Annotated in this window: 53 protein-coding genes (2 of these 53 only partly in view); 18 read left to right on the forward strand and 35 right to left on the reverse strand. The window is 64.0% G+C overall.

The annotated features are described in order from the left end of the window. Positions 1-146, forward strand: the end of a protein-coding gene (locus DOD19_RS25150) for a site-specific integrase (RefSeq protein WP_112188850.1). Its footprint begins 1528 nt before the window's first position; 146 of the gene's 1674 nt are visible here — the last part of the coding sequence; its start codon lies beyond the left edge, outside the window; its stop codon occupies positions 144-146. Positions 147-156: 10 nt separating this feature from the next. Here the strand turns inward: DOD19_RS25150 and DOD19_RS25155 are convergent, their stop codons facing one another. The 8 genes from DOD19_RS25155 to DOD19_RS25190 all read right to left on the reverse strand — a co-directional run bounded on the left by DOD19_RS25155 (position 157) and on the right by DOD19_RS25190 (position 8082). Next, the gene (locus tag DOD19_RS25155; RefSeq protein ID WP_204360102.1) at positions 157-807 is read right to left on the reverse strand and encodes a hypothetical protein; all 651 of its coding nucleotides are present in this window, start codon (positions 805-807) and stop codon (positions 157-159) included. Continuing rightward, a complete protein-coding gene (locus tag DOD19_RS25160; protein ID WP_112188852.1) occupies positions 776-1753 on the reverse strand; it encodes an ATP-binding protein in 978 nt (325 codons plus the stop codon). Before DOD19_RS25160 ends, DOD19_RS25155 begins: the two co-directional genes overlap by 32 nt. Before the next feature lie 28 nt (positions 1754-1781). Then, positions 1782-3779: a DDE-type integrase/transposase/recombinase gene (locus tag DOD19_RS25165; RefSeq protein ID WP_112188854.1), complete on the reverse strand. Its 1998-nt coding sequence runs from the start codon at positions 3777-3779 to the stop codon at positions 1782-1784. Then, positions 3776-4411: a hypothetical protein gene (locus DOD19_RS25170; RefSeq protein ID WP_112188856.1), complete on the reverse strand. Its 636-nt coding sequence runs from the start codon at positions 4409-4411 to the stop codon at positions 3776-3778. Before DOD19_RS25170 ends, DOD19_RS25165 begins: the two co-directional genes overlap by 4 nt. 135 nt (positions 4412-4546) lie before the next feature. Next, a complete protein-coding gene (locus DOD19_RS25175) occupies positions 4547-4900 on the reverse strand; it encodes a TonB-dependent receptor plug domain-containing protein (protein WP_239498102.1) in 354 nt (117 codons plus the stop codon). A 282-nt stretch (positions 4901-5182) separates the two neighbouring features. Next, positions 5183-6586, reverse strand: coding sequence for a ClcB-like voltage-gated chloride channel protein (locus DOD19_RS25180; protein WP_112188858.1), 1404 nt, complete (start codon positions 6584-6586; stop codon positions 5183-5185). Between the two features lie 52 nt (positions 6587-6638). Beyond that, positions 6639-6956: a YciI family protein gene (locus tag DOD19_RS25185; protein WP_112188860.1), complete on the reverse strand. Its 318-nt coding sequence runs from the start codon at positions 6954-6956 to the stop codon at positions 6639-6641. A gap of 127 nt (positions 6957-7083) precedes the next feature. Next, on the reverse strand, positions 7084-8082 hold the full coding sequence (locus DOD19_RS25190; RefSeq protein ID WP_112188862.1) for a quinone oxidoreductase: 999 nt from the start codon (positions 8080-8082) through the stop codon (positions 7084-7086). 205 nt (positions 8083-8287) lie between these two features. Here DOD19_RS25190 and DOD19_RS25195 point away from each other — a divergent pair, with 205 nt between their 5' ends. Then, complete coding sequence (locus DOD19_RS25195) at positions 8288-9160, forward strand: LysR family transcriptional regulator (RefSeq protein WP_024978077.1); 873 nt, start codon at positions 8288-8290, stop codon at positions 9158-9160. A 108-nt stretch (positions 9161-9268) separates the two neighbouring features. Here the strand turns inward: DOD19_RS25195 and DOD19_RS25200 are convergent, their stop codons facing one another. The 7 genes from DOD19_RS25200 to DOD19_RS25230 all read right to left on the reverse strand — a co-directional run bounded on the left by DOD19_RS25200 (position 9269) and on the right by DOD19_RS25230 (position 17537). Continuing rightward, entirely contained in the window at positions 9269-9994 is a 726-nt protein-coding gene (locus DOD19_RS25200; RefSeq protein WP_024978076.1) for an ABC transporter ATP-binding protein, read from the reverse strand. Further along, positions 9991-10788: an ABC transporter ATP-binding protein gene (locus DOD19_RS25205; protein ID WP_024978075.1), complete on the reverse strand. Its 798-nt coding sequence runs from the start codon at positions 10786-10788 to the stop codon at positions 9991-9993. Before DOD19_RS25205 ends, DOD19_RS25200 begins: the two co-directional genes overlap by 4 nt. A 7-nt stretch (positions 10789-10795) precedes the next feature. Beyond that, on the reverse strand, positions 10796-11695 hold the full coding sequence (locus DOD19_RS25210; RefSeq protein ID WP_024978074.1) for a branched-chain amino acid ABC transporter permease: 900 nt from the start codon (positions 11693-11695) through the stop codon (positions 10796-10798). A 10-nt stretch (positions 11696-11705) separates the two neighbouring features. Beyond that, entirely contained in the window at positions 11706-12587 is an 882-nt protein-coding gene (locus DOD19_RS25215; protein ID WP_024978073.1) for a branched-chain amino acid ABC transporter permease, read from the reverse strand. A 109-nt stretch (positions 12588-12696) separates the two neighbouring features. After that, on the reverse strand, positions 12697-13857 hold the full coding sequence (locus DOD19_RS25220; RefSeq protein ID WP_112188864.1) for an ABC transporter substrate-binding protein: 1161 nt from the start codon (positions 13855-13857) through the stop codon (positions 12697-12699). 449 nt (positions 13858-14306) lie between these two features. Beyond that, positions 14307-16988, reverse strand: a complete 2682-nt coding sequence (locus DOD19_RS25225; RefSeq protein WP_024978070.1) for a diguanylate cyclase — start codon at positions 16986-16988, stop codon at positions 14307-14309. Between the two features lie 108 nt (positions 16989-17096). After that, positions 17097-17537 (reverse strand): surface-adhesin E family protein, encoded by a 441-nt coding sequence (locus DOD19_RS25230; RefSeq protein ID WP_024978069.1) that lies wholly within the window; start codon positions 17535-17537, stop codon positions 17097-17099. 125 nt (positions 17538-17662) lie between these two features. On the opposite strand from DOD19_RS25230, the gene DOD19_RS25235 reads away from it, so the two are divergent. Further along, entirely contained in the window at positions 17663-18463 is an 801-nt protein-coding gene (locus DOD19_RS25235) for a YhfC family glutamic-type intramembrane protease (protein ID WP_112188866.1), read from the forward strand. Here the strand turns inward: DOD19_RS25235 and DOD19_RS25240 are convergent. The 7 genes from DOD19_RS25240 to DOD19_RS25270 all read right to left on the reverse strand — a co-directional run bounded on the left by DOD19_RS25240 (position 18460) and on the right by DOD19_RS25270 (position 27389). Next, positions 18460-19818: a sigma-54 dependent transcriptional regulator gene (locus tag DOD19_RS25240; protein WP_112188868.1), complete on the reverse strand. Its 1359-nt coding sequence runs from the start codon at positions 19816-19818 to the stop codon at positions 18460-18462. The genes DOD19_RS25235 and DOD19_RS25240 overlap by 4 nt on opposite strands. Continuing rightward, positions 19815-21731 (reverse strand): sensor histidine kinase, encoded by a 1917-nt coding sequence (locus DOD19_RS25245; protein ID WP_112188870.1) that lies wholly within the window; start codon positions 21729-21731, stop codon positions 19815-19817. Before DOD19_RS25245 ends, DOD19_RS25240 begins: the two co-directional genes overlap by 4 nt. A 3-nt stretch (positions 21732-21734) precedes the next feature. Next, entirely contained in the window at positions 21735-23075 is a 1341-nt protein-coding gene (locus DOD19_RS25250) for an MFS transporter (protein ID WP_024978065.1), read from the reverse strand. Between the two features lie 283 nt (positions 23076-23358). Then, on the reverse strand, positions 23359-24309 hold the full coding sequence (galU, locus tag DOD19_RS25255) for a UTP--glucose-1-phosphate uridylyltransferase GalU (RefSeq protein ID WP_112188872.1): 951 nt from the start codon (positions 24307-24309) through the stop codon (positions 23359-23361). Between the two features lie 266 nt (positions 24310-24575). Next, positions 24576-25394, reverse strand: coding sequence for a DNA-binding protein (locus DOD19_RS25260; RefSeq protein ID WP_112188874.1), 819 nt, complete (start codon positions 25392-25394; stop codon positions 24576-24578). A gap of 319 nt (positions 25395-25713) precedes the next feature. Then, the gene (locus tag DOD19_RS25265; RefSeq protein WP_112188876.1) at positions 25714-26724 is read right to left on the reverse strand and encodes a ParB/RepB/Spo0J family partition protein; all 1011 of its coding nucleotides are present in this window, start codon (positions 26722-26724) and stop codon (positions 25714-25716) included. Next, positions 26721-27389: a ParA family protein gene (locus DOD19_RS25270; RefSeq protein WP_024978061.1), complete on the reverse strand. Its 669-nt coding sequence runs from the start codon at positions 27387-27389 to the stop codon at positions 26721-26723. Before DOD19_RS25270 ends, DOD19_RS25265 begins: the two co-directional genes overlap by 4 nt. Before the next feature lie 413 nt (positions 27390-27802). On the opposite strand from DOD19_RS25270, the gene DOD19_RS25275 reads away from it, so the two are divergent. Next, complete coding sequence (locus DOD19_RS25275) at positions 27803-28006, forward strand: cold-shock protein (RefSeq protein WP_004632415.1); 204 nt, start codon at positions 27803-27805, stop codon at positions 28004-28006. A gap of 79 nt (positions 28007-28085) precedes the next feature. On the opposite strand, the gene DOD19_RS25280 is transcribed toward DOD19_RS25275, so the two are convergent. Then, positions 28086-29162 (reverse strand): replication protein RepA, encoded by a 1077-nt coding sequence (locus DOD19_RS25280; protein WP_004632417.1) that lies wholly within the window; start codon positions 29160-29162, stop codon positions 28086-28088. Between the two features lie 1435 nt (positions 29163-30597). On the opposite strand from DOD19_RS25280, the gene DOD19_RS25285 reads away from it, so the two are divergent. Then, positions 30598-31902, forward strand: coding sequence for an NCS2 family permease (locus DOD19_RS25285; RefSeq protein ID WP_112188878.1), 1305 nt, complete (start codon positions 30598-30600; stop codon positions 31900-31902). 291 nt (positions 31903-32193) lie between these two features. Here the strand turns inward: DOD19_RS25285 and DOD19_RS25290 are convergent, their stop codons facing one another. Continuing rightward, positions 32194-33456 carry an integrase gene (locus DOD19_RS25290; RefSeq protein WP_112188880.1) on the reverse strand — a complete coding sequence of 421 codons (1263 nt, stop codon included), beginning with the start codon at positions 33454-33456 and terminating at the stop codon, positions 32194-32196. Positions 33457-33758: 302 nt separating this feature from the next. Here DOD19_RS25290 and DOD19_RS25295 point away from each other — a divergent pair, with 302 nt between their 5' ends. The 6 genes from DOD19_RS25295 to DOD19_RS25320 all read left to right on the forward strand — a co-directional run bounded on the left by DOD19_RS25295 (position 33759) and on the right by DOD19_RS25320 (position 40707). Next, on the forward strand, positions 33759-34541 hold the full coding sequence (locus DOD19_RS25295) for a DUF4397 domain-containing protein (RefSeq protein WP_024978058.1): 783 nt from the start codon (positions 33759-33761) through the stop codon (positions 34539-34541). Positions 34542-34629: 88 nt separating this feature from the next. After that, positions 34630-37047 carry a PAS domain-containing protein gene (locus tag DOD19_RS25300; RefSeq protein ID WP_112188883.1) on the forward strand — a complete coding sequence of 806 codons (2418 nt, stop codon included), beginning with the start codon at positions 34630-34632 and terminating at the stop codon, positions 37045-37047. A 52-nt stretch (positions 37048-37099) separates the two neighbouring features. Next, on the forward strand, positions 37100-38356 hold the full coding sequence (locus DOD19_RS25305; RefSeq protein ID WP_024978056.1) for an AI-2E family transporter: 1257 nt from the start codon (positions 37100-37102) through the stop codon (positions 38354-38356). Between the two features lie 225 nt (positions 38357-38581). Next, positions 38582-39013 (forward strand): hypothetical protein, encoded by a 432-nt coding sequence (locus DOD19_RS25310; RefSeq protein WP_112188885.1) that lies wholly within the window; start codon positions 38582-38584, stop codon positions 39011-39013. Between the two features lie 7 nt (positions 39014-39020). Then, positions 39021-40193 carry a glycosyltransferase family 1 protein gene (locus tag DOD19_RS25315; RefSeq protein WP_112188887.1) on the forward strand — a complete coding sequence of 391 codons (1173 nt, stop codon included), beginning with the start codon at positions 39021-39023 and terminating at the stop codon, positions 40191-40193. Further along, positions 40171-40707: a phosphatase PAP2 family protein gene (locus DOD19_RS25320; RefSeq protein WP_024978053.1), complete on the forward strand. Its 537-nt coding sequence runs from the start codon at positions 40171-40173 to the stop codon at positions 40705-40707. Before DOD19_RS25315 ends, DOD19_RS25320 begins: the two co-directional genes overlap by 23 nt. 9 nt (positions 40708-40716) lie before the next feature. On the opposite strand, the gene DOD19_RS25325 is transcribed toward DOD19_RS25320, so the two are convergent. From DOD19_RS25325 to DOD19_RS25335, 3 genes are read right to left on the reverse strand one after another with little or no spacing between them, the layout of a single operon-like run. Beyond that, positions 40717-41511 carry a DUF2334 domain-containing protein gene (locus DOD19_RS25325; protein ID WP_024978052.1) on the reverse strand — a complete coding sequence of 265 codons (795 nt, stop codon included), beginning with the start codon at positions 41509-41511 and terminating at the stop codon, positions 40717-40719. A 21-nt stretch (positions 41512-41532) separates the two neighbouring features. Further along, positions 41533-42747, reverse strand: coding sequence for a glycosyltransferase (locus DOD19_RS25330; RefSeq protein ID WP_112188889.1), 1215 nt, complete (start codon positions 42745-42747; stop codon positions 41533-41535). Positions 42748-42772: 25 nt separating this feature from the next. Beyond that, the gene (locus tag DOD19_RS25335; protein WP_112188891.1) at positions 42773-44275 is read right to left on the reverse strand and encodes an RNA polymerase factor sigma-54; all 1503 of its coding nucleotides are present in this window, start codon (positions 44273-44275) and stop codon (positions 42773-42775) included. A 323-nt stretch (positions 44276-44598) separates the two neighbouring features. Here DOD19_RS25335 and DOD19_RS25340 point away from each other — a divergent pair, with 323 nt between their 5' ends. After that, a complete protein-coding gene (locus DOD19_RS25340; protein ID WP_024978049.1) occupies positions 44599-45006 on the forward strand; it encodes a hypothetical protein in 408 nt (135 codons plus the stop codon). A gap of 22 nt (positions 45007-45028) precedes the next feature. Beyond that, positions 45029-45175, forward strand: a complete 147-nt coding sequence (locus DOD19_RS27785; protein WP_200869055.1) for a hypothetical protein — start codon at positions 45029-45031, stop codon at positions 45173-45175. A gap of 66 nt (positions 45176-45241) precedes the next feature. On the opposite strand, the gene DOD19_RS25345 is transcribed toward DOD19_RS27785, so the two are convergent. Next, on the reverse strand, positions 45242-46345 hold the full coding sequence (locus DOD19_RS25345) for a sigma-54 dependent transcriptional regulator (protein ID WP_024978048.1): 1104 nt from the start codon (positions 46343-46345) through the stop codon (positions 45242-45244). A 541-nt stretch (positions 46346-46886) separates the two neighbouring features. On the opposite strand from DOD19_RS25345, the gene DOD19_RS25350 reads away from it, so the two are divergent. The 4 genes from DOD19_RS25350 to DOD19_RS25365 all read left to right on the forward strand — a co-directional run bounded on the left by DOD19_RS25350 (position 46887) and on the right by DOD19_RS25365 (position 50061). Further along, positions 46887-48293 (forward strand): sigma-54 dependent transcriptional regulator, encoded by a 1407-nt coding sequence (locus DOD19_RS25350; RefSeq protein ID WP_024978047.1) that lies wholly within the window; start codon positions 46887-46889, stop codon positions 48291-48293. Positions 48294-48383: 90 nt separating this feature from the next. Continuing rightward, positions 48384-48551, forward strand: coding sequence for a DUF1328 domain-containing protein (locus DOD19_RS25355; RefSeq protein ID WP_009240192.1), 168 nt, complete (start codon positions 48384-48386; stop codon positions 48549-48551). Between the two features lie 69 nt (positions 48552-48620). Then, positions 48621-48926: a hypothetical protein gene (locus tag DOD19_RS25360; protein ID WP_045205628.1), complete on the forward strand. Its 306-nt coding sequence runs from the start codon at positions 48621-48623 to the stop codon at positions 48924-48926. A 121-nt stretch (positions 48927-49047) separates the two neighbouring features. Continuing rightward, positions 49048-50061: a YihY/virulence factor BrkB family protein gene (locus tag DOD19_RS25365; protein ID WP_024978045.1), complete on the forward strand. Its 1014-nt coding sequence runs from the start codon at positions 49048-49050 to the stop codon at positions 50059-50061. Positions 50062-50071: 10 nt separating this feature from the next. Here the strand turns inward: DOD19_RS25365 and DOD19_RS25370 are convergent, their stop codons facing one another. Next, positions 50072-50398, reverse strand: a complete 327-nt coding sequence (locus DOD19_RS25370) for a hypothetical protein (RefSeq protein ID WP_024978044.1) — start codon at positions 50396-50398, stop codon at positions 50072-50074. A gap of 133 nt (positions 50399-50531) precedes the next feature. Then, positions 50532-50759: a hypothetical protein gene (locus DOD19_RS25375; protein ID WP_004632457.1), complete on the reverse strand. Its 228-nt coding sequence runs from the start codon at positions 50757-50759 to the stop codon at positions 50532-50534. A gap of 360 nt (positions 50760-51119) precedes the next feature. Here DOD19_RS25375 and DOD19_RS25380 point away from each other — a divergent pair, with 360 nt between their 5' ends. After that, positions 51120-52715: a peptide chain release factor 3 gene (locus DOD19_RS25380; protein ID WP_112188984.1), complete on the forward strand. Its 1596-nt coding sequence runs from the start codon at positions 51120-51122 to the stop codon at positions 52713-52715. A 356-nt stretch (positions 52716-53071) separates the two neighbouring features. Here the strand turns inward: DOD19_RS25380 and DOD19_RS25390 are convergent, their stop codons facing one another. The 5 genes from DOD19_RS25390 to madL all read right to left on the reverse strand — a co-directional run. Next, positions 53072-53695, reverse strand: coding sequence for a L,D-transpeptidase (locus DOD19_RS25390; protein WP_112188895.1), 624 nt, complete (start codon positions 53693-53695; stop codon positions 53072-53074). 85 nt (positions 53696-53780) lie between these two features. Then, positions 53781-54713 (reverse strand): malonate decarboxylase subunit epsilon, encoded by a 933-nt coding sequence (gene mdcH, locus DOD19_RS25395; protein WP_112188897.1) that lies wholly within the window; start codon positions 54711-54713, stop codon positions 53781-53783. Then, a complete protein-coding gene (locus tag DOD19_RS25400) occupies positions 54710-55345 on the reverse strand; it encodes a malonate decarboxylase holo-ACP synthase (protein WP_112188899.1) in 636 nt (211 codons plus the stop codon). Before DOD19_RS25400 ends, mdcH begins: the two co-directional genes overlap by 4 nt. After that, complete coding sequence (madM, locus tag DOD19_RS25405; RefSeq protein ID WP_024978039.1) at positions 55342-56106, reverse strand: malonate transporter subunit MadM; 765 nt, start codon at positions 56104-56106, stop codon at positions 55342-55344. Before madM ends, DOD19_RS25400 begins: the two co-directional genes overlap by 4 nt. 11 nt (positions 56107-56117) lie before the next feature. After that, on the reverse strand, positions 56118-56373 hold the 3' portion of the coding sequence (gene madL / locus DOD19_RS25410; RefSeq protein ID WP_112188901.1) for a malonate transporter subunit MadL. 152 nt of this gene lie beyond the right edge of the window; the window shows 256 of its 408 coding nt (coding positions 153-408); its start codon lies beyond the right edge, outside the window; it ends in the stop codon at positions 56118-56120.

The following is a 56373-nucleotide window of genomic DNA, read 5'->3' on the forward strand; positions in this document are numbered from 1 at the left end:
ACGCGACGCACGCCCTCGCGCGAGGCGTGGAACTGAGCGCCGTGCGCGACAACCTGCGTCATGCATCCATTTCGACCACATCCATCTACCTGCACACCGATGATGTCAAACGGGCACGGCAGTTCGGTCAGGCATTCCCCCCTTGATACTGCATCGCTATCCGAAATGTAGCGCAAAGTATCGTCGCGTGATCGACTTGCGGGCCTCAGCTTTCATCGGTCGAGTATCTTCAGGGGACCATCGTTCACCGCCATAGCTTGCATGGCAATGGGCGCAGCGATAGGGGGATTCCAGAAGCCGGATGTTGACCAGAAGCGGTGCCTCATAGCCGCAGCGCCGGCAAGCGGTCTCCAGCGGCCGGCGATGCGCGGGACAGGTGTTGACGTTCTCAATTTGATGGAGGACGCTGTGATAGCCGTCCAGCATGCACTGATGACAGTGTCGGAAGACACTGCTGTAGCGCCGTCGCTGGGTGGGCTGTATGAGCGCAATACGCAGTGTCCTGATCGGTACGGCAAGGGTATGGTGCAGTCGGCGCAGGTCAATCATTCCGAGCTGCGGCACGACACCCTCGTACGGGTCGATATCGGCGCCCAACAGCCGCGCCACGACATGCCCGGGCAAAGCGTTTGCCTTTTCGAACTTCCACAGGATGGAGACGAGCGACTCGTAGGGCTCAATCCACCTCCTGTTAAAGAGGTATCCCAGCGAGGGCGTCAACCGGCCCTCGTCAAGCGTGAGGATCGGAAAGCTCGGCCGCGCGAGGCGCAGGTCCCTAGGCGGCGACGAGCACATGGCCGGTAGCATGACGGGACTGCACGTAACCGCAGTGCTGCACAGCGTAGCCCCACAGGGACGACTCGGGGCAGTATCCGGGCGCATCCCGGATCTCGCTCTCCTTCAGCAGGATCTCGACGGCACGCGCAAACGATTCCATCGGGATAGCCAACCGCCCCGGCAGGCTCGCCTTGTTATGCGCCGCTTCAAAGGCCTGCCACAAGGTGTCCGCATCGCTCACCAATCGATACCCACTATCGAAGGCCTGCGGGACATAGAAGCGCGTGAAGCTCCAGGCGCTACCCTCCGGGTACGCGGTCTGGTCGTAACCGTTCAGGCACGTCGCCACATCCTCGGCATTTCGGATGCCATAGAACGACAGCTCATCGACCATGAGCCGGGCCACAATCTGCGTCTTCCCCGCGATCTGCAGGGCAGTCTTCTGTGCGAGGAGTTCCTGCTGGCCCACCAGAAAGGTGAAAAGCTTGATTTGCTGCCGATCGAGCGCATCATGCACGTCACGCAGCCATTCATACTCGTTCTCGTTGTAACGCTGCGCCTCGTCACAGAATAGCAGGACGGTACCGCTGCCGGCGCGTGCGGCCGCCTCCCGGATTCTCAGGGACAGGCGCATCCGCTTGGACGGATTACCACCCGCGTTCGGCTCCGGATCCCCCACAGCGGCCAGCAGGTTCGCAAAGAACGGTCCCTCGGCATGGCGCGGCTTGTGCTCGCACTGCGCGTGGTAGGTGGTCATCTTCGGGTGGTTGCGTGCCAGCAACAGCCGTACATACTCGATCGCCCGGGTCTTGCCGATGCGCGATGGCCCATAGATCAGCGCCCCCATGATCCGGTAGCGGAGGCACCGCTCGACGAGTTCATAGAAGGTCTCGATCGCCGGCGTGGCGATCCTATAGTTCCCGGTGGCGAGCGGGTGCAGCGATGGACCAATCGGACGCGGAACCTGAAGCGACATGATGCACCTCCTGACAAGGACGACGGGATTAGAAAACCTGGCCGGTGCCGATGGAAAGCTTTCGCGCCCGTGCCGTCGGGCGGGGCGTAGACTCGTCTGCTGACGTGACGTCCACCGAGGGAGGGGCAGATTGCGCCGCCGTTGGTGGCTTCTCGGTCGGCCGAGGTGGGCCAGGGGGCGTGCGTGTGGTCGGCGCCGCCGCGAGCAGGCGCATCACATGGGCCAACTCGGTGGCAGCCTTGCGGGTCTTCTTCGCCTGCGCGACCTTTTCCTTCACGTAGGTCTCAATCGGATTGACAGCGACGGCGGAGTGGCGGCGCCGCTTGCCCGCTTGCCGGCGAATTTCCTGACGCAACTTGAGGTTGTGCGGTACCACCCGCCACGCCCCTTGCGCATCAAGTATGCCCAGCTCGGTCCCGTCGGCAAGGAACGCCCGCACGCTGCGCAGATCATCCGCGTTCATGTAGATCAGCAGTTGATGTCCAATCAGATGCGTGCTGGTCGCGAGCACACCATTGGTATAGCGCACGCCGTGCAGGTTGATATGCGGGCGCACACCCTGGTCGAGATAGGCCCGCACCCGGCACCGCCGAGCCGACTGCATCAGGCAGAGCGTGCGGCGGTGCTGCTCGGCCAGCCATGTCACCAGCGTTCCCCTGCCGCGCACGAAATGCTCGATCGCTTCGAGCGGCGTCGCGTTGTTCAGGCCGCTGTGCGGCGTGCCGTTGTATCCGGCGATGGCGTACTCGACCAGCTCCTCCAGCTCGCTGATCGACACGTACAGGCGCAGGTCACCCTTTGGGTCGGAAAGTGCCCGACGCACATCGCGCGGGTGGGCGCCCGTGTAACCTGGCAGGCGCGAGGACAGACGGCTGGCGATCGTGCCGAAAAACCGCTCGATGTACGGACGCTCGTCGGGACTGTATTTCGGCCCGGCGTCGGCGATGCAGCCAATGAACTCGCACAACGCCGTCAACGTCTCATTGGCGAGGTTCGCCTTAGCGTTATCGAGCTTCATCGTCTCCCAGGTCGCATACGCCAATTCCGGCAGTCGTTGCGACGGAAAGCTATCCTGGAGACCGTACGCAAGGCCAGGGATCGTGAAACTTCGCGGACGATGCGGCTCGAGTGCGTTCTCGATGGTCTTAACGACATCGTAACGGCTGTATTCCCTGGCCAACGCAATGTGATAGCCGAGGACCGCGCGCGTACACACATCGATGATCACGAGCAGCCAGACCCGCTCCATCTCGAATTCGTGTTCAAAACCGAGCGGATCGCGGACGACCACTTTGAGCCGGATGTCGAGCCGGTGACCGTCGAACTCGACAACCTGGTATGGGCGAGTTGCGGCAGGGGACGTCCCTTCTCGTGGGTGTGGCAAGCCCTTGAGGTGCGATGCCCCGGCTGCACGGGCCGCGGTACCGAAGCTGCGCAGCAATTCCGCCTTCAAACGCCGCGACAGCGAGCGGATCGCGTGCCCCGCCGTGTTGAAGGGGTAGTCGGCTGCCGTCAGCCCCACGGATCGACACTGCCGCAGGAACTCGTCATGCAGCGTCTGCAGGCCGCGCAGTCGGGTTCGCAAGCCCCCATCCGTGTGGATCTGCTCGAGCAAAACCTTGCGTTGCCTCACTTGGAGCAGCAACCAGCCCGACAAGGCGGGATAACGCTCGAGAAGCTGTGTCAGGGCCCCCGCCGTCCCACAACTCCCACGCTCGCAGCGCACCTGCACGTCGCGTATCCGCACGTATTCCGCGATGCGCAGGTAGCGGACCAGCGCACGAAAACCGACCGGTCTGCCATCCGGATGCTGCAGCATGGCCCGCGCGAGCCAGCGGTACAATTGCCTGCGGTTCACGCCTGTCGACTGCTCGATTGCTTTGATCGGCTCCCCGGCCGCATAGCGCTCCAGGGCCTGGCGGTGTCTTTCGAACGCACGTCGCGCCACCTCGTCGAATTCCGTGTAGGCCACCGTCGGCCAGGCGCTCATGTCGATGGACTGGAACTCCGGCTTGCGACGGTTCATGTCGCTGCTCCCGTCGTCTCGAACGACGTGAGCAGCGACAACGGCTGGACGTGAAGCTCCGGCGCATGGGCCCGACCACTGTGCAGCAGGCCGAACAGAGCCGCGCGAACCAGCACCGGGTCGCCCGTCGAGAACTCGCGCTCGATAGCAAGCAGTCGTTGAGGCTGGACCAGAAAACGCTCAATTGCCTCCGGCAACGTTGGCGCGACCAGGCCACGGTTGGCAACCAGGTATGGCAGCATGCGTTGCCAGTTGTCGATCCACATGCGCGCCGCCGCTAGTTCTGATGAGGCCACCCACCGGACTGGAAAGGCCTGGCCATCGAGATCGTGACGGGCGGCCTGAGTGTCATCCGCGGATGCTGAATCGTCGAGAAGAATCAGTTCCTCGCGCTCTACATAGCGCACCCAGAACTCGGCGAGACGGCGGCGGCCATCGATCAGCACATAACCCGGCCGCTCGCAGAATGAAATCACTGCCGAATCCGCCTCGAGCAGCAGCCACAGTTCCACCGACGGGCGCCAGTAGAACATGACGCGGCGCGCGAGCTTCGGGCTGAAGGCTTCGAAGCGATGCGCGCCACGCGGCCGGGCAAGTGCCATCGGCCCTGCAATACGCACGGAATCTTCCATAAGATCAATGGCTTACGGATGGGATTCGAAGTGTAGGAGGCGAAGTAGCAGATTTAATACGGACTTATGCGAATTGACACTCTCATTACGTTGCGAGTGGACGCAAATGTGTCAATCCAATGGCGCCATCCCGTGTCACCACGCGGCTAAGGCGGTGACACTTTCATTACGCTCTACGTCGGCCGCGCCGATGGTGATGCCGGGCACGTTGCGCAGTGCGTCGGCCAGCGAGCTGCCGCCTTGCGCGTCGGTCAGCGCCTTGGGCACGACCGTCACCGATTGCGGCACATCGCGCAGGTTCTCGGGCAGCTTGGAGATGGAGCTTTTGGCGGCGTTGTAGTCGTCGCGCGGGGCGGAGCCCTTCACAACAGCTTCCGGCAACGTGGCGGTGGCGGGTGCCTGGGCAAGCGTGGCCTGCTGGGCGAGTGCGACGGTGGGGGTGGCAAACAGGGCCAACAGGGCGCTGGCGACGGGCGTGCGGCAGTTCATTGCGTGGTTTCTCCGGCGGCACTCTTCTAGTGGTGCCAGCCGCTACGGAACGCCCTCCTGCGCCCGCGCCGCCGTGCACGAGAGCGCACTACGAATTGCGGACGCAAATATAAATGATAACTATTCTCAACAGCAATAAATTGTCGCAATAACTCCCGAAAGTTCCCGGAAACGCACAATTGAAGAGGCTTATAGAGCGCTTTTCCTTGGATTTAGCTGACTTGGCAAGCTTGTCCTCCAGGAATATCTGTGGTCAGGCGCCTCCCAACCAGCAAAGCGTACCTATTTCTGCGTGCTGTCTGATGGCGATGGAAGGTGCTGCGCATCGTCTCCGGCATCTGCACGATTGCGCGCCAGCGCACGTGCATACACCGACGGCGCGCCCGCCGCATGTGCCGTCACATAGCCGGTAATGCACGCCAACATGAGCGGCAGCACCACCTGATACGACAGCGTCATCTCGAAGATCATCAGGATCGACATGAGCGGCGCATGCGTGGTGGCCGCCAGCAACGCGCCCATGCCGACCACCGCGTAGCTGACTGGCACGGGCGCCGCATCCGGCAGCAGCGCGTGCATGCCCGTGCCGTACAGCAAACCCAGCGCCGCGCCACAGAACAGCGTGGGTGTGAACACACCACCCACCGCGCCCGAGCCCGCGCTCGACGCCGTCGCCACCACCTTGCAGATCAGCACCAGCGCCACCGTCTGCCACAGCCATGGGTCATGCAGGAAGCCATTCACCACGCTGTAGCCGTTACCCCAGACCTCGGGCACGCCCGTGGAGAGCGCACCGACAATCAACCCGCCAGCGGCCAATCGCAGCGTGAGCGGCAGCTTGGTCTGTGCAAACGCATCACGCGCGCGGTCAATCAGACCCAGCAGCAGCGGCCCCACCATCCCCGCCGCCAAACCAAGGCCCAGATACGTCAGCACTTCCCAGCCGGAAACAAAATCGAAGTGCGGCATCTCGTAGACCGCCCCGTAGCCGAAGAACTGGCGCACCACGATGTCTGCGGTGACAGCCGCCACCAGCAGCGGCCCGAGTGTCGCCGTGGTGATGACACCGAACACGATTTCACAGACGAACACGGCGCCCGAGATAGGCGCGTTATAAGCAGAGGTGATGCCAGCGGCCGCACCGCACGCGACCAGCAGACGCAATTGCTCGACCGGCACGGGCGTCCAGCGCCGCAGCACGCGGCCGACCAGCGAGCCGCACATGGCCGACAATTGCACCATCGGCCCTTCGCGCCCGATCGACGCGCCACTGGCCACCGAGCACAACGACGACACACTGCGTACCAAGCTCTGCCGCGCGCTGAGCACGCCATCGCCCACGGCAATGGCTTCCATATAGTCTTCCGAGCCCTTTCGGGGGATCCACTTCAGGCCCACTTGCAAGGTAATGCCCGCCAGCAGTCCGCCCACGGTCGGCACCAGCAGGCGCGCCCACCACGGCAACGCGCGCGCCGTGGCCACCAAGCCCTGGTCCGTACCCGAGAGCCACCATTGCAGATGACGCAGGGACTCGCGAAACAGGATCGTCGACAGAGCGCCCGCGCAGCCGATCACCCCGGCAATCACGAACACAAGATGCTCGCGACCGAACGGCAGCCGGGCAGTCGCGCGCCGCCACCATGGCTGGCGCGGCACATCAGGTTGAGGCGGCGGCGTGTCGGTCATGTCGATTCGCGCAAGAACAGATCGACATGATAGCGGCGGCGCCGCGCCAGTTTTAAGTCGATGCCGCGACCAGAGCGTCTGGCAACCACGCCTGCGGTGTATCAGCGCTGCGACGATTCGGGCCCCAGGCAATGACGCGCGCCTGTACGAGGTTTTCGATCACGAATGGGTCGCGCGCAACAATGGCGTCGATTTCTTCACGGGATTCGGCACGCGCCAGGATGCCACCGCCCTCACGTGGGAAGAACGGCCCCGACATCAGGAAGTGGCCGCTCGCATAGTGGGCGTCCAGATGCGCGCGGTGTGCAGGCAGCACGCGATCGAGTGCTTCCAGCGGTGCGGTGTAGTTGAAAAGAATCAGGTACAGCATGCGGTGGCTCCTTGTGAGGTGAGGTAAAACCTTCGAAACGCGAGACCCGGCAGCGTGAAGAAACGACGCCGAGTGTCCCGCAGAAATGGGTACGCTTTGCACGGAAACCCTTCGGCGCGCAGGGTTCTCAAGGGCGCAAGAGCAGTGCGCCCGAGGTTTGTCCGGCTTCGAGCGCGGTGTGGGCGGCAGCCGCATCTTCCAGCGCATAGGTACCGCCCACCGGCACGCGCACGCCATCGAGCATGCGCTGCAATGCCGCCTGCGCTCCCATCCGGTAGTTCGACAGATCGGCCATGTAGCGGAATACGCCTGGCCGCGCCAGCGCAATCGAGCGCGACGGTCCAAGCGCCGCAAGATCGACGACATCCGTTTGGGCGTTGCCGACATCGCCCGCCTGACCGATGCTGGCCACCATGCCGAATGGCCGCGTCACTGCCAACGACGTCTGCAGCATGGCGCCGCCGATGCCGTCGATCACGTAGTCGACGCCTTCTCCGCCGGTGAGCTGCAGCACGGCTTCGCGCACGTCCTGCTGGCGATGCAACACGACGTGGTCTGCACCATGGCCCAGCGCGACGGCGGCTTTGGCTTCGCTGCCTACCGTGCCGATCACACGCGCACCCTGGCGCTTGGCCCACTGCACCAGCAACACGCCCAGGCCGCCGGCTGCAGCGTGCACGAGCAACGTATCGCCGGCGCGCATCTGCCGTACCCGCGTCAGCAGCATGTGCGCAGTGATGCCGCGGACCAATGTGGCCGCGACGGTTTGGTCATCAAGGGCATCCGGCAAGGCAATCGCCCGTTCGGCCGGAATGTTGCGATGGCTGGCGTAGCCCCCGGGCGCGCCATCCATCAGGCCGGCCCAGGCCACGCGCTGGCCAACCACAAAGCCGCGCACATCCGTACCCACGGCTTCCACCACGCCGACACCCTCCACCCCGAGCACCGCCGGGAATGCCGGCACCGGATACAACCCGGCACGGTGATACACGTCGACAAAGTTCACGCCGACGGCGGTATGCCGCACCGTCATCGCATTCGGCGCGGGCGGCGGCAACATCAGGCTGGCGGGCCGCAAACCCAATGCTGGTCCGGGTTCGCGCAGTTGGATCACCTTGGCGTGCATGGCAAAAGTCCTCGCAGAAATGGGTGCGCTTTTCGGTTTGGTCGATGACGGGTACTGCGTTCATCACGTTGTGAAACAAGCGTAATCCGTTCAGAATCACCCGGGAATTCACAAAAACCGATCAGCTTCTGTGCAAAAAAGCCCAGGTTGGCCAAAAAATGCACGTGCCCTGGCGCGTGCGGCGGCGGCCGAACCTTCCTCTTCCTTGCAGTGGGATGACGTGCGCTACTTTCTCGTGCTGGCGCGCGAGGGCAGCTTGTCGGCCGCTGCGCGGCGGCTGGCGGTGGAACACACCACGGTAGCGCGGCGTGCCGATGCGTTGGAGCAATCGTTGGGCGTGCGCTTGTTCGACCGCCTGCCGCGCGGCTGGCGCCTGACCGCTGAAGGCAACGCCCTGGCCGAGCGTGCAGAACGCATGGAGCAGGAGGCCGCCGGCTTTGCACGTGCCGCAGCGGGGGCGGGCAGCTTGCGCGGGACGGTGCGTATCTCCGCGCCGCCCACGGTGGCCAGCCACATCATCGCGCCAAACCTGGCGGCACTGCGCCGGCAATGGCCCGGCATCGACCTCGTGCTGCTGGGCGAAAAGCGCAACGCCAACCTGATGGCGCACGAGGCCGACTTGGCGGTGCGCTTGTCGCGCCCTACGTCATCTACCTTGGCGACACGGCCGCTGGGCGACCTCGGCTACGGCCTGTACGCCACCGCAGAGGTGCTCGCACGCCCCGAATCAGAGTGGGAATTCATCGGCTACGACGAAAACCTGCGCCACGTCCCGCAACAGCGCTGGCTGGACAACTACGCAGGCGAACGTCGCGTGGTCTTACGCTGCAGCGATCTGGCGGCGATGCATCAGGCGACACTGGCCGGACTGGGTGTTGCAGCGCTGCCTCACCTGCTTGGCGCGCCCGCAGAAACGGGTACGCTTTTGCGCCGATTGCCTGTCGACGATCCTGCGTTGCACCGAGAAATCTGGTTGGTGATCCACCCCGACGTTCGACGATCACCGCGCGTGCGGGCCGTGGCCGATGCATTGATCGCGCTGTTCGACGCACAGCGACACGTGTTGGCAGGGTTTTGAACGTACGCAGAAACGGGTACGCTTTTGGGTGAAAATGAACCGCAAACCCAATGGATATGCGGTTCTTACGCCTCGACAATATTGCATGCCGAGGCGCGTTCTGAACGCTCAGCCGCCCAGGTAGGCTTCGAGCACGCGCGGATTGCCCAGCAGGTTTTTACCGCTGTCAGCGAGCACGATCTGGCCGGTCTCCAGCACGTAGCCGTGTTGCGCGATCTTCAATGCTTGGCGCACGTTCTGCTCGACCAGGAAGATCGTCAGACCTTCGGCATTGATGGTGCGCAGGATGCGGAAGATCTCCTGCACGATGATCGGCGCGAGGCCCATCGAGGGTTCATCCAGCAGCAGCACGCGCGGGCGAGCCATCAATGCGCGGCCGATGGCAAGCATCTGCTGCTCGCCGCCCGAGAGGTTGCCCGCCAGACCCTCGATACGCTCCTTCAGGCGCGGGAACAGGTGGAACACGCGCTCCAGGTCGGAGGCGATCTGACCTTTGTCCTTGCGCGTGTAGGCGCCCAGCTCCAGGTTCTCGCGCACCGTCATCGTGGTGAGCGTGGCGCGCCCTTCGGCCACCTGCACGATGCCGCGCTCCACACGCTTGTGGGCAGACCACTGCGTGACGTCTTCGCCCTCGAACAGGATCTGGCCGCGCACATCACCCTGCGACTTCGGGATCAGGCCCGAGAGCGCAAGCAGCGTGGTCGATTTGCCCGCACCGTTTGCGCCCACCAGCGAGGTGATCTCGCCGGCCTTGAGCGCAAAGTCGATGCCCTTGACGGCTGCGATGTGCCCGTACGACACGTCCAGCCCTTTGACTTCCAGCAACGTGGTCATGCCGTCTCCTTCTGCGCAGCATCGCCGTTCGCTTCATCGTCGTCATCGCGGCCCAGGTACGCCTCGATGACTTGCGGATCGTTGCGGATTGCTTCGGGCGGCCCTTCGGCGATGATGCGGCCGAAGTTGAGCACCGCAATGCGCTCGCACAGGCCCATCACGAAACGCATGTCGTGCTCGATCATGAAGATCGTGTAGCCGCGCGCCTTGATGTTTTCGATCTCGGCCATCAGGTCGACCTTCTCGCCCGTGTTCATGCCGGCGACGGGCTCGTCGAGCAGCAGCAGTTTGGGTTCGGTGGCCAGCGCCCGCGCGAGTTCGAGCTTGCGCTGGTCGCCGTACGAGAGGTTGTCGGCAATGTCGTGCGCCTTGTGGTCGAGCTTGACCCAGGAGAGCAGCTCCAGCGCACGATCGCGCGCGCGGCGCTCAGCAGCACGGTACTTGGGCAGCGACAGCAGCAGGCCCGGCGCGCCGTAGTCCAGATGCCGGTGCATGCCCACCACAACGTTCTCCAGCAGCGTCATCTCCTTGAAGATGCGGATGTTCTGGAACGTGCGCGCAATGCCCATCTGCGTGATCTGGTGCGGCTTCTTGCCGACGAGATTTTCGCCGTTGAACGTGAGCGAGCCGCCCGTGGGTGCCAGCAGGCCGGTGATCAGGTTAAAGACGGTCGTCTTGCCGGCGCCGTTCGGGCCGATCAAGCCGAAGATGGTGCCTTGCGGCACCTCAATGTTGACGTCCTGCAGCACCGACAGGCCGCCAAAGCGTTTGGAAATGGAGGTGAGCTTCAGCATGGCGGCCTCAGTGCGATTCATTGGAGGCGGCCGACGCACCCGGCATGGTGCCGCCGCGCTTCATGCCGAACCAGCGGGCGAAACGCGCCGGATCCCAGATGCCCTTGGGCAGGAACAGGACGATCACCATCAGGATCACGCCATTGACGACCAAGCGGAAATCCTTGAACGCACGCAGCAGCTCGGGTAGCAGCGACAGGATCAGGCTGCCGAGCACCGGGCCCGTCAGGCCGTTGGTGCCGCCCAGAATCGTCATCGTGAGAATTTCCACGCCGCGGTCGAAGCCGAATTCATTGGGGCCGATGAAGAACGTCAGGTGCGCATTGAGTGCGCCCGCCAGCCCGGCAATGGCCGCACCCAGCGTGAACGCCAGCAGCTTGGTGCCGGCCACGTTGATGCCCATGAGGCCTGCGGCGGTCTCGTCTTCCTTGATGGCCTCGAATGCGCGGCCGACCTTGGAGCGGCGCATGCGCGCCAGCACGAACAGCGTGGCCAACACGGCCAGCGCCACATGCCACCACTCGGTCAGTTGCGGAATGCCGTTCAGGCCCAGCGCGCCGCCGGTCCAGTTCTCGGTGTTCAGGATCAGCACGCGCACGACTTCGCCAAAACCAAGCGTGGCCATGGCCAGATACACGCCGGAAAGACGCAGCGTCGGCCGGCCGATAACAACGGCCACCACGGCTGGTGCCGCCATGCCACCCAGCAGCGCGACCGAAAACGGCATCTCCGCATTCATCGTCAGCAGCGCGGAGGTATACGCACCGATGCCCATGAAAGCCGCATTCGCCATCGCCAGCAGGCCGCACGACAGCGTGAGATAAATGGACAGCGCCAGCAACGCGTTGATGCCGAGCGTCAGCACCAGGTTGCTGTAGACCGACCAGAAGTTGTCGAACCATTCCATGTCGGTCTCCTTATGCCTTGCGTTCGAGCACCTTGCCGAACAGCCCTTGCGGCCGCACCAGCAGGATCAGGAACAGCAGACCGAACGCCACCGCATCGCGCATGGTCGAGCCGATGTAGGCCACCGACAGCACCTCGGCAAAGCCGAGGAACAGGCCGCCGAGCATCGCGCCGCGAATATCGCCCAGGCCGCCCAGGATGATGACCGCGATGCCCTTGTGCAGCATCGGCTGGCCCATCAGCGGGAACACGGCGTTGGAGTACAGGCCGATCAGCACGCCCGACAACCCACCCAGCGCAGCGGCGGCAAACGAGGTCAGCAGGAACAGCCCTTCGACATTGATGCCGAGCAGCGCCGCTGCCTTGGGCGACTCCGCAATCGCGCGCAGCGCACGGCCGAGCTGCGTGCGCTTGAGCAGCAGCATAAGCGCGCCCATCAGCACGAACGACAGCACGATGATGCCCAGCTCGAGCGGCGTGAGATGGATGCCGCCCAGGTCCAGCGATGCGTCCGACACGAGCCCGGCCGGGAAGCGCAGATTCTCTGCCCCGAACACGCCCTGCATGGCGTTATTGATGGCGATGCCCGCACCGATGGTCCCGATCATCGGAATCAGGTGGGGCGCATTGCGCCGGCGCAGCGGGCGCAGCAGCAGCACATCGATGATGAGCCCAGCCACGCCGCTCACGGCAAAACCGACGGCCAGCGCCGCCCACAGCGGCAGATCGAAGTGGAGGACGACCTGCAGCGCCGCATAGGCACCGAGCATGAAGACCGCGCCGTGCGACAGGTTGATCACGCCCAGGATGCCGAAAACCAGCGTGAACCCCAGGGCGAACAACGCATACACGCAGCCGAGCGACAGCGCATTGACGAGTTGCTGTTCCAGCATGATGAATCAGAGTGAGGAGTGGCCGAATGTCACCAAAGCAGCCACAAAAAAAACGATGGGGCGTAGGTTTAGCTACGCCCCGCGTTTCGGTTTCAACGAGAACCGAAGATTACTTCTCGATCGTGTACTTGCCGTTCTTGGTCACGCTCACGATCGGCGTCTGCACGGCGTCATAGCCGGCCGGCTTGCCGCGCGCCGTCACCTGACGGAACGCAAACGCGCCGGTCGCGCCAACGTGCTTGACTGCTGGCAGCGCATCGCGGATCGCCTTGCGATCGGCTTCGAGGTTGCCGCTGAACTTCACCTTCTTCAGCGCTGTCGCCGCGATGTACATGGCGTCATACGACTGTGCCGCAAACTGGTCCGGCGCAGCCTTGTACTTGGCGGTGTAGGCGGTGATGAACTTGCTGTTCTCGGCCGTGTGGTTCTCGATCGACCACGGGCTGCCCACCCACAGGTTGTCGGACTTGTCCTTAGCCAGGTCGAACACCTTGACCGAGTTCATGCCGTTGCCGCCGATGATCGGCACATTCAGGCCAAGCTGGCGCCCCTGCACCATGATCGGACCACCTTCGGCAATCAGCGCCGACAGCACGATCGCGTCCGGGTTCGTCGCCTTGATCTTGGTGAGCTGGGCCTTGAAGTCGACATCGCCCTTGGCGAAGGTCTCGGTGGTCGTGACCGGAATCTTCAGGTCTTCGAGCGCCTTCTTGAAGTTGTCGTAGCCGCTCTTGGTGAAGACGTCGTCGTTGCCGTACAGCACGGCCACCTTCTTCACGCCTGCTTTCTTCACAACGGTCTGGATCGTGGCCGGCAGCACGTCGGCTTCGGTCACGGAATTGCGGAAGACGAAATCGCCGATGCTGGTGATGCCGTCTGCGGTGTTGGAAGTGCCAAAGGCAACCGTCTTGGACGCCTGCGCGATCGGGTCGGCCGCCTGTGCCGAGTTGGACAGCGTGGGGCCGAACACCATCGCCACCTTGTCCTGGAAGATCAGCTTCTTGAAGACGTTGATGGCCTCTTCCTTCTTGCCCTGCTCGTCTTCGATCACCAGCGCGATCTTGCTGCCGTTGATGCCGCCCGCGGCGTTGATCTCGTCAGCGGCCAACTGGAAGCCGTTGCGGATGGCCACGCCGTACTGGGCTGCGCCGCCCGACAGCGCTTCGGCCACACCGATCTTGATGTCCTGGGCCGCAGTTGCCGCGCCCGTTGCGATTGCCGCCCCCGCAGCCACTGCCGTCAACAGCAGCCGTTTGATCATTTTTTTCATGCGAACCTGCTCCTTGTTTGTCCGTCGCGATTGCTTGAATGCGATTCGTCTCGAAGATGCGCTGGCCCAACACCGTCGCTCCCCCCGCATGCGCCCTGCATCGCGTCCGGACGCTCGCCTGCCGGGTTTCGCGCCACGAAGACAAACAACGTTGGCGAAACGGCGGAAGACCTGCCGGGCGAGCGATGCCGGATCGGGCATGCTGCGCCGGGAGTGCGTCGGAGTGTGAAGCGAAGGCGCCATGGGTACAGCGCTCTTGTGCGACGCGCCGGGGTGGCCGGCACGTGCAGTCAGTCGCGGGACTTTACCGGAAAGCGCACGACCGTGCGATAGGGGATTGTCCGCCGCCCGGCCTGGGGGGCGACTGTTGCGGCGCAATATTGCCACGCGACACCATCAAATCGACGTGGAGCGTACCCGTTTCTGCGTGCCTTGCGGCACTGCGAAAATCACCCCGTCGGCAGCTCGTCGGCGCTCACAAACAACCCCTTGCCGCGCGATTTGGCTTCGTACAACGCCTCGTCGGCGGCTTCGAAGACGACGCTCTGCGCCAGCGTGCGCGCGTCGAAGGTCGCGATACCGATGCTCGCGCCCACCTGCACCACCGCTTCACGCAGGCGAAACGGCTTGTTGCATGCGGCGAGGATATTGGCGGCAACCGTCTTTGCGTCGTCCGCGTGCGACAGGTGCTCCAGGATGACGGCGAACTCGTCTCCACCAAAACGCGCCACGCCGTCGTACGGGCGCACGGCGCGCGCCAGGCGCTGCGCGAAGGTACGCAGCAGCGCATCGCCCACGGCGTGCCCGTGCGTGTCGTTGACGACCTTGAAGCGGTCGAGATCGACCAGCAGCAGCGCTCCGGTGGATCCGTTCACACGCGCCTGGTCCAACGCTGCCAGTAAGCGCTCTTCAAAGCCAGCACGGTTGGCCAGGCCGGTGAGGTGATCGGTGGTGGTCAGCGCGCGCAGGCGCAGCTCTTGTTTCTTGCGCTCCGTGATATCGAGGGTGACCGAATGCACGCCCGCCACGCGGCCTTGCGCATCGAACTGCGGAAGGTAGCTGACCTCTTCGCACCGGTACAGATCGCGGCCCCGGAGTTCGCGCTCAAAGACCATCGTCTCGCCGCCCAGCGCGCGCCGCAACGCATCGCGAAGGTTGCTGTAAGCATCGTCGCCCACAACTTCACGCAGCGTCTGTCCGAGCATGCTCGCAGCCGATCGTCCATACGCTTTCTCGTAGGCGGCATTCAGGAAGCGGAAGCGCTCGTCGGTGTCGATGAAGGCCACCAGCGCAGGCAACGCATCGGTCACCGTTTGCAGCGTTTCGCGGCTGCGCTGCAGCGCTTCCTTGGCAGCCCTGTCCTGCGTGATGTCGCGCATGACCGACGAGAAGTGCTCCATACGCCCGGCAGGATCGCGGTGCGCGATGATCATGTGGTTGATCGGCACGACCTGACCTTCGGCCCCTCGGACCGTGGTTTCGCCAATCCACACGCCGTCGCGCGAGGCTGCGGGTACCGCCACCTCGCGCAGCCAGCCCATCGTCTCGGGCGGATAGAAATCCGCAACGGTCAGGCCCTGGAGATTGGCGTCCAGCGCAATGCCGGCAAAGCGCCGGCCGGCCGGATTCATGTAGGTAACGTTGCCCTGTACGTCGCTCTGCGCAACGAAGTCGGTGGTGGAGTCGAGGATCTTGGTCAGCACGCGCGACGCCTGTTGCGCCCGCGCGCGTACGGTGATGTCTTCCATGGCCCCAACGTGGCCGACGATCTCGTCGTCCACGCGCACCGGCGCTGTCGTAACGACCAGCAGCCGCTCGCCGATGCCCGGCACGATCACGCGCTGCTCGGCGCTGTAACCTGCGCCGCGCGCGACCGCATCCCGCCAACCGGCCATGGTGGCATCGCGGTCGTTCGGATGCAGGCGTGCGAGCCACACGTCGGCCAGCGCCTCTTCATGCGTGGCACCGAGCAGCCGGCGATACGCCTCATTGGTATAGACGGTCCGGCCGTCCGCATCCGAGCGGAACAACCCGAGCGGCGAGGCATCGTTCACGGCTTCCAGTTCGGCGCGCTGGCGGACGACCTCGCCCATCAGCTTGTGGAATGCCGTCGACACCGCGTCGATTTCCGCCGAGGTACCGTCCAGCTCGAGCGGCGGCGCATTGCGCAAGTCCGTGGCCGAAAGCTGCGTCATGGCGGCATGCAACCGGCCAAGCGGGCGCAGCAGCCACAGCATCGCCGCCCACACCGACACCCCGATCAGCGCTGCCAGCACCAGGAGCGACCAGCGAAAACGCTGGCGCATGAGGAAGAGCTGCCGGTTGGCCTCGGCCCCGGGCAATACCGCAGCAAGCGTCCAGCCGGCCGCAGTGATGTCGTGCGTGGTAACCACGTCGCCGCCGCGATCAGGCAGCGCATCCGGATTCGCGCGGAAGGCCGCGGCCACCGCCGGATCGGCATCGAGCGGCGCAAGCGTCTTGTCGGCCTCGGGGTGGACGATATAGACGGGGTTGTCACCTCGCGTGGCCAGGTACACATGGCCGGTCTGGCCCACGCGCATGTCGCGCATGTCCCCCAGAAAGTTCGGCTTGAGCAGGTACAGCGACGCGCCGATCAACCCGACGAGATTGCCGTCCTGATCATGCACGGGCGCGGCCATGATGACGATGGGCTCGCCGCCCACCCGGTTGCGCAGCGGCGCGGAGATGGTCGGCTGATCGACCACCATGACCTGCTTGAAGTAATCCCGATCCGAAATGTCGATGCCGACCACGCCCGCGCGGCGCCGCGAGGTGGCTGTCACCTTGCCATCGGCCGAGGCCAGGAACACCCCGTCGAACAGGCCGCTGGCGGGCTGGATGGATCGGTAGAACGCCGCTTCCTGCGCGGGCGTGCTGAACTGCACGGTACGCATCTGCTGGGCAGTGCGCTCGAGCACACCCAGGTAGGTGTCCAGCCGCTGCTTGAGGTCTTCCGCCGACTCCTTGACCATGGCCGTCTGCTGCGCCTTGATCTGCGCCATCACCTCGCGGCGGATCGGCTCACGCTGCGACCAGCCGAACAGGCTCACCACCGTCACGCTGATGACGGTCGCCATGATGGCCGCCTGCGACTTCAGGGTCAGTTTCATCGGACCGTCGGCTGGCACCGGCGCCCCTCGCGACCGGTGTCTTGTTGTAGTGGGAGGGCAGACACCATAGTGCTATGCCCGCCGGTCATTGTCGAGCCGCCGCCGCGTCTAGCGGCGGCCGCAGACGTAAGCGGCAGAGCGAGCAGCGAGCGTACCGGGGCGGATGCGCATCCAGTGCGCGCCGGCTGCGGTATCGGTATCGAGCGTGGCGCCGTCGGGACCGCGCACCACGTAGTCGACCAGGCGGATGCGCTGGCGATGGCAGTCGATCTCCTGACGCGAGAGGATCACCGTGCCGGGCCGGTAATGGGCCCCATGGGCGCGGCGTTCGCTGCGCTTGAGCACGGTGCGCGCCAGAAAGGTCTTGTGGCCGGTACGGTTGGAGCGCAGCGACGTGCGATCGATGGAAGCCACGACGGACGTCGTCGTCAGGTATTGGTGCCAGCGCGCAGCCTGGGCAGGCACCGCCATGCCGAAGGCGCCCACGCCGACACTGCATATCCAGATCCACCGCCACATCATGCGTTTCACGACCGTCCGTCCTGCCATATCAAGAAGTCAAGGAGCGGCACTGCTGCCGCAGGCACATATTGTAACAATCGGCCCGCAAGACTCGCGCCCGCGCCCTCAGGTAGCATGCGGCGACCTTCATTGCCCCAATTGCGCCATCCGCCATGCCTACCGTCGCCCTGTCTGCCCTCGTTGCCCACGCGGTCGCGGCCTTGCTCATCGCAAGCGTGCCAGTCGTGGCGTGGTTCTGGCTGCGGCGGCGCTTTGACCTGGCATGGCGCGACATCGGCGTGGGTGCGGCGGTGTTTGTCGTGTTTGCGCTGGTGCTGGAACGCACGCTGCATTTGTACCTGCTGCAGCTCAATCCGACCACGGCGCACTGGCTGCGCATGCCCGTGCTGTTCGTCATCTACGGCGCGCTGATGGCCGGCTTGTTCGAGGAAAGCGGCCGCTGGCTCGGCCTGCGTTTTCTCGTGCGCAAACCGGGGGATGCCGCCACACCGGTGGCGTACGCGCTCGGTCACGCGGGCATCGAGGCCTGGCTGGTCGGTGCGGCATCGCAGGTCCAGATGGTGATGTTCGGCATTGCCGCCAACCGCGGCGAGCTGGAATCGCGCCTTGCCGCCAGCGGCGCCGATGCCATGGTCGGGACGATCCACGCCATGCTGGCGCAGCTGTCGCCATGGCTGGCGCTCGGTGCGGTGAGCGAGCGCATTGCGGCGATGCTGATCCAGTTCACGCTCACGTTGGTGGTGTGGCACGCGGTGCGGCAGCGGCGGTTTGTGATTGTCGTGCTGGCGGTGCTGCTGCATGCGCTGGCGGACTTGCCCGCTGCGCTGTACCAGGTCCATGTGCTGCCCCTGGCGGTGACCGAAGCGATCTACGCCGTGGCGGCCGTGCTGCTGGCAGCAACGTGCTGGCCCCCGCAAGGCGGCCGCAAGATCGGCGAATCCTCGCTGCGCTAACTGCTGCGGAAGCGGTCCGGCTCGATCCCGTGCCGGTTGAGCTTGTCGTACAGCGTCTTGCGCGGCACGGCCAGCAGATCGGCCGCGCGTGCAACGTTGCCCTCCGTGGCGCGCAGTGCTTCCTCGATGGTGGTACGTTCGACCGCCATCATCCGGCCCGCCAGGGAATGCTGGCTCGCTTCCGAAACCACCAGGCCATCGTCCAATCCGAGGCAAAAGCGTTCCGCCACGTTCTTGAGCTCACGCACGTTGCCCGGCCAGTCGTGGTGCTGCCAGCGCATCATGTCCTGCGCAGACCAATCGGGCGCCGCACGCTCGTAGCGCACCGCGGCCTGCTGCAGAAAGTGGGCCATCAGCAACGGAATGTCTTCGGCACGCTGGCGCAGCGCCGGTAGCGCAATCGATACGACATTCAAGCGGTAATACAAGTCCGCGCGGAACTGGCCGTGATCGGATGCATCCTTCAGGTCGACCTTGGCGGCGGCCACCACACGGCAATTGACCTGCACGCTCGCGTTACTGCCCAGCCGTTCGATGCTGCGTTCCTGCAGCGCACGCAGCAGCTTGGCCTGCAGCGCCAGCGGCATCGATTCGATTTCATCCAGGAACAGCGTGCCGCCATCTGCATATTCCATCTTGCCGATGCGGCGGCGGTTGGCGCCTGTGAAAGCGCCCGCCTCGTGGCCAAACATCTCGCTCTCGAACACGGACTCCGGCAGCGCCGCGCAATTGAGCGCGACGAACGGCCCGCGACGTCGGCTACCTTCGTGAATGGCACGCGCGAGCACTTCCTTGCCCGAGCCGGTCTCGCCCGTGACGAGGATGTCAGCATCGGTGGGAGCCAACGCGGTGACGAGCCGGCGCACGTTCTGCATGACGGCGCTCTGGCCGATCAATGGGTACGCCTGCCGGCCCTGCAGCGCTTCACGCAAACGCAGATTTTCGGAAGTGAGCCTGCGCTTTTCCAACGCGCGCCGCACCACGTCGACGAGGCGCTCGGAGTGGAACGGCTTCTCCATGAAATCGTAGGCGCCCGCGCGCATGGCGGCCACAGCCATCGTCACGTCACCATGACCGGTGATGAGGATGACGGGCAACTGACGGTCGTGCTGCAGCATCTCGCGCAGCACAGCCAGGCCGTCGCGGCCGGGCAGGCGCACGTCGGTGACGACCACGGCCGGCGTTTGCGTGGCGAGTGCGGCCAGCGCGCTTTCCGCATCGGCAAAGGACTGCACTGGCACATCCGCCAGCGTGAGTGCTTGCTCGCAGCCCAGGCGCACCACGTCATCGTCTTCGATCAGGAAGACGGGCGCGTGGTCGATGGGGGAAGGGTCCGGCGTACCGTGTTCAGTCATGTGGGTTTCACAACGCGTTCAAGCTCGATGATGAATTCTGCGCCACCCGCATCATCACCCGCATTGCGACCTTCGAGCCGGCCACCAAAGTCTTCGATGATCGCCAGCGAAATCGCCAAGCCAAGCCCCAGGCCCTGACCATCGTCCTTGGTGGTGAAGAACGGCTCAAACAGACGCGGCAGCACATCGGCGGGAATGCCCCGGCCGAAGTCGCGCACGGTGATGCGTACCCATTTCTCGATGGGTTCGACGCTCACGCGCACGGTAGGCGAGTCGGCTGCGGGGGCCTCGGCGGTGGCATCAATGGCGTTGCGGATAAGGTTCACGAGCACCTGCTCGAGCCGCACAGCATTGGCCCAGACCGCAAGATCGGCCGGCACCGGCTCGGCCACCACCGTCACGCCGGCCTGGCGGCGACGCGTCTCAACCAGCATCAGCGCCTGGCGGATGGCCTCGTCCACCGACACGGCAGCGCGTGCCGCATCGCCCTTGCGCGAGAAGGCCTTGATGTGCGAAACGATACGCCCCATGCGCTCGGCAAGCTGGCTGATGTGGGTGAGGTTGCCGCGCACTTCGTCGATGCGGCCGCGCTCGGCAAGCTGGTTGGCGTTATCGGACAGCGTGGTCAGCGCGGTGAGCGGCTGGTTGAGTTCGTGCGTGATGCCGGCGGCCATCTGGCCGAGCACGGCGAGCTTGCCGGCCTGCACTGCGGCATCGCGCGTTTCGCGCAGGATGCGTTGCGCGGCATCGAGCGCTTCGACCTTGCCGGCCAGCGCGGTGTTGGCGGAAGTCAGCTCCGCAGTGCGTTGTGCGATGCGCGCTTCCAGATCACGCTGGATTTCGCGCAGTGCGGCGCGCGCGCGGTGCTGCTCTTCGCGCCGGCGCGTACGCAAACGCAAAGCAACGAGTACGGCGAAGATCAGCGCCATCGCAAACGCGGCACTCGCACCGGCCACCAACGCCGTGCGCTGCTCATCGCGCGGGTCGATCAACACGGCGACCTGCCAGCCGAGCAGGCCCACCGGGCGGTACTGCACGCGCAGTGTCGACGCCGATTTTCCGGGCAACGCCACGCGCACAGTCTGCGGTGGGTGGTCCGCAGAAAAGGGTACGCTCGCGGCTTGCCCGTCGGCCATTCCGAGCGGCGCAAGTACGTGGGGCGCGTACTGGCGCGTCGCGTCGAGTGCTGCGCGCTGGTCCGCGCTCAAGGTGCCGAGCGTGCGGTATTTCCACTCGGGTACGGACGACAGGAAGATCACGCCGTGCCGATCCACCAGCAGCACCGTATCGCCGCTGCGCGACAACGTGGCCTCGAACGCATCGAGGTTGACCTTCACGACCACCACGCCGATCGGTTTGTTGTCTTCGCGCACGGGGGCAGCCACGAAATAGCCCGTCTCGCCCGTGGTATTACCGACACCGTAGAAGCGACCGAGCCCCTCGCGCATGGCCTCGACAAAGTACGGGCGGAATGCGTAGTTCTGGCCGACGAACGAGGTCGGCAGATCCCAGTTGCTGGCCGCAATCGTGAGGCCTGTCGTATTGATCAGGTGTGCGGCGGCCAAGTCGGTGGCCGCCTGGACTTCTTTCAGATAGGCATTGGCCGCGCGACGCATGACGGCGTCGCCAGCCTGGGGATTCTCTTGCAGCGCGACGTGCAGCACGTGCTCCAGCGCCGCCAGCCTGGGCAATGATTCATAGCGCGCCAGCGTGCTGCGCAGGTTCTGTGCGTAGAACGTGGTGCGCTGACCGGCCTCCTCGGCGCGCGTGGCGACGTAGCGCTGCAGGGCGACAGCGTAAGCGCCCCACCCCGCTGCGCCGCAACATGCCGCCATGGCCAGCGCGACGGCCACGCGCCAGCCACGACCGCGTGCGGGTGGGGCAAGGTCGGCGTGGCCGTCGGTTGGCGACATGGGTCAATGTTCGATGCGGGAATGCTCGCGAGTATCGCGCATGAACACGTACACCAACAGCGACAGGAAGATCGTGCCCGTCACATACCAGTAGAACAGCGACTCGTGACCCGCCTGCTTGAGCCACAGTGCGATGTACTCCGCCGTGCCGCCAAAGATTGAGACCGTGAGTGCATACGGCAGGCCCACGCCCAGCGCACGCACTTCCGCGGGGAACAGCTCGGCCTTCACCACCGCGTTGATCGACGTATAGCCCGAGACGATTACCAGCGCGGCCATGATCAGGAAGAAGGCCGTCCACACGTTGGTGGTCTGGCTGATGCCGGTCATGATGGGCACGGTGAACAGCGTACCCAACACGCCGAACGCAATCAGGATCGGACGGCGGCCAATGCGGTCGGACAACCCGCCCACGATCGGCTGCAGCATCGCGAACAGCAGCAGCGTGGCGCCGGACACCAGCGTCGCCGTGTCCTTCGACAGCCCGACCGTGTTGGCCAGGAACTTCTGCATGTAGATCGAGTACGTGTAAAACGCCACTGTACCGCCCATCGTCAGGCCCACGACCGTCGCAACGGCACGCGGATGCTTGGCCAGTTCCGACAGCGTGCCGCGCTTCTTGTTTGCCTTCGCGGCGGTAAAAGACTGCGTTTCCTCCATGTGCGAGCGCATGGCCATTGCCACCAGCGCACACAGCGCGCCGACAAAGAACGGAATGCGCCAGCCCCACGCCTCAAGCTGCGCCGGCGACAGCACGAACTGCTGCAGCACGATCAGCAGCACCAGCGCCGTCAGTTGGCCGGCGATGAGCGTGACGTACTGGAAGCTCGAGTAGAAACCGCGGTTTTCCTTGTTGGCGACTTCGCTCAGGTACGTGGCCGAGGTGCCGTATTCCCCACCGACCGACAGCCCCTGCAGCAGACGGGCCAGCACCAGCATCACCGGTGCCGCAACGCCGATGGTCGCGTAGCTCGGCGTAAGCGCAATGATGAGCGAGCCCGCGCACATGAGCACCACCGAGAAGAACAGTGCGCGCTTGCGGCCGTAGCGATCGGCGTAGATGCCCATCAGCCAGCCGCCCACCGGGCGCGCCAGGAAGCCGACCGCAAACACCGCCGCCGTATTGAGCAGCTGCGCGGTCTGGTCGCCCTTCGGGAAGAATGACTTGGCAAAGTACAGCGCAAACGCCGAGTACACGTACCAGTCGTACCACTCGACCAGATTGCCAATCGAACCGGAGAAGATGGAACGCAGACGACGGCGTACGTCTGCGGGAGTGTCTTTGGTGGGGGCCTGCGCGGGCGAAAAGTCGCCCGTGACCGCACCAGCCTGAGGCTGCGTCATGGTGTCTCCTTGGAGCGTTGGCGGCGGCCTTTGCTGGTGACGTGTCGCACAGAGAGCTGCGTGTGCGACGTCCGAGCGGTCCGCCGGTTTATGGGTGGTTGCTCTTACTCAAGAAGCATTCCATGCGGAAAACAGGCGCGTCGATCCGCCACAAAAGCCCATGGCACAAGGCTTTGCGAGAAATCGACGGAACGGCGGGAGATAGGGGGAGTGTGCGGTTTCTCAGAATCGGCCGAGCGGCCTGTGCGGAAACCCGCACGACCGATTCTGAAAGAGGTGAGGCTCAGGCGGCCACGCTCAACGGAATGGTGTCGCGGACCAATGAACCCATCTCGGCAGACACATCTTCATGCGTTTGGGACAGACCCAGACGGTCATACAGATACGCTTCAAAGTCAGCACACACTTCCGGATGGCGCAGCGCAAACTCGACCGTCGCCTGCAGGTAACCAAATTTGCTGCCGCAATCGAAACGCTGACCACGGTAGCGATAAGCCAGGATCTGCTCTTCAGCGAGCAGGCTCTGGATGGCGTCCGTCAACTGCAACTCGCCGCCCGCGCCAGGCTTGAGATTGCGCAGATGATCGAAGATGCGCGGCGTCAGGATGTAGCGCCCGACCACGCCCAAGTTGGACGGTGCATCCTTCGGCGCCGGCTTTTCGACGATGCCATCGAGCTTGACCAAGCGGTCATCCCATTCGCGGCCGGCCACCACGCCGTAAGAACGCGAGGCTTCCGGCGCAATCGTTTCGACGCCGACGATGGAGCAACGGTAGTGATCGTAAAGTTCCGTCATCTGCTGCATCACGGGCGGCTGGTTGTCCAACAAGTCATCGGCCAGGATCACGGCGAAGGGTTCATCGCGTACCAGTTTCTGCGCACAGAGCACGGCGTGGCCGAGACCCAGAGTCTCGGGCTGGCGGACATAGAAGCACTCGACGCCGGGCGGCTTGATGGACTGCACCATCTCCAGCAGCGCATGCTTGTTCTTGGCGGCCAGCTCAGTTTCCAGTTCGTAGGCCTTGTCGAAATGGTCTTCGATAGCGCGCTTGGCGCGGCCCGTAATGAAGATCATCTCCGTGATACCCGCAGCGGCAGCCTCTTCCACCGCATATTGGATCAGCGGCTTATCGACGATCGGGAGCATCTCTTTCGGGCTCGCCTTGGTGGCGGGTAGAAAACGTGTACCGAGTCCTGCCACGGGAAACACGGCCTTGGTGATCTTCTCGTTCATGACAGCTCCATTGGTGAGACGTAGCGTCATGAGCAAGTCATATGCCAGCGCAAGCCAAGCGGTCCACCCTTTGATGGAGCACGATCTGGCGTGCCCCGCGCAACGTTGCGGGCACTGCATCGGCGCCTTTCCTACAACCGGTTGCAACTCCGTCGCACCAACTTTCAGCGCCGAAAGTCGAAAAGCGTACCCAATTCTGCGTGCAGTTTTACGCCAACGTAAGGTGTGCACGACCAGTAAGTACCCGCTAACAGCGCGTCAGGAAATCAGGAGGATGGCTTGACCCAGCCGCGCGAGACTGGTGGGGTGCGTTCCGGCGTGCGCCGGTAGGCGTCGATTTGCGTGTTCAGTTGCGCGACCTCGGCTTCAAGGGTGCGGATACGCTGGCGCAGTTGATCGGCTTCGTTTTGCGTCTGCTGGCGCACCGCATCGTTCTGCAAGCGCAGAAAGCGCTCCGTACCCGCCAGCGCGCTGGCCGCCCCCTCCAGGCGGGTCACGGTTTCCATGGTCTGCTCCAGGCGCTCGAGCGTTGCGTCCGTCAACTTGGGGGGCACGGCGGGCGCCGTGGCAAGCGCCTCGCCGAGACGGCGCTCCAAGTCGGCCATCGCGGCCTGCAATTGCCGATTGCGCGCGGCTTCGTGTTCCAGCGCGCGCTCCGCCACCTCGGCGCGGATGCGCGCTTCCATCCATTCGGCGCCCGCACCGGGCGCGCCAATGGCGCGCGAGGCAATGCGGTTGCGCTCATCACGTGCCGAAAGCGTACCCGTTTCTGCGTGCGCCAACGGGATCGGCCACAGCTCGACCGCATCCGCGGTGACACCGTTTGCAACCGGCCCGCGCCCCTGCGCTCGATCTATCGCCTTCTGTAACGTCGTATTGCTCGGACGCCGGCGTAGTCCCGCCTCCGTCAACCACTGCACGTAGCGCCGAACGCCATAAATACGACGCGTCACGGCGTGGACGGCTTCGATCACCTCATCCAGGAACACCGCGTTGTCGTGCGGGAAGGCGATATCCAGCCTCCGGATCGCTTCAACGATCCGCTGCTGCTGCTCAGCCGAGAAATAGAGACCGGGGCGTGCCATAAGGGCTATCAGGTGTCTATATAGTGTACATCAAGGGTTAAAAACCTCAAATACATTCATATATACATCATTATTTTAATATTGAATAAGTGTAGTTGCAGTCCAATCCTGAATAGTTGGCATGCCCTACCAACGCCGCATCTGCTTGTTTCGGCGCACGTTTAGTGGTGAAGCAGCCCGTCCGTGGGACGCACCCGACGCATATCAGCCCGCGCAGAAACGGGTACGCTCCACACGCCGGCGAGCGTCCGGCACGCGAAATTGGGGCAAAAAAAAAGCGCCCTGTTGGGCGCTTATGGCGAACAAAACTGCGTCGAAACTACAGTAAGGCGACGTCCAGGCCGAAGCGGCTTTTCAGTGCCTCGACCAACGATTCTCGTGCGCCTCGATCTCCCAGCTTCACATCAAGCATCACGCGTCCGGAATCCCACTCCTTAATTGTGCCGAGAAGATCACCTTCAGCGCTTCGGATCTTGTACTGGCGGCTGACTTCCTTGACCTTGCGGGTACGCCCCTCCTGAGCCACCTTACGGATCTGCTCCACGTCGCGGCTGGAGAGCCCCTCTTCGAGCACGCGATGCACGAGCTCACGCGTGCGGTCTTCGCCAGCGCTCTTGAAGTACAGCGTCAGCTCATATCCGGTCGCGATACCAATGCCAGCCGGTCGCTCCTTCATCACTTCAAGCACCGATTCCGGCAGTTTCAGCAGCGCCAATGTCTTGTTGACCGTTCCCGCGGATACGCCGGTAATTTCACAAATATCTTCTTCTTTTTTAACTTTTCCTTCATCTAGCAGCTGCCGCCACGCGATGGCGTTGTCCAGCACGGATTGGCCGGAACGCTGCTCGTTCAAGACGAAGGACAGACGGTAGAAATCGATGTCAGACAGGCCGTCTTCGATGAAACAGTCCATCTCGGCCTTCCCAGCAGCGGCCAAGGCACGCTTCCGATAGTGACCGTCGATCAGGACATACCACCCTGGCCGCGCGGGGTCTGGCGCCGCCAACCCAGGCGTCTGCTGACCATGTGTAGCGATGGATGCCGCCCGCTCCTGAACGATCTGCGGATCGTAGATGCGACGGGCGTTGAGCGGATTTTCCTGCAGCCGCTCAAGCGAAACCTTGATCACCCGGCGTTCGGAAGTATTTGCAGGTGCGGGACTTTCAGCGCTGAAAGCGGAGGCAGGAGCCGCTTGCCCAAGCAGGCCGCGGGGGTGCGATGTAATCGCTTTTTCTGCCAAAGCAAAGCGATCAACCGGTGTCGCCTTGGTCTTCTCTGCAGCAATGCCGGCCAGCATGCCGTCTTTGAGCGATTTCAACTTCGCGCTCATACACGTTCCTCCTGCAACAACTGCAACACCTCGTCAATCAAGATGTCGACTTCACTAACGGCTTCCCGGGCGCCCGACACGCCATGCACCGTCGCACCGATTGCCTGACATTCACGAAATGCAGAGCGTGAGCCGATCATGGATTCCATCAAAGGAATATCGCCATCATCACCAAGAATTTCAATTGCTTGCTTGGCAAGCGAGACACGCCGCTGAACCATGTTCGCCAGTACGCGAATACGCAGCGTCTCGTTGGTGACCTGCGCTTGCTGGGCCAAAGCTTTGGCTGCCACCGCAGCCCAAAGATCGGGCGGTGACGGCACCACAGGGATGAGCGCAATGTCGGAGATCAGCAGCGCACTTGACGACGATGGCGAATGGACGGCCGGAGGGCAATCAACCACGATGTAGTCATAGTCCGCCACAAACTTGCGGACCTCTCGGTGCATGGCGCCGCCAGACGGCGCCAAACCGATCACTGAAGCCGGGAAGGGCTTGTCTTCCGGCGCCTGAGCGGCCCACCGTGTGGCCGTTCCTTGCTCGTCCATATCGACCAGCAGCGTCTTATTTCCCCGCAAACCAAGGGTTCCGGCGATGTGCATGCTGACCGTGGTCTTGCCGCAGCCGCCCTTCTGATTGAATACCGTTACGATCTTGGCGCTCACTGGCCCTCCACTTTCAGCGCTGAAAGTCAGCAGCGCTCATCTTAGGGAAGACAGCACGAAAACACAAGATCGATAAAATTCAATTCGTACAAATTTAATTGTAAAAATGGGCTAAAGGGATCATCCACACGTGGTTTTCGATTCACCTAAATTGAGATGTAAATGCGCCTTTAACGCACAACTTCATGTGTTCAACCCTGTATTTACGGGCTTCCTAGGTGTTTACCAGCGAGATGCATAAAAGCGACATTTTGGAAAAATGTCGCCCATCGACACTGTGCCCCAAACTGGTTATGATGCTTGGACAGTCGTTTGAAGACTTTGTCTACGCAAGATTCGGAATTAGCCGGTTCTTCGTGCGATGTCCGGATCGGCTGGACGACGTGTTTTTTGTTTTTTAAAGGAATTTTTGCATGGCCACGGGTACTGTCAAATGGTTTAACGAAACCAAAGGCTTCGGCTTCATCACTCCAGACGGCGGCGGCGCAGATTTGTTCGCGCACTTCTCCGAAATTCAGGGTTCGGGCTTCAAGACCCTGAAGGACGGCCAGAAGGTCACCTTCGAGGTGAAGCAAGGCCCGAAGGGTCTGCAAGCCTCGGCGATCAAGCCGGAATAAGTTTCGGGCTGATCGCCTGAGATGAAAAAGGGGAGCTTCTGCTCCCCTTTTTTTTTGCCCGCCACTTCTGCGTTTTGCGTCAGGCCAACTTCCGTACGCTGGTACGCGAAGGCTGCAGAATCAGCGCCTTAGACGAGTCAGCATCCACCTTCGCGTCTGGATAGACAACCAGCACGTCTTTCAGCGCCTTACGGAACAACGCTCGGAATTTCCGCTCGCTTTCGGTCTCGGTGCCGAATTGCATCTGCAGCGCTTCCCAAGGGATCTCTGTACGCTTCTGGATCGTAAAGAAGCGGTAGGTAAGCCACGAATACACATCCAGCGCAAACGGCGACTGCTTGAGCGCCTTCAACGCACGCATATCCACCGGCACAGGCCGATTCACGAGTTCGTTGAAGAACGGTTCTGACAGCACCACGAAGCTCTCGAACATCGAGCCCTGGCCGGGCTGCATTGGATCCCACCAGGTCGACAGCTGATCGGCCAGCAGGTAACCGATGCGATCGATCGACAGCGGTTCCTGGTTCTGATTCTGGCTGCTGGGCGCAGACTTGTTCTGCACGATGGCAATCGTGGCAGAGAACAGGCGAATCATCTGCTGGCGCACCAGCGTCATGGTGCCCCGCTTGCCGCCCGTGGCCATCGGGATGCCCAGGTTATACATGAACTCGGACAACGAGTTGCCCAGCGAAATGCGACGGTCTTCCACCGTGCCCTGGAATTCGCCACGCTTCTTCTTGGCCATGATCTCCTTGCCGATCCAGGCCAGCATCAGGCGTGGATACGAGCCATAGGGATAGCCGAAGGAGACGGTCTCGGAGACGATGCGCTGCCGCCCATTGCTGGCCCGCTCCGAACGTTGTTGCGTGAAATAACCCGGTTGGATCATCAGCGAGATGTTGCCGCTCGACCGCGTCCAGACCGGCGGCGCACCTTTGGGAGCCCGATAGGGAAGGGTGACCTGCACGCTGGCGCGGCTGAGAAAGCCGACCTCGCCGCTTTGCCAGGCGTCTTCGCGTTCCATCGCCTGCGCTTCGTCGAACAGGCGCTGAAACTTCTCCGGCGCGGCAATGACTTGCCCTCCCGAGGGGACGATGATGCGGCCGGGCGAATTGTCGTCCGGTTTCCCATTGGGTGTTAGGCGTTTGGTGACCATGGTGGGCAAGAATTGTTCAGAGCCTTTGTACTAAAACGCCTTCGCCTTGTCACGCAGAATTGGGTACGTTTTCTGAATTTTGCTCGTTGTCGCGGGAAGGGCATCGGTGGGCAACCGTTAAGGTTGTCCACGGAAGACCTTTCCTCACTACCAGCTATATATACCTTCTATGTTTACTACAGGTAAACCGTATACGCGGCCCGCAAAGCCTTGCCAGCATTCGGTTCAGTGGGGTAAACCGAACCAGATTCTGCGAAGGTGCGAACCAGATTCTGCGCGACGGCGTACCCGCTTCTGCGCCAAACCGTACCCGCTTCTGCGCATTGGGCGTACCGGAATCTGCGGGGACAACATCATGTTGTCCACAGTGTTATCCACAGAAAACAAGGCTAGGAGGGGCACGATTCGGTGTGTTTCTGCGCACGCGTACCCGTTTCTGCGGCTGATTCGGCCATTTTCGGGGCTGGCTCAGCCTGACAGCCGCCGAAGCGTACCTGTTTCTGCGTGAGCAAGGGCGATTTCGGCGCGTACTTGCGTACCCAAATCTGCGAGTGCGTCGCTACCCCCTGACGTTTCTTCCCTTCTTATTACGCCATTACTGCAAAAGCGAGTACACGCTTCGTCCGGCCAGCCCACGCGCCAAGCGTACCTGTTTCTGCGTGGCGGCCCGCAAGCTGCATGTGGCAGCACCTCACCGAGCCTGTCGCCTGGATGGGCGAATTCTGAACTTTCATCGCTGAAACCTGCACGAGAGGATGCGGTTTACGGAGGTCTCGTGACGCCGCGTTCTGGCCGCCGTACCTGTTTCTGCGGGTAAAAAGCCTTATTGGCCAAGGGCTTGGCGCGGCGGCTTGCAAATAAAGCGTACCTGTTTCTGCGGGGCATTGCGCAGAAACGGGTACGGCCAATCTAATGCCGCTTTCGCAGAAACGGGTTCGCTTTGAGCCGAGCCCCGGCGCCATCACGCGCAGAAACGGGTACGGAGTGCTCTTCAAAGGCGCGCAGAAACGGGTACGCCATCGCTTTTCGTCACGCGCTCTTACATTTGCAGAGGTTCGTACCCGTTTCTGCGGAGACAGGCGCAGAAATGGGTACGCCAATCGCTGCGCATGCCTCGCGGCATCGGGTGTTCGCAGAAACGGGTACGGTTTGTCGGTGGAGTCACGCCCTTTGTTGCCGAAGTGGTGCCTCTTGCCGGGCGAGTGCGCGCGCCCGGCGTTTCGGGCATCATGCGCATCCCGCGCGCCGGCCTGGCACTTGGCTGGCGCGTTTTCCATCATTCGATTCGCATGAACCGTATTTCGACCGCGCCGCCTTGGGGCGCCGGAAGCTTGCTAAGAGTAGCCTCGCCCCATGGTGGGCGTGCATCGGGGGAGCCAGCCGCAGGACAGCGCCGGCCAGCGATGACACTTCACAACAAGAGGAGACAACCTGAATGACCTGGCTCGCGCGCACCTTCAAGCTCGAGGAACACCAGACCGACGTCCGCACGGAAGTGCTTGCCGGGCTGACGACGTTCCTCACCATGGCGTACATCATCTTCGTCAACCCGAACATCCTGGCTGACGCGGGCATGCCGCACGACGCGGTATTTGTCGCTACCTGCATTGCCGCGGCAATCGGCACGATCATCATGGGGATGTACGCGAACTACCCGATCGCGATGGCGCCGGGCATGGGGTTGAACGCCTACTTTGCGTACGCGGTGGTCAAGGGCATGGGCTTTACGTGGCAGGCGGCACTGGGCGCGGTGTTCATTTCCGGCTGCCTGTTCTTGCTGGTGAGCGTGTTCCGCATCCGCGAGATGATCGTCAACGGGATTCCGCATTCGATTCGCGTGGCGATCACGGCGGGTATCGGGCTGTTCCTCGGCATCGTGTCGCTGCGGGGTGCGGGGCTGATCGTCGGGAATCCGGCGACGCTCGTGACGCTGGGCGATGTGCACCAGCCTTCGGTCATCCTGGCGGTGATCGGCTTCTTCGTGATCGTGGCACTGGACCACCTGCGCGTGAAAGGCGCCATCCTGATCGGCATTCTGGCCGTGACGGCAGCGAGCTTCTTCTTTGCGGGCAACACCTTCCACGGCGTGGTGTCGATGCCGCCGTCGCTCGCGCCGACGCTGATGCAGCTCGACATCATGGGCGCGCTGTCGGTGGGCATCCTGAACGTGGTGCTGGTGTTCTTCCTCGTGGAGCTGTTTGACGCGACCGGCACGCTCATGGGCGTGGCCAACCGCGCGGGCCTGCTCAAGCAGGGCAAGATGGACCGCCTGAACAAGGCGCTGCTGGCCGACAGCACGGCCATCATGGCGGGCTCCCTGCTGGGCACTTCGTCGACCACCGCCTATATCGAAAGCGCTTCGGGTGTACAGGCCGGCGGCCGTACGGGGCTGACCGCGCTGACGGTGGCGGTGCTGTTCCTGCTGTGTCTGTTCTTCTCGCCGCTGGCTGGCGTGGTGCCGGCTTACGCGACGGCGCCAGCGCTGCTGTATGTGTCGTGCCTGATGTTGCGCGAACTGGTGGATCTGAACTGGGAAGACACCACCGAAGCCGTGCCGGCCGTGCTGACGGCGCTGATGATGCCGTTCACGTATTCGATCGCCAACGGCGTCGCGTTCGGCTTCATCACGTACTCGGGGCTGAAGCTGTTCACGGGGCGCATGCGCGAGGTGCCAATCATCGTGTGGATCATCTCGGCGGTGTTCCTTTTCCGCTTCTTCTATCTGTCGAGCGGGCACTGAGCGCCAGCGTCTTCAAGCAACGCACAATGAACGCGGACTCTCGGGTCCGCGTTTTTTTTTTGGGAGCATTTGAGCCAAAGCGTACCCGTTTCTGCGTGCGATTTTGGGGCTGAGCGTACCCGTTTCTGCGGGCCACTGATGACGATTCAGTGGCGAAGCGTACCCAATTCTGCGGACGACGTAAGCGACAACTGTCGCGCGAATCATGCCGACAATTGGTTTCGACGATGTGTGAATACAGCATCCGCACAGGCCGTGCGTACCCGTTTCTGCGCGATGTGTGGAGGCGTGTCAGGCGGACGGCAGAGCCAGCTTGCGGGCTGCGTCAGCAATGCTGGCGGCCAGATCGGCTTCGCGCGCGCGCACGGCGACGCTTGGCAGGGCGACCAGGCCAAGCGCATGGGCGACCTCATCTGCGGCTTCACCGGCGGCAAGCCGCTCACGCAAATGCGCACCGCGCACGCCGCGCAACGAGGCATTCGCCAGGCGGACGGCCGCGTCGGCGCGGCCCGTGGCGCGGGCGTACTCAGCGGCTTCGCCGAGCATGGCCTTGACGATGAGCAGCAGTTGCGAACGCGAGGCGATGCCCTTGCGCTCGCCGAAGTCGCGGCGCAGGGCGGGCGAGTCGATGATGGTGCCGTCTGCGCGTCGCGGCGATCGCTTGCGCACTGACAGCAGCAGCGGCGTGGCTTCATTCGGCAGCGGCAGCGGCGACAGGCCAAAGGCCGCACGGTATTCGCGCAGCGCAGACATCAACGTATCGCATGGCAGCCAGCGCTGCGAGCGGCCTGTGCCGATCGCCAGCAGCCAGACCGACGTCGGCAGCAATGCGTCGGATGTCGCCTGCTCGGCCGGCACGGCGTGCAGCGCCACGTCGCCCATGCGGGCGGACACCAGCTCCGATACACGCATGCCCGCCTGTGCGAGCAGCACGGCGAGGAAGTGGTCGCGCGCTTGGCGCAAGCGCGCTTCACGGCCCAAGGCGACACGGGCGCGCACGGCATCGATCACCAATGCCATGTCGGATGCGCCAAGTGCCGTGTCCGGCTCGGATGTTGCGACGGACCTGGGCGCAGGCGCGCTCGGCGCGGGCACGGTAATGACGATCGCATCGTCATCGAGAAATGGGTTCACGCGCAGATAGCCCGTGCGCTGCAGCCAGCCGCAGAGGTTTGCCGCGATGATGCCGCTCTGCCGTGTGGAACGTGCCGAGAGCGGGCCGCGCAGCGGCGTCCAGGTGGCATCGTCGCGTTCAATGCCGCGCGCACTGATCGCCCAAGCGGGCGGTTCTTGCAAAAAGCGCAGATACGCCGACGCGTCATCGCGCTGCCAGCTTGCGATCGGCTTACCGAATGTGCGCGCGTACCAGCACACGCGCTCGGCTTCCACCCGGTACTGCGACAGCGTGGAAGCACTCACAGCACGGTCGCCCGAAGCCCGCGCAGCGAGCCACGCCTGCACGCGTTCGCGCTCTTGTGCGAAAGCCTGCAGATCGGCCTGGGAAGCGGCGTTATCGGGAAGGGGCACGGCATCAGCCGGACGCGGTTCGGGCATGCGGAGCGTGTGTGGCGCACGAAGACAAAACAGATCGCGCAAGTATAGCGATCCGCCTTCAAGCCCAGGCCGCGAGACCGGATTGGAGTGGTCATTCAACGGTGGTGGGCACGCGCCATGCTCAATGCGAGAAGGTCGCTTCGTGTGTCGGACGCTTCCGACAAAACGATCGGAACCGGTTCGATAGGCGCGCCTGTATGTGCGCGGCTATCGTCGGCTCCACAAGTCGGCAACAACGTACACGGGCATGCGCGATGTATGCGGCCCGGTTCATGACAGGACTCTCCCTCCGAGGTGGAAGAATGAAGATACAGATCAGGAAAATCGTCGCCGTGCTGGCGCTGGGTTCGTTGGGCGTGCTTGCCGGATGTGGCGGCGGTAACGACGACATCGGGCAGATCATCGGCACCAGCTCGCCGCAATACCGCACGGTGCACGCCAACCCGTTCATCGGTAACGTTGACTTTGGGGTGAACGGCACCACGAAGGTCACCAATGTCGGTTTCAAGAACGTCAGCAACTACTTCGGCATCGACGCGACGGCCAGCACGGCCACGGTTTCGAACACGGGCAGCAGTACGCCGCTGGCCTCAACCGGCTTCACGCCCGCAAACGGCCACCGCTATACGGCGCTCGCCATCGTGGGCGCCAACGGTTCGGCGACGAGCCTGGCGCTGATCGATGATCCGTATAACAAGTCGATCCTGTCGGACAAGGCGCGCGTGCGCACCTTCAACGCTTCGTACAACGCCCCCAACGTCGACGTCTACGTGACCGCGCCGAATGTGGATCTTTCGGCCATTGCGCCGACCATGAGCGGTGCAGCGTATGGCGGTGCTGCACCGGCCAGCACGCAGGATTCGATCTACGTCGATGGCGGAACGTACCAGGTGCGCGTGGCGACGGCGGGGACGAAAAACATCATCTTCACCTCGCAGCCGTTCAGTCTGGCCAACAACGCCGACTGGCTGATCACCACGCTGCCGGCCGGGGGCGTCGGCGCGGTTACCCCGAACGCGATTCGCGTGCTGGTGGCCCAGGCTAACGGCGCCTCGCAGACGGCTTCTGAATTGCCCTCGCAGTAACCTCGCTCCACGCCCTATGATGCGGTGCTGCGGCACCGCATTTTTTTCGCGATGCCCCCGGGAATGAAAACTGCTAGCGAAGGGCGCAATGAGTGAATCCGTAACGGGCTGGTCCGCACCCGTGCGCGCCGCGCGCGAGACGCGTACCGCACTGGCCGCAAGGAAGCAGGTTGATGTGTTCTGGGTAGACGATCCGTTGACGGGTACGCGTCTGCACGTAAGCGCCGGCGCGCAGACGTGGGGCGTGCAGCCCGATTCCTTGTGCGGCGTCCGTGACCGCTGGCTCGTCCATGTGCATCCGGATGACCATATCGCCTTGCGTGCCGCCTGGGAGGGCTTGGCACGGGGGCAGGAGTTTGCCCTCGAATACCGCTGGCTCGGCACCGACGCTGGCCAAATTCGCGAATACCGCGTTCGCGAACGCGGCTACCTCATGCCGAGCCTTGACGGTGCATCCGCCCATGCCGTGGGCGTGGTCGAAGATGTGACGCAGGGCCAGCAGAGCTTTGCGGCGCTCGCCGAGTCGGAATTCCAGTTGCAATGGCTGACCGAAAGCGTGCCATTTCCGCTTGTGCAGATCGACCCCGAGCACCGCGTGCGCTTTGCCAACCGCGCTTACGCAGAGCGCTTTGGCGCTCGTCACGAAGACGTGCTGGGGCACCATCTGCGCGAACTGATGGGCGAGGCTGCGTATGCGCGCATCCTGCCGTACCTGAACGACGCATTCGCGGGGCAGCGCGTCGAATTTGAAATGGAGCTGTCGTACCCGGCCGATGTTGGCCGCCGCTTCGTGCATGCCGCGTATTCGCCGCAGCACGGTCCGGACGGCAGCGTGCAGGCGCTCGTTTGCGTGGTGGAAGACATCACCGAGCGCAAGGAGGCCGAGCACGAGCGCTTTCGCCATCAGCGCGAATTTGTCACGCTGGTCGAGAACGCGCCCGACGTGATTGCCCGGCTCGATCGCGAACTGCGCTGCGTGTATGTCAACCGCGCCGTAACCGAAGCCTTTGGCGTGACGCCTGCCGCGCTGATTGGCAAGACGTTGGCCGCGTCGCCGCTTTCCGTTGACGTCACCCTTCCGCTGGAGGACGCCGCGCGCCGCGCGTTCGCCTTGGGTGCGGAACAGACCCTCGCGCTGCATCTCGAAGTCCAGGACGGACGCCCACGCATTGCGCACTACAACGCGCGTGTCATTCCGGAAGCCGACCGGAATGGTGCGATGGAATCGGCGCTGCTCATCGTCTACGACGTGACCGAGCGCACCGAGGCCGAGCGCGAGCGCGATGCGTTGTTGTTGCGCGAACAAGCCGCGCGTGCACAAGCGGAGGCCGCAGCGCTGGCGCGCGATCAGTTCCTGGCGGTGGTGTCGCACGAACTGCGCTCGCCGCTCAATGGCATCCAGAACTGGGCGTATGTACTGGAGAGCCAGATCGCAGGCGGTGCGCCGCTCATGCAGCGCGCGCTCGCGGGCATCAAGACCGGCGTCGAGCAGCAGGTGCGCTTGATCGAAGACCTGCTGGACGCCACGCGCGTGATGAGCGGCAAGCTGCGCCTGACACGCGAACCGTTCGTGCTGCGCGCGGCGCTGGAGAGCGCGCTCAACAGCGTGCACGCGCTGGCTGCCGAACGGCACACCACCCTGCACACCGCCATTGAACTGGACGATCACGAGATCGACGGCGATGCCGATCGTGTCGAACAGATCGTCTGGAACCTGCTGACCAACGCCATCAAGTTCACGCAGGAAGGTGGCGAGGTTTGGCTGTCGGCCGATCTGCTGGGCGAGGTGGCGCGCATTGTTGTGCGCGATAACGGCCGAGGGATTGCGCCGGCGTTCCTGCCCTATCTGTTCGATCCATTCCGCCAGGCTGACGGTGCGCACACGCGACGCACAGGCGGTCTCGGACTGGGTCTGGCGTTGGTCAAGCGCTTGACCGAATTGCATGGCGGGCGCGTGTATGCGCGCAGCGAGGGCGACCAGCAGGGCACCACCTTCACCGTATATCTGCCGCTGCATGCGGGGGCCGATCTGATCACGCCGCTGGCTGAAGACCCCGAGCGCACCGGGCCGTTGCCCTCACTGGCGGGCCTGCGCGTGCTGCTGGTCGACGATCAGGAGGACGCGCGCGACGCGCTGGCCACCCTACTCACGCAAGTCGGTGCGGAAGTCGGCAGCGTGGGCTCCGGCCACGAGACGATGGCGCTGCTCGACGTCTGGGGCGCGCGGGGCGAAGCAGGCCGCCCGCAGGCGGTGGTGTGCGACATCGCGCTGCCCGATGAAGACGGCTACGCGATCCTGCAGAGAATTCGTGCGTGGGAACACGAACACCTGCCCGCAGGTGCCGCGCCGATGGCTGCCATCGCGCTGACCGCATTTGCGCAACCGCACGATCGTGCTCAGGCGTTGGCCACCGGTTTTCAGGAACACCTGATCAAGCCTGTGTCGCCGTACGACTTGGTGCGCACGTTGCGCATGCTTGCCATGTCTGTTTCCACGACTTCATAGACGCCCCAAGGCACAATTTTTGCGCAGAGAACGGTGAACCACATTCTCTGCCATGCCAGCCGAATTCACTCCGCCCCCCACGCATCCGGAACCGCTGCACGGCAGTCTGCTCGACGGGCTGCGGCAGCCCGCGTGGCGCGTGGCGATGGTGCTGGTGGCCATTGGCGGTACGTTGGTCTTTTTGCAATGGGCGCGGGCGTTTCTGGTGCCGTTCACTCTTGGTGTGGTGCTGGCGTTTGCGTTGAATCCGGTGGTGGTGTGGTTGCGACGGTGCTATGTGCCGCGCCCCATTGCGGCGGCCATCGTGGTGCTCGGCCTGTGGATTGCCGGTGCCGTGCTGGTCTTCGGGATGCAAGACGGGGTCTCGGCCATGGCGGACCGGTTGCCCGTGGCGGCGGAGCGCATGGCAGAAGCCATCGACGGCATGCGTGGGCATATGGGCGGCGCGTTCGACAAGATGCGCGATGTGACTGTCGCACTCGAACATGCTGCCGAAGGCGTGCAGGGCAAGCCGGCGCCAGTGCTTGCCAAACGGTCGCCTGCGGTCGCGGCTCCTGCCGCGCAGCCGGTGCTGCCGCTGCGCGAGTTTCTATGGACGGGTTCCGCCAACCTCTTCGCGCTGGTGGGGCAGCTCGTCGTGGTCTCGTTTCTCGTCTACTTCCTGCTCGCTTCGGGCCAGGCACTCAAGCGTAAATGGGTGCGCGCGGTGGGCAACACGTTGAGCGAAAAGAAGCGCGCGGTGCGCATGATGGCGGTCATCGGCACGCAGATTCAGTATTCGCTGCTGGTGCTGTTTGCAACCAACATCGTGTTGGGCGTACTCACCACGGTGGCCTTTGTGCTGCTCGGCATGGAAGACGCAGCGGTCTGGGGTCTGGCGACCGCCGTGCTGCACTTCGTGCCGTATCTCGGTTCGGTGGTGATTGCCGTGGCCAGCGGCATCGGCGCGTACCTGCAGATGGGCGCGTGGTCGGATGCGCTTGTCGTGGCAGGTGTCACGCTGCTGCTGGCCACGCTGGTCGGCACGCTGCTCGTGACGTGGCTGCAGAGCCGGGCCTCCAAGCTCGATCCGTGCGTGGTCTACATCGGCCTGCTGCTGTGGGGCTGGCTCTGGGGCTTGTGGGGCTTGCTGCTTGGAACGTCGATCACGGCAATGATCAAGGTTGTATGTGATCACGTCGATCGATTGCGCCCGCTCGGTACGCTGCTCGGCACCACAGACGCGCCGGCAGGCGTGTCGCAACGCTTGCTGGACCGACTGCGCGGCCGTCCTACGCGACGTGCGGAACGCGTACGCCTCCCGCATTAATTGCTTTTGGATCACCTTGCGCAGCAAGCGTTACAAGCGCGCATGTAACCCTTACGCAACGATCACGTCGCGACGCTGGCGGATGCATTGGTACGTGGCATTGTCTCCGTCGCGGTGTTGTGCAGGAGTGGTGCAGGTCTTGTCGATTGTACGAAGCATGCGGGCGGTGTTGGCACGTCGGTTGCGGTGCGCAAGGCAACGAGATCACGTCCGCAGGAGGGCGCCATGAACCGACTACGCCCCACCTTACGCGGCTCGCATGAGCGCGGAGAACGACCGGCAGGTACCGCACCGCCGTGTGCGCCAGGCACGGGCCGAAACGCTGAAAACATCGACACGATGCTCGGCAAGCCGGAGCAAGGCAAGCCAGAGTCGGGTTCGGTAGATCGGCTGCCGCACGAGCGCGATCAGAACCTTGAAGAGCAACGCTCCGAACCGCGCAGCAATGTCGAGCAGGCCGCGCGCGACATCGAAAGCGGTCAGCTCGACACCGATCTGCACAACACCCCCGGCGTAGAACGCGTCGTGCGCGAACGCCATGCGGCCAACCGCGACGATCGCGATCGCCAAGTCGCCAATCGCAGCGCAGACGACCTTGCTCACAAGCGAGGCCAGACGGGCGGCCCTTCGCACAGCCGCGATGAGCACAAAGGTTGATCGGCCCATGCGCATTGCTTATGTGACCGAAACCTGGCCGCCGGAACTTAACGGCGTGTCGCTCACTGCCGCGCGCACCGTGGCATTTCTGCAGGCGCGCGGGCATGACGTGATGGTCGTGCGACCGCGCCAAAGTGCCATCGACGCCGGCAAGCCTGCATTGGCAGACGACACGCTGCGAGTTCCGGGCGTGCCGATTCCGCTGTATCCGGATTTGCGTATGGGCTTGCCCGCACGCCGGCGTCTGCTTCGCGCGTGGGCCGCCTATCGGCCCGACCTTGTGCATGTCGCCACGGAAGGGCCGCTCGGCTGGTCGGCCATTCGGGCTGCGCGGCAACTTGGTGTGCCCGTGACTTCGGATTTCAGAACGCGCTTTGACGAGTACGGCCGCCACTACGCGTGGGAAGGCGCCGTAACGCTGGTGCGCGCCTATCTGCGCGCCTTTCACAATCGCACCGATCGCACCTTCGTCCCCACGCGCGAACTGCAGCGGCAGTTAAGTGACCTCGATTTCGAGCGCCTGACCGTGAGTACACGCGGCGTGGACGCACACCGATTCACGCCGCAAGCCCGCAGTCACGCGTTGCGTGCGCAATGGGGGGCTGACGCTGACACGCCGGTCGTGCTCGCGGTCGGGCGTCTTGCGTTGGAGAAGAACCTGGGTGTCGCGCTGGATGCGTTTGATGCCGTGCGCGAGTGCGTGCCCCAGGCACGCCTCGTCATGGTGGGCGATGGTCCACAACGCAACGCACTGCGCCGTCGTTGTCCCGATGCCATCTTTGCCGGCACGCAGCATGGCGAGGCATTGGCCGCGCACTATGCCTCGGCAGATATGTTTCTCTTTCCAAGCGTGACCGAGACCTTCGGCAATGTGGTGGTCGAGGCGATGGCCAGCGGCTTGCCCGTGGTGGCGTTCGATACCGCCGCGGCCGGCATGCACGTGCGCAGCCACGAGAACGGTTGGCTCGCGCCGGTCGGTGATGCTGCCTCCTTCACGCAGGCCACCGTCACACTTGCCACGGATGCCGGCTTGCGGCAACGCCTGGGTAAAGCGGCGCGGTTGACTGCGCAGAGTTTGGATTGGCCGCGCGTGCTCGAACGCTTTGAAGCCGCGCTCATTGCCGTGCACGACGCTGCCACCAACGGGGAGGCCTACCATGGCGACCCACGCCTGGCCTGACTGGAAGCGCTGGCGCGAGCGCGATCGGCAACTCGCCGTGGCGCTCAACCACGTGGCGGGCGATGCCTCGGCCATGCGCTTCTATCGTGGTGTCAGCCGCCTGGGTGACGGCATGCTTTGGTATGCGTTGATGGCGGCGTTGCCCGTGGTGGGCGGTGACACCGGCTGGGAATGCGCCAAGCAGATGGGGCTCACGGGGCTGCTCTCGCTGGTTATCTACATCCTGCTCAAGCGCGGCGTGTGCCGACCGCGGCCCTACCTCTCGTGCGAAGAGATCCACCTGTGCGGGCGCGTGCTCGATCAGTTCAGCTTTCCGTCGGGCCACACGCTGCACGCGGTGTCGTTCAGCATCGTGATGGCCGCGTATTACCCGCGCATGGCGCTGGCGCTCGTGCCGTTTACGCTGATGGTGGCCGTCTCTCGCGTCGTGCTTGGCCTGCACTATCCGAGCGACGTGCTGGCCGGTGCCGGGCTCGGGATGCTGATCGGCGGATTGTCGGTGTGGTTGTTCTAGCGCTTGCGTTCAGTATGACGTTTGCGCGTGCCCGGCGATGGTGGTTTCCGGGCCGCCCATCCAGGCTTGGGCCAGCACCTGCGCAAAGCCGTTCTTGGTAACGGGCGTGCGCGTCTCCAGGCATGCAGCGAGCAATTCCTGCCAATGGCGAATGACGTCGGGATGCGCCGCGTCAGCCGGGTGCAGGCCCAGGCGCAGCAGTGGTGCCTCCGCGTGCCGCTGCGCCAGCCAGCGCAGGTAATACCGCGACACCAGCCGGCGCGCCGGCGAACGCACGCTGTACGTCAGGCATGGCGCCTTGAGCGGGCGCCGCGGGTGCAGCAAGTAGAAGCGCTGCAGCGTGGTCGTGTAGCGCAGGGGCAGGCCATCGAGCGCCTCCCAGGTTGGCCGGTTCATCAGCCACGCCGGGGCCACAAAGCCATGCAGCGGCCAGCCGTTGGCTGCAAACCACGCGGCGCCGGCCTCAATGCGCGCACGTGCCGCCGCCAGCGGAATTGCAGAGAATTCGCCTTCGCCTGCGGTATAGCGCGTGCGGATCAGTTGGTCGATCACGCCGCCGGGGGGCTGGTCGTCGAGGTGCGCATAGCCATGCAAGACAAGCTCATCGCCCTCGGCCAGGCATTCGCTCATGACGCGGCAGAAACGCTCACTGCTGCGTGCGGTCGGGCCGCGATAGAAGTTTGGGATGACCAGCAGAGACTTTGGTACGCGCGCCACCTCATCCAACGCTGAAAGCAACACCTTGCACGCAGGCCAAGTGGCGGGCGTGACATCGTGCATGGCAAGAATGAGATAGCGCGACATGATGAACAGAATCGATCAGGGCTACCGGGCGCGCGATGCACGCACGCGCTCGCGAGCCGGTTGTGGAGTTGTCTCCGGCGCGGCGCTGGTTTGCCGGCCGAGCAGGGCCAGATAGCGTTGCAGCAGTTGCGGCAGCACGGCCCGCCAGTCGTACTGCATGGCATGCCGGCGCGCCGCGTGCGCCAGTGCGACCGGATCGCGTTGACGCAGCGCCTGTAGCGCCTGCGCGAAATCGTCAGCGCGGCAGCGCGGCACGGCATAGCCGACACGCTCGTTCACCAGCTCGCTTAAGCCGCCGGCCGCGCAGGTGACGACCGGCACGCCGCTGGCCATCGCTTCCAATGCGACGAGGCCGAATGTTTCCTGATCGCCGGCGTGCACAAACACATCGGCACTCGCCATGGCGGCGGCCAGGTGCTGCGTGTCGCCTTCATAAGCGAGGGCGCGCACTTGCTTACCGCGTGGGGGTGTCGGGCCCGAACCAATGGTGACGAGCACGCTGCCGTCGTCGAGCTTGTCCACCGCGTCGCACAGCACGTGCAGATTCTTCTCTGGCGCATAGCGGCCGACGTACAGCAGCACGCGTGCATCGAGCGGCAAGTCAAGTTGTTCGCGCCAGCGCAGCGAGCGCCGCGCGGGATGGAACAGGCGCGTGTCTACGCCCAGCGGCTGCAGTTCGATGCGTTGTACACCAAGGTCGGCCACTTTCTGCGCGATGTAGCGGCTGGGCACGAACACCGTATCGAAGTGCGGATACAGCTTGCGGGCGTACGCGGCAGCGGCCAGTTCGGCAGGCGGGCCGCCCAGGCGGCGGAAGAACGCGGGCAGATCGGAGTGATAGAACGCCGCCACCGGCACCTGGAGTTGCGCGCCGGCCTGCACCGCCGCCCACGACAGTCGGTACGGGTCTCCGGCTTCAATGAGGTCTGGCGACAATGCACACAGCGCTCGCACGGCCGGCCCCGTGCGCAGCGGAGTGCGATAGCCATGCGATAGCGGCAGCGGCACGCCCGGCACCACGGCGATCTCATTGGTAGCGTCGTCCGCTGTGCCGGGCACGACCAACGTGTGCCGCCAGTGCGTGGAGCGCAGGAAGTCGTGCTTGGCGCGCAGGTAGCGTTTGACGCCACCGCTTTCCGCCGCCCAGAACATCGTCACGTCGGCCAGATGCAAGGACGCGGTCGTCGCATCGCCGTCGTCGCGATGCGGGTAGTGATCGGTGGGCAGCTTGTGCACAGGGTTCCTGTCGGTAGCGGGCGCGTCAGACCTGCCGCCGCATTTCCGCGGGCGCAATGCGCATGAGCCCGCGATACTTGGCGACAGTGCGGCGCGCAACGATCACGCCCTGCTCGGCCAGCATCTTGGCGAGCGACACATCGGAGAGCGGCGCGTCCGAGTCTTCGGCTTCGATCATCTCCTTGAGCAACGCCCGCACCGAAGCCGCCGAGCATGCGCCGCCGGTATCGGTTGCCAGCTGGCGCGAGAAGAAGTATTTGAACTCGAAGATGCCGCGCGGCGTGGCCATGTACTTGTTGCCTGTGGCGCGAGAGATGGTCGATTCGTGCAGGCCTAGCTCTTCAGCCACGTCACGCAGCACCAGCGGCTTCATGGCCACCTCGCCGTATTCCAGGAAGTGCTTCTGGTGCGCGACGATCGCCTCGGCCACGCGCTGGATGGTGGCGAAGCGCTGCTGCGCGTTACGGATCAGCCAGCGGGCTTCCTGCAGTTGGTGCGCCAGCGGCGTGCGATTGTGGCCGCGCGTCTGGGCAAACAACTCCGCGTAGACCTTATTGACGCGCGCGCACGGTGCCACCGCCGGGTTGGTTACGGCAACCCACTTGCCCTTGATCTTGGCGACGATCACGTCGGGCACGATGTAGCCCGCATGCGCTTGCGAGAAGCGCAGCCCCGGGCGCGGGTCCAGCATGCGGATCAGTGCGCAGGCATCGCGCAACTCCTCTTCGGTGCAGCCGAGCGCGCGACGCATCTGCGTGAGTTCGCGCTTGGCCAACCGCGGCAGGTGGCTGCGCACGATGTCTTGCGCGATCTCCTGGATGCGTTCTTCGGCTTCGGTATCGGCGGGGCGCGCTTCGATCTGCAGGCGCAGGCACTCCGCCAGATCACGCGCGGCCACGCCCGGCGGATCCAGGCTTTGCACGAGCGCCAGCGCAATCTGCATTTCCTTCTCGGTGGGCGGCGGTTCCACCGGTGCCAGCGGAATCAACTCGGAGAGCAACTGACGCAGGTAGCCGTCGTCGTCCAGCGCTTCAATCAGCGTCTGTGCAAGCAGGCAGTCGCGCTCAGACAAGCGATAGCTGCGCAACTCCTGATGCAGATGCTCGCGCAGGCTCGGCGTGGAGTGCACCCATTCACCGATGTCGCTGTCTTCACCATCGCCATGGTGACCGCCACCATGGCTGTAGTAGGTGCTGAAGTCGGTCGGGAAATCTTCCGATGCGGCCAGCGTCGGGTCGGTTTCGATGGCGCTGGTGGTGGTTTCCAGCGGAGCGTCGTCTGCAGGCGTGTGATCGGCCGCGGCGCCGTCCCGATCGGCAGCAATGGCAATGTCGCCGGTGCGCGCGGCATCAGGCTGCGCACCTGCTTCTTGCTCGACTTCTTCGAGGAACGGATTGCTTGCGAGCGCTTCTTGCATTTCCTGCGCAAATTCGGTTGCAGACAACTGCAGCAGCTTGACGGATTGCTGCAGTCGCGGCGTTAGCGCGAGATGCTGCTTCGCACGCATTTCCAGAGCGGCCTTGACCATTCGCCTTGCCTCCTTTGGTGAGTGGGCGTCGACATTTCCGTCGACAGGTCACCGCATCGATGCAAAGGGTATGCCATGTCAACAAAGCCAGTCACCACAAGGCTTTACGGGCGGCTGGCACGCCGTTTCTACATGGTCATGTCGTTTTTATATGCCCATTGTTGCCGGCACATGACAGCGCCGGCTGCGCTTGCGCACTGCGCCGGCAGACGCAGGTGGGTGGCACCGCAGGTACATGCGTTGCTGCGGAGGGAGGCGGGAGACGCGCCGCAGTGCGCTTCCATCGCCTTCTTATCGAGCATTACATCCCAGGAGAAAACCCTATGCGAACACGTTTCCTGACCGCTGCGCTCGCCAGCGCCATCTTCGGGCTTGGCATCGGCACGGCCATGGCCCAGACAACGACCGCGCCGGTCGATAACCAGGAATCCAGCAATCCGACCAAGGCGCAGGGCAAGCGCACCGATCCGCCGTCTTCGACTGCCGACCGCACGGCTAATACGTCGATGCCAGGCAGCCAGGCGACACCTGCCGCGGCTAGTGGCAGTGACACCAGCAAGCCCATGCACAAGAAGCATCGCTATCACAAGAAATCAAAGTCGGATGCAACCGTGCCGGGCGGTACCAATAGCGCGGGCGACATGTCGCACTCGGGCGTGCAGTCCGGCGGCAACGATGCAGCGACGACGACCGGCAATTCCTACCCCGGCAGCTCGAAGCCAGGCCAGTAACGTTGAAAGGGAAGGGCTCGCCATGCCGATGACACTTACCACCGCCGTCCGCACGGGCCCGCGCGCCCGTGCGGAGACCGAACCGGCACCCCGCCGCCCGACACCGGAACCGCAGGAGCGCCGCCGCCACGAGCATCCGGGCGAACGCGCGCACGCACATCCGCGCTAGAACGTCAGCGCGGATGCAGCGGGGTATGACAGGGTCGGAAGCGTCGAGCTTAGAGAAGCAGAGCCGTCAGGCAGCCATGGCGGCGGCCGCGGTGCTTTGATAGAGGTCGAGGCGGTTGTACAGCGTCTTCAGGCTGACGCCGAGCGTCTTGGCGGCTTGGCGCTTATCCCCATGAAAATGCTCCAGCGTGGCCAGGATCATCGCGCGTTGCGCATCGGCCAGCGTCACGCCCACCGACAGGCTGAGCACACCCTCCTTGACGGTCGGGCGCGCAGGGCCGCGTGCGGGCGCCAGCGGTGCGGCCAGCTCCACCGTTTTCTCGCCGAGGATGTATCCGCGCTGCACGGCGTTGCGCAACTCGCGCACATTGCCCGGCCACGGCTGGCCTCGCAGTGCCGCCAGAGCCTGGCGAGAGAACACCTTGTCGGTTTGGTGCGCAGCGTTGAACTGGGCAAGGAAGTGCAGGGCCAGCTCTTCAATGTCGTCTTCGCGATCGCGCAGCGGCGGCACCTGCAGCGGCACCACGGCCAGGCGATACATCAGATCTTCGCGAAAGGCGCCTTCGCTCACTGCTTCCAGCAGGTTGCGGTTGGTGGCAGCGATGATGCGCGCGCGCGTCTGGATCGGCTCGGTGCCGCCCACCCGCATGAACACGCCGGTCTCCAGCACGCGCAGCAGCTTGACCTGCATCTCGACCGGCATCTCGGTGATCTCGTCCAGGAAGATCGTGCCGCCGCAGGCATGTTCGAAATAGCCGACATGACGCTGGGCCGCCCCGGTAAAGCTGCCCTTTTCGTGGCCGAACAGTTCCGACTCGATCAGGTTGGGCGAGATGGCGCCGCAGTTCACTGCGATGAAGGCCTGGTCTGCGCGCGGGCTCATGTCGTGTACCGTGCGCGCGATCAACTCTTTGCCGGTACCCGATTCGCCCATGATGAGCACCGTGGCCAGCGTGCCCGACACCTTGCCGATCTGGTCGTACAGCGCACGCATCACCGGCGAGCGGCCGTAGAGGAGACCGAAATCCGGCTCGGCAATCGATTGAACAGAGGATGTTCCGGCGTCAGACGGCACGCGTTCGGTGTCGTCAAAGTCGGCCAGGGCAGGGGGATAGCGCAGGCGCCCGATGGTCACTGCGCGGTCGTCGGCGAAGGCTTCGCTCAAGGACATGGCTCCCTCGTGGTTGGTCGCGACGGGGACGTCCTGGCGAGCGGCTGCATCTTCAGCGATGCAGTCTTCGGAAGGCAGGGTACGTCGTCATCCCGTCACATTGTGTTGAAAAGTTGAGCCATTATCAGGGCCGCCCAAGTGCGTTGTATGTCGGGCATGCGCTGACGTTTCTTCCATCCTGTCGGCCAAACGCTGACAAGAAACGGGCCTGAGAGGCAGATGCAGCGCGGGTTTCACATTTGTCATGCGGCGTACGATGTCCATTTCGGCCCGCAGGTGGCGAAGCGCGGACCTTCTCAACTATGCTGACTCCTGCGTAGTACCAGTGGCCCGCCCTGGAGTGATGCATTCGATCCATTTCTTGCATGCGTGCGTGTAAAAATTACCGACACCCGCGTTGACGACGCGGGTTGAGGCGCGCGATGGCGGAGGTTGTATTGGATGGAATACTTTTTGCACCTGCCGCCGGTCCTCTAGCCGAGCGGGCCGTTGCACCCTGCATGACCGCCGGCACATAACCGGCTCATCCAACCAAATCGAGATGCCACATATCCTGATTGTCGAAGACGATGCCAACGCACGCGCCGCTCTAGGTGAGCTGGTGGGCGCCGAAGGCTTCACCACCGCGCTGGCCGGGTCGCTGCGCGATGCGCGCATTCAGATGTCGCGTCACAGCCCCGATGCCGTGCTGATCGACCTTGTCCTGCCCGACGGCAACGGCATGGATCTGATGGAAGACATCGCGCCGCACTCCGGAACCGAGATCATCGTCATGACGGGCCACGCCAGCGTGGAAACCGCCGTCGAGGCCCTGCGCATGGGCGCGGCCGACTACCTGGTCAAGCCCGTCAATTTCCAACGTTTGAAATCCGTACTGGCGCGCATCCCACGCCCGGGCGATCTGAAAGCCGAGATCGGCAACCTGCGTGGTGAGCTGCGTCGCCTGGGGCTCTTCGGCCAGATGCTCGGCAACTCGACCGTGATGCAGACGCTGTATGACCAGGTCAGCCGCGTGGCGCCCACCGAGGCGACCGTGCTGCTGATTGGCGAATCTGGCACCGGCAAGGAACTGGCCGCACAGACCATCCACGACCTCAGCCTGCGTCGCAAGCAGCCGTTCCTGCCGGTCAATTGCGGTGCCATTTCGCCCAACCTGATCGAGTCGGAAATGTTCGGCCACGAGCGCGGCAGCTTTACCGGCGCCGACCGCCAGCACAAGGGCTACTTCGAACGCGCCAACGGCGGCACGCTGTTCCTCGACGAAATCACCGAGATGCCGATCGAGCTGCAGGTGAAACTGCTGCGTGTGCTGGAAACCGGCGTGTTCATGCGCGTGGGCACCAACCGCGAGATCGACTCCGATGTGCGCGTGATTGCCGCCACCAATCGCGACCCCGAAGAGGCCGTGGCCGACGGCAAGCTGCGCGCCGACCTGTATCACCGCTTGAACGTGTTTCCGCTGCAACTGCCGCCGCTGCGCGAGCGCGGCAAGGATGTCGAGCTGCTGGCCCAGCATTTCCTGGATCAGCTCAACGCGCAGAGCAATACCAAGAAGGCATTCCTGCCGCCGGCCATGGAAACGCTGCGCGGTTATCACTGGCCGGGCAATGTGCGCGAACTGCGCAATTACGTGCAACGCGCGTACATCCTGTCCGACGACGCCGGCATCGATACGGCCAACGTGCCGCTGCAGGTGTCGAGCACGCAGGTCTCGTCCGGTTCCACGCTGACGATTTCGGTCGGCACCTCACTGGCGAGCGCCGACAAGAAGATCATCCTCGCCACGCTGGAACAGTGTGGTGGTGTGAAGAAGCGCGCGGCTGAACTGCTCGGTATCAGCCTCAAGACGCTCTACAACCGGCTGGAGGAATACGGCAACAGCAACGCCGACGACGGTGGCGACGGCAACAGCGCGGGCTCCGGCCGCGCGCATGCCACCGAGGCATAACCCGACATCCTGGCGCGGTACGCGGCTTGCTGAACCGGTGGGGTATCCGCCCCATGGCGGCAAGCTCACTCAACTGCACAGGAGGTCACCATGCTGCGTTATGCAGTCATCTTTTTCATCATCGCCCTGATTGCGGCCGTGCTCGGGTTTGGCGGCATCGCTGCCGGCGCAGCGAGCATCGCCAAGATCCTCTTCATGATTTTCGTGGTGCTGTTTGTGGTCAGCCTCATCTGGGGTCTGGTCGCGGGCAGAGGATGACGCCGGGATGATGCGCACAGCTTTCAACCCGGCTCTCACGATGCCACGCAACTCCAGGAGCGCTGACTGATGGAACCGTCTCAAACCAACCCGTTTCCCAAATCCGATGCCAATGGCAACCTCATCCGCGGCGACGTGGCGCAAGCCGCCGAGCGTGTGAAGGCGACCACGGCACAGGCCATCGACCGCACTGCCGACGCAGCGGCCACTGCGCTTGACGAGGCCGCTGCCAAGCGCGATCAATGGCGCGCCTCGCAGCAGCGTCTGATGAGCGATGCGGCGGACTGCATGCGATCGCACCCGCTTGCGACGATCGGCCTGGCATTCGGCGCGGGCTTTCTCATCAGCCGGCTGCTGGGCAGCGGTAACGACTGAAGGGCGCAAGCCCTCACGTTTCCGGCCCGCCACGGACGAGCTTGCGCGCGTCCCGTGTGCTGACTAGGCTCAAGGTCGAGGCCGGCACGGCGCCGGCCGCATCGCCTTGCAAGGAACCTCCATGCGCCCGGCTGCCTACTTCCACCGCGACCTGCTCAAGCGCTCGGCCCAGGTGCTGATGGGGGCCGTGCGGCAGTGGTCCGCGCATCGCGCCGCGAGCAAGGGCGCGGCGCTGTCGTTCTACACGTTGTTCTCGATGGCGCCGGTGCTGGTGCTGGTCATTTCCATTGCCGGCTTGTTCTTTGGCGAACAGGCCGCGCGCGGCGAAATCTTTGGGCAGATCCAAGGTCTGGTGGGGGCGCAGGGCGCCTCTGCGGTGGAAGCCGTGCTCGCGGCTACCCGGCGCTCGGGCAGCGGCCTTTTCGCTGCAGTCACGGCCGTCGCGCTATTGCTGGTGGGTGCCACCACGGCCTTCTCCGAACTCAAGGACAGCCTGGACGAACTATGGGAGGTGCCACCGCGCCAGCAGGCAGGGCTGTGGGGCTTGTTGCGTTCGCGCCTGCTGTCGTTCAGCCTGATTCTGGTGCTGGCGTTTCTGCTGCTGGTGTCGCTCACCATCAACGCGGCTCTGGCGGTGGTGGAGCGCTTCTGGGGGGCGTTGTGGGCGGGCTCCACTTCGGGCATTGCGCTGCTGGTGGCGCAGGTGCTGTCGTCCGCGTTTTCGTTTGCTGTCGTATCGCTGTTGTTCGGCACCATTTTCAAAATGCTGCCCGAAACGCGCGTGGCCTGGCGCGACGTTGCTCTGGGCGCCATCGTTACGGCGCTGCTCTTCACCTTGGGCAAACACCTCATCGGCCTGTATCTCGGCAACAGCGCCGTGGCGTCGTCTTACGGGGCGGCGGGTTCGGTGGTGGCGCTGATGCTGTGGATCTACTACTCCGCCCAGATCTTCTTCTTTGGCGCGCTGGTCACGCGGCAATACGCGCTCCGATTTGGCAGTCGCCAGTACGAGGCCTCCGGTCAGGCCGGTGCGGCCGCGCAGGCGGCGTTGCTCAACCCGACGCTGGCGGCAAACCTGTCCAACGGCGGACGGGCAGTAACCCGAACGCAGCGCGCCACAGCCGCCAAGACCTAAGGACGCCGGCTCAATCCCGCGTCAACTGCTCCAGCAGCATGCCTGCCACGAACGCCAGACCGATCGTAATGACCGGATGCTGACGCACGGAGCCGCTTGCCTGTTCCGAGACATTCGCGTGCAGGTTCTTCAACTGCTCGGTACGTTTGTCGAACTGCGTGAGCGCCGTGGAAAGGACGCTCGCCAGCCGGTCGATGCCTTCAGCCGTGGCATCTTTGACGCGCTGTGCGGTGTGATCGATCTGCGGATGGAGCGTCGTGACGGTCGCACCGTTGGCGCCATGTGTGCCGTTCGTGCCATTGCTGCTGGTGGGCGGCTTGGGGGTCAGTTCGGTCATGTTGGCCTCTTGAGCTGAGTCATGTCAGCCAATCCCAAGCAACCGTCATGCCCCTGCCACATGCCCCCCGATCGTGACGCCCAAAAGAAAAGGGCCACGACTGTGGCCCTCGACACGGTGAGGAACTGCGCGACTAGCCGACCGTCACCACGGTCTTGCGCACGGCCCAGATTTCAGCTTGCAGGGCGAGTGCGGCGAGTGCCTGCAGGCTGTCCTGCGGCAAAGCCTTGATCCGTTTGCGGCGATTGGCGGCACGCTGCTGACGCGCCGCGCGCACGCTTTGCTCGTCGAGTTGCCACGCCTTGCGGGTGGTCTCGATGATGCGTTGCACTGCCGGATCGACAGGGATTCGACTACGCACGATGTTGGACTCCTTGCTTCTTTGCTTCTTTCGACGTCGCGGCGTACCCAAAGGCGGGTTTCGCGACGGCCTCCACAATACGGGAGCTTCATGACAACTTCGATAACACCGACTCCGAAAGGGTTGTCAGTGAATTCCCACAACGGGTTGGTCTCCTCCGTCCGGTGGACGGTTCCTAGGGGGTTTCCCCTGTTTGCCGCTCGGATCAGTCGATCTTAAGCAAGGGCGCCGATCGCGTACAATCTCGGCTGCCCGGATTGACAACTCTGATCGGGCAGTCCATCGGCCGCCGGGATGACCCCGCCAGCCAGCGCCCATGCCGTGGGCGCATTCATCACTTCTCCCTTTCGGTTTTTGCCCGTGAGTACGCTGCAGCAGGAGATCCGGCGCCGCCGGACGTTCGCCATCATTGCCCACCCGGATGCGGGTAAAACCACGCTCACCGAGAAACTGCTGTGGTTTGGCGGCGCCATCCAGATGGCCGGCGCCGTGCGTGCGCGCAAGGCCAACCGCCACGCCACCTCCGACTGGATGGAGATGGAAAAGCAGCGCGGCATCTCGGTGACGTCGTCGGTGATGCAGTTTCCGTATCGGAACGAAGGCGGCGACTACATCGTCAACCTGCTCGACACCCCGGGCCACGAAGACTTCTCGGAAGACACGTACCGCACGCTCACGGCCGTCGACTCCGCCGTGATGGTGATCGACTCCGTCAACGGCGTGGAAGCGCAGACCATCAAGCTGCTCAACGTCTGCCGCCTGCGCAGCACGCCCATCCTCACGTTCATCAACAAGCTCGACCGTGAAGGCCGCGCGCCCATCGAATTGCTCGATGAAATCGAAAGCGTGCTGCAGATTCAGTGCGCGCCGATGACGTGGCCGATCGGCATGGGCAAATCGTTCAAGGGCGTGTATCACCTCGTGAACGATACGGTCCAGCTGTTCGACCCGAACGCCGACAGCGAAAAGGGCGCCACCGCCGGCCTGATTCAAGGCCTGGACAACCCCGAGCTGGACCGCGTGCTGGGCTCGCAGGCCGAAGAACTGCGCATCGACATCGAACTCGTGCGCGGTGCATCGCACACGTTCGACAAAGAGGCGTTCCTGGCCGGCAAGCAGTGCCCGGTGTATTTCGGTTCGGCGGTGAACAACTTCGGTGTGCAATCGTTGTTGGATGCGCTGGTGGATCAGTCGCCCGAGCCGCTGGCACGCCCCACCGAAACGCGCGAAGTCAAGCCGATGGAAGAGAAGTTCACCGGTTTCGTCTTCAAGATCCAGGCCAACATGGACCCGAAGCACCGTGACCGCATCGCCTTTGTGCGCGTGTGCTCGGGCCGCTTCGAGCGCGGCATGAAGCTGCTGCAGGTGTCGACCGGCAAGACGGTTGCTATCAACAACGCCATCACGTTCATGGCGCAGGACCGCAACACCACGGAAGAGGCATTTGCCGGCGACATCATCGGCGTGCCCAACCATGGCACGATCCGGCTCGGTGATGCCTTTACGGAAGGCGAGTCGCTCAAGTTCACGGGCATCCCGTCGTTTGCGCCGGAGTTCTTCCGCCGCGCGCGCCTGAACAACCCGCTGCGCCTCAAGCAGTTGCAGAAGGGTTTGCAGCAACTGGCCGAAGAAGGCGCCACGCAGATGTTCCGCCCGCTGGCGTCGAACGATCTGGTACTGGGTGCCGTCGGTATCCTGCAGTTCGACGTGGTGGCGCATCGCCTTGAACACGAGTACGGCGTCGATGCCATCTTCGAACCGCACGAGTGCTCCACGGCTCGCTGGCTGCGCGGCAAGCAGGAAGATATCGACAAGCTGATCGACAAGGCTGGCCACAACGTGGCCCTGGATGGTGCGGGTGACTACGTGTACCTGGCGCCGAGCCAGGTGAACCTGCGCCTGACGCAGGAGCGCTTTCCGGACATCCAGTTCATGGAAACGCGGGAAATCGTCTAAGCGGCGAGCAGCCAAAAGGAACGGGGCCATGTGCCCCGTTTATTTTTATGCAGCGTCAGCTCACCAGCCGTGTCCCGTCGAGCGCCGTGAGCACCCAAACAATCAGAAATGGCGCCGACCACAGGCCTCTCGAGAGAAGGCGCGCGCGCCTGACGAGCAGCGCCCGGATCGCGATGCCGCTTGTCAGCCAAGACACGGCACACCACAGCAGGTAGTTGCGCTGCGACTTGTATGCCCACATGGCCGCAGCAGGACTTTCAGCGCCGAAAGGGTAGTCCTCTGGGGCAGTTAAGCTGCCCCAAAGTTCGAGTGGGGTGATGCAGAACACGAGCGCAGGAATCAGGGCTAACGCTAGCCTAATAGCGAACGGCCAGCTCCATGTCTTTGGCATAGAGAAGAAACTCCTTTGCGAACGACTCCATTGAATTGGTCAGGTCGATGCACCCAATGGAGCCGGGAAACCAGCCGCCGTGAATAGTGAAGTTGTTACGACCGTACACGTTGGTTCCCGGGTCCGGGACCAATCCGACGCGTCGTGTCCCCCACGCGATGGTGCATCCGGGCCAGCGTCCCGCTTTGATACTGATGAAGTTGAGTATGCAGGCAGCGCGGTTGATGGCAGGCGCTTCTTCCCATTTCTGGAAGTCTGACTGCAATGCGACATAGCTTCCTTCGGGAATGGGGCCTCTATCCTTTAGCGATTGATGCTCCTTTCCGTTGAAACCGGGCTTTCCTGAGACGGCAGGCCAACGTCTCTCAACTTGCCCGTCTTCGATCCATTGCAAGGATTGGCCATCAAAGAGAAGCCGAGCTTGTCGACGCGAGATGCGCCACTCCACCTCATCCAAATTGAGCAGCTTGACGATATCGCGCGGTGTGGGCGTCTTCGGAAGCTCGTCGCCAAATCGGTCTTCGAGGAACGCCAGATACTGGCGGCGTAAGGCGTAATTCTCTGCGATGGCGTGCTCAAGCGGGCTCATAGACCGATGCGACCTTTTTGCGAAGAGAGCATCTTGCTATCAAGACCGCGAGAACGGATATCGGCCGACTCTGAGTTCGATACGATCAGTTGTTGATGCGACGTTGGCGCTGGATGCGCACCCGCACCGCATCCAGTCCGCCGCCTGCATCCAGCACCGCATCGTCGGCAAACACGCCGTGCGCCAGACGCGCCAGCGTGCCGCCGCCCGGAACCTCCACCGCCATGCGTGCGCCGCGTTCCAATGCATGCCGCATGGTGTCGTGCCACAACACGGGCCGCGCCATGTTCCATGCAAGATCCTCGACGATGAGATTGGCGCGAAAGAGCGCTCGCGCCCGGCTGCTGCTGACGTAGGTGAGTTGCGGCGTGTGGGCCGTGACCTTTGCGGCAGCCGCAGCTAGCTCGGCAGCCTGTGCATCCAGCAGCGGGCAGTGCGACGGCACCGCCATGCACAGCCGCGCTGCCGTTGATGCGCCCGCCGCTTGCGCGCGCGCCATGACTTGCGTGAGCGCCGCATCGTTGCCCGCCACGACAATCTGCCGTTCCGCATTCAGGTTGGCGACATAGGCCGGTGTTGCGGCGGAATTGACCTGCGCAACGATGGCGGCGACTTCGGGTTCGGTCAGCCCGGCCGTGACGGCCATGCCGTAACCGCTCGGATACGCGTCTTCCATGAGTTGCCCACGCAGGCGGACCAGGCGCAGCGCATCGCTGAACTCCAGCACGCCCGCGACAACGGCTGCCGGCCACGCGCCAATCGACAGGCCTGCCACCATGTCGGGCGCGGCGTCCTGCCGGACCAGCGTGCGCGCTACCGCAACACCGGCAATCAACAGGCAGAGTTGGACGGCCACGGTCGACCGCAGCGCCTCTGCGGTGTCGAGCGTGAGCGGGTCCGTACCCAGCGCGTCGCGCGCTTCGGCCAGGGTCTGCACGACGGCCGGATCGACAGGCAACGCGTGCAGCATGCCTGCACGCTGACTGCCCTGGCCGGGAAACATGAAGAGCACGCTCATGCGAGATCGCTCCACGGGTCTGCAACGAGGTGTGGGCCGTGATCGGTCTTGAGCAAGGTCTGGCGGGGCGAGGTCAGCCAGTCGCGCCACGCGAATCCACCGTGCCCGGTGTCGATTTGCAGGTCGACGCGGCATTCGGTTTTGGCCAGCACGTGCACGAGCTGATCGCGCTGCGCGGCCGACGGTGCAGTCGGCATGCGCAGCACGAGATCGAGATCGCTGTCTGCATGCAGCACCGGCAAGCCGCTGGCGAGTGCAAAGCCCGCACCGCCGGTCGGGCCCCACGCCCAGCCCAGCGCGTCGAGTTTTGGCGCCAGCGCACGCAAGGTGCGCAGTGCCGCAAACGGCGCGTCGGCTGCGATGGAGGCCGTTGTGATTGCCAGCGCCTCAGGCGACGCCACGCGCGTGATGGCCCTGGCGGCCACGGTGGCCGCACAGCGTTCATGGCGCGCGCCGCCGCGCAGGCCGACCGGTACTGCACCATCGCTGCCGCGCGGTGCCCGGCGCACAACGACTGGCGCGCCTTGCCGGCATGCCGTGATGGCCCAGTCGGGCAAGGGCATGCCATCCGTGGCCATGGGTGTGTCGGACACCCACAGCAGATCGTGCGCGCGCAGCGGCGTGGGTGTCATCGCAGCAATGCCTGCGTGGCCAGGAACAGGATCGACGGCCCGAGCAGGCAACCGATACCCGTATGGAACGTCGCCACCAGCGAGCCGTAGGGCACCAGGCGCCGGTCGGTGGCCGCCAGACCTGCCGACACGCCGCTGACCGTACCCGCCAACCCGCCGAACACCATGGCGGCGCGCGGGTTGTTCAAGCCCAGTGCCTTGGCCGCGAACGGCGTGCCGACCATCACCAGGATCGCCTTGACGAGCCCCGTGGCAATCGACAGCGCCATCACATCGGAGGAGGCACCCAGCGCCGCACCGGTCACCGGTCCGACGATGTACGTGACGGCACCCGCGCCGATGGTGGTGACGCTCACCGGATCGGTGTAACCGAAGGCGTAGGCAACGCTGGCGCCGACGATGAACGGCAGCACCGTGCCCAGCAGCAGCGAGATGGCGCCGATCATGCCCGCCTTGCGTGCCTCGGTCACCTGCACTTCAAAGGCCGTGGCAACGATGGCGAAGTCGCGCAGCATTGCACCGCCCATCAGGCCGATCCCGCCGAACAGCTTCAGGTCAGCCAGACCGCGTTCGCCACCGGTCTGCATGCCGCCCCAGTAGGCGAGCACCAGCCCGATCATGATGGCGATGGCCGAACCGTGCACGCGCCCAAACGTCAGCTTCTTGGACGCCCACATCGACAGACCCATGACGATGCCGACCAGCGCAAACGCCGCGACCAGCCCGTTGTGCTGCAGAACTTTCTCTAGCATTGACAGCATGGTGGGGCTCCTTATGCGCGGGCTTGTTCGGAGTCAGGCAGCGGGGGCAGAGGTTGCCGGTCTTCCGCGTTGCCTGTGCGGTTGATGAGGGCAATGCAGACACCGCACACCAGCACCGCGCCGATGGCGCCGAGCAGTGCAACGGGGCCGCCGCGCAGTGCCGTGACCACGTTCTGCGTGGCGGCCATGGCCACCACCACCGGGATGTACATGGCACCCCAGAACGAGACGCCCGCCTCGGTGGCCGCGGGCATGAGCCCGTGCCTG

Origin of the sequence: Ralstonia sp. GX3-BWBA, from assembly GCF_003290055.1 — a bacterium.
GTDB classification, from domain to species: Bacteria; Pseudomonadota; Gammaproteobacteria; order Burkholderiales; family Burkholderiaceae; genus Ralstonia; species Ralstonia holmesii.

What these genes read in the sequence shown, in the direction of transcription:
- DOD19_RS25155 (WP_204360102.1), bottom strand. Translation starts at nt 807, where the DNA reads ATGCTACCGGCCATGTGCTCGTCGCCGCCTAGGGACCTGCGCCTCGCG.
- DOD19_RS25160 (WP_112188852.1), bottom strand. Translation starts at nt 1,753, where the DNA reads ATGTCGCTTCAGGTTCCGCGTCCGATTGGTCCATCGCTGCACCCGCTC.
- DOD19_RS25165 (WP_112188854.1), bottom strand. Translation starts at nt 3,779, where the DNA reads ATGAACCGTCGCAAGCCGGAGTTCCAGTCCATCGACATGAGCGCCTGG.
- DOD19_RS25170 (WP_112188856.1), bottom strand. Translation starts at nt 4,411, where the DNA reads ATGGAAGATTCCGTGCGTATTGCAGGGCCGATGGCACTTGCCCGGCCG.
- DOD19_RS25175 (WP_239498102.1), bottom strand. Translation starts at nt 4,900, where the DNA reads ATGAACTGCCGCACGCCCGTCGCCAGCGCCCTGTTGGCCCTGTTTGCC.
- DOD19_RS25180 (WP_112188858.1), bottom strand. Translation starts at nt 6,586, where the DNA reads ATGACCGACACGCCGCCGCCTCAACCTGATGTGCCGCGCCAGCCATGG.
- DOD19_RS25185 (WP_112188860.1), bottom strand. Translation starts at nt 6,956, where the DNA reads ATGCTGTACCTGATTCTTTTCAACTACACCGCACCGCTGGAAGCACTC.
- DOD19_RS25190 (WP_112188862.1), bottom strand. Translation starts at nt 8,082, where the DNA reads ATGCACGCCAAGGTGATCCAACTGCGCGAACCCGGACCAGCATTGGGT.
- DOD19_RS25200 (WP_024978076.1), bottom strand. Translation starts at nt 9,994, where the DNA reads ATGACCACGTTGCTGGAAGTCAAAGGGCTGGACGTGTCGTACGGGCAC.
- DOD19_RS25205 (WP_024978075.1), bottom strand. Translation starts at nt 10,788, where the DNA reads ATGCTGAAGCTCACCTCCATTTCCAAACGCTTTGGCGGCCTGTCGGTG.
- DOD19_RS25210 (WP_024978074.1), bottom strand. Translation starts at nt 11,695, where the DNA reads ATGGAATGGTTCGACAACTTCTGGTCGGTCTACAGCAACCTGGTGCTG.
- DOD19_RS25215 (WP_024978073.1), bottom strand. Translation starts at nt 12,587, where the DNA reads ATGCTGGAACAGCAACTCGTCAATGCGCTGTCGCTCGGCTGCGTGTAT.
- DOD19_RS25220 (WP_112188864.1), bottom strand. Translation starts at nt 13,857, where the DNA reads ATGAAAAAAATGATCAAACGGCTGCTGTTGACGGCAGTGGCTGCGGGG.
- DOD19_RS25225 (WP_024978070.1), bottom strand. Translation starts at nt 16,988, where the DNA reads ATGAAACTGACCCTGAAGTCGCAGGCGGCCATCATGGCGACCGTCATC.
- DOD19_RS25230 (WP_024978069.1), bottom strand. Translation starts at nt 17,537, where the DNA reads ATGGCAGGACGGACGGTCGTGAAACGCATGATGTGGCGGTGGATCTGG.
- DOD19_RS25235 (WP_112188866.1), top strand. Translation starts at nt 17,663, where the DNA reads ATGCCTACCGTCGCCCTGTCTGCCCTCGTTGCCCACGCGGTCGCGGCC.
- DOD19_RS25240 (WP_112188868.1), bottom strand. Translation starts at nt 19,818, where the DNA reads ATGACTGAACACGGTACGCCGGACCCTTCCCCCATCGACCACGCGCCC.
- DOD19_RS25245 (WP_112188870.1), bottom strand. Translation starts at nt 21,731, where the DNA reads ATGTCGCCAACCGACGGCCACGCCGACCTTGCCCCACCCGCACGCGGT.
- DOD19_RS25250 (WP_024978065.1), bottom strand. Translation starts at nt 23,075, where the DNA reads ATGACGCAGCCTCAGGCTGGTGCGGTCACGGGCGACTTTTCGCCCGCG.
- galU (WP_112188872.1), bottom strand. Translation starts at nt 24,309, where the DNA reads ATGAACGAGAAGATCACCAAGGCCGTGTTTCCCGTGGCAGGACTCGGT.
- DOD19_RS25260 (WP_112188874.1), bottom strand. Translation starts at nt 25,394, where the DNA reads ATGGCACGCCCCGGTCTCTATTTCTCGGCTGAGCAGCAGCAGCGGATC.
- DOD19_RS25265 (WP_112188876.1), bottom strand. Translation starts at nt 26,724, where the DNA reads ATGAGCGCGAAGTTGAAATCGCTCAAAGACGGCATGCTGGCCGGCATT.
- DOD19_RS25275 (WP_004632415.1), top strand. Translation starts at nt 27,803, where the DNA reads ATGGCCACGGGTACTGTCAAATGGTTTAACGAAACCAAAGGCTTCGGC.
- DOD19_RS25280 (WP_004632417.1), bottom strand. Translation starts at nt 29,162, where the DNA reads ATGGTCACCAAACGCCTAACACCCAATGGGAAACCGGACGACAATTCG.
- DOD19_RS25285 (WP_112188878.1), top strand. Translation starts at nt 30,598, where the DNA reads ATGACCTGGCTCGCGCGCACCTTCAAGCTCGAGGAACACCAGACCGAC.
- DOD19_RS25290 (WP_112188880.1), bottom strand. Translation starts at nt 33,456, where the DNA reads ATGCCCGAACCGCGTCCGGCTGATGCCGTGCCCCTTCCCGATAACGCC.
- DOD19_RS25295 (WP_024978058.1), top strand. Translation starts at nt 33,759, where the DNA reads ATGAAGATACAGATCAGGAAAATCGTCGCCGTGCTGGCGCTGGGTTCG.
- DOD19_RS25300 (WP_112188883.1), top strand. Translation starts at nt 34,630, where the DNA reads ATGAGTGAATCCGTAACGGGCTGGTCCGCACCCGTGCGCGCCGCGCGC.
- DOD19_RS25305 (WP_024978056.1), top strand. Translation starts at nt 37,100, where the DNA reads ATGCCAGCCGAATTCACTCCGCCCCCCACGCATCCGGAACCGCTGCAC.
- DOD19_RS25310 (WP_112188885.1), top strand. Translation starts at nt 38,582, where the DNA reads ATGAACCGACTACGCCCCACCTTACGCGGCTCGCATGAGCGCGGAGAA.
- DOD19_RS25315 (WP_112188887.1), top strand. Translation starts at nt 39,021, where the DNA reads ATGCGCATTGCTTATGTGACCGAAACCTGGCCGCCGGAACTTAACGGC.
- DOD19_RS25320 (WP_024978053.1), top strand. Translation starts at nt 40,171, where the DNA reads ATGGCGACCCACGCCTGGCCTGACTGGAAGCGCTGGCGCGAGCGCGAT.
- DOD19_RS25325 (WP_024978052.1), bottom strand. Translation starts at nt 41,511, where the DNA reads ATGTCGCGCTATCTCATTCTTGCCATGCACGATGTCACGCCCGCCACT.
- DOD19_RS25335 (WP_112188891.1), bottom strand. Translation starts at nt 44,275, where the DNA reads ATGGTCAAGGCCGCTCTGGAAATGCGTGCGAAGCAGCATCTCGCGCTA.
- DOD19_RS25340 (WP_024978049.1), top strand. Translation starts at nt 44,599, where the DNA reads ATGCGAACACGTTTCCTGACCGCTGCGCTCGCCAGCGCCATCTTCGGG.
- DOD19_RS27785 (WP_200869055.1), top strand. Translation starts at nt 45,029, where the DNA reads ATGCCGATGACACTTACCACCGCCGTCCGCACGGGCCCGCGCGCCCGT.
- DOD19_RS25345 (WP_024978048.1), bottom strand. Translation starts at nt 46,345, where the DNA reads ATGTCCTTGAGCGAAGCCTTCGCCGACGACCGCGCAGTGACCATCGGG.
- DOD19_RS25350 (WP_024978047.1), top strand. Translation starts at nt 46,887, where the DNA reads ATGCCACATATCCTGATTGTCGAAGACGATGCCAACGCACGCGCCGCT.
- DOD19_RS25355 (WP_009240192.1), top strand. Translation starts at nt 48,384, where the DNA reads ATGCTGCGTTATGCAGTCATCTTTTTCATCATCGCCCTGATTGCGGCC.
- DOD19_RS25360 (WP_045205628.1), top strand. Translation starts at nt 48,621, where the DNA reads ATGGAACCGTCTCAAACCAACCCGTTTCCCAAATCCGATGCCAATGGC.
- DOD19_RS25365 (WP_024978045.1), top strand. Translation starts at nt 49,048, where the DNA reads ATGCGCCCGGCTGCCTACTTCCACCGCGACCTGCTCAAGCGCTCGGCC.
- DOD19_RS25370 (WP_024978044.1), bottom strand. Translation starts at nt 50,398, where the DNA reads ATGACCGAACTGACCCCCAAGCCGCCCACCAGCAGCAATGGCACGAAC.
- DOD19_RS25390 (WP_112188895.1), bottom strand. Translation starts at nt 53,695, where the DNA reads ATGAGCCCGCTTGAGCACGCCATCGCAGAGAATTACGCCTTACGCCGC.
- mdcH (WP_112188897.1), bottom strand. Translation starts at nt 54,713, where the DNA reads ATGAGCGTGCTCTTCATGTTTCCCGGCCAGGGCAGTCAGCGTGCAGGC.
- DOD19_RS25400 (WP_112188899.1), bottom strand. Translation starts at nt 55,345, where the DNA reads ATGACACCCACGCCGCTGCGCGCGCACGATCTGCTGTGGGTGTCCGAC.
- madM (WP_024978039.1), bottom strand. Translation starts at nt 56,106, where the DNA reads ATGCTGTCAATGCTAGAGAAAGTTCTGCAGCACAACGGGCTGGTCGCG.